The following is a 41,097-nucleotide window of genomic DNA, read 5'->3' on the forward strand; positions in this document are numbered from 1 at the left end:
TAGGAGAATTATAATGCCTAACTGGAACGCAATTGAAGCAAGTTTTTTAAATCAATCGATGCCCCAAAAGTTGGGAGAATTGGCTGCAACGTTGGCGCGTCTAAAATCCTGGAGTCAAAAAAATGCTAATGGTGAAATAGTTCCGGTGTTATTAAAAGAAAGCTTACTGTATGTCAATTTGTTACAAAGACAAAATCATCTTCATTATGCCGAACTAACCCAACTGCAAAAGTTACTACAAGGGTGGGTAAATCGAGGTGATAATTCAACCGAAATTGTAAACCTTGTTCCCACTGCTGCTATTTGGTCAGAACGAATACTTGATATGTCGGGTTTATTGGTTGCCGCAGATTCAAAAACTGCCTAATGACGAGTAATGCTTGCAGGTCAGTAACTCAACCCTAAAGGGATTGAGCTTGTAAGAAATTGCAAGCTGTGCTGACCAGTCTAAGTCTTCACTGACTACGTTTTTTGAGTCACGATACCGGAGAATGCGAAGCTAGTTTTCCGCTCTATCATTTGCAATTAAACAGTTTTAAAGTCACTGAAACAGTGTTGCAAGTCTAACAAGCTCTCAAAACCTTGACGAAGCTAACATCACCCAGAAATGGAGGGACTTATGTCCAAAACATTAGTATTAGACACAAACAAAAAACCATTAGATCCAATTCATCCAGCACAAGCGCGGCAACTATTACGGAACAAAAAAGCAGCAATCTTTAGACGGTTCCCATTCACAATCATCCTTAAGAAAACCTGCCCAGATATCGAAGTTTCACCATTGAGATTAAAGATTGACCCCGGTGCAAAGTTTACTGGGATGGCATTAGTTAACGATTCAACTGGCGAAGTTGTATTTGCAGCCGAACTAAAACATCGCGGCTTTGCAATTCGAGATGCTTTAACTTCTAGAAGACAATTAAGACGAGTTAGACGAGCTAGAAAAACTAGATACCGTCCACATCGGTTTTTAAATAGAACTCGTCCCGATGGTTGGCTAGCACCAAGTTTACAAAGTCGAGTTGAGAACATCAAAACTTGGGTTGAGAAGTTGCGTAAATTCGCACCAGTTGAAGCTATTAGCCAAGAGTTAATTCGATTTGATATGCAGCTAATGTCCAATCCAGATATCCAAGGAAAGGAATATCAACAAGGGACTTTGGCAGGCTATGAAACCAGGGAATATTTGCTTGAAAAGTGGAATAGAGAATGCGCTTACTGTAGCGTTAAAGACGTTCCCTTCCAAGTAGAACATATTCATCCTAGAGCTAAAGGAGGCAGTAATTCAATTACGAATCTGACATTAAGTTGCGAAAAATGTAACACCAAAAAAGGAACTAAAGATATCAAAGAGTTCCTCAAAAAAGACCCCGCAAGATTACAAAAAATCTTGAAACAAGCTAAACGACCATTAGCAGATGCAGCGGCAGTAAACACTACTAGATGGGCGTTGTTTAGAGCTTTGAAAGATACAGGACTCCCCATAGAAACAGGCTCAGGAGGTTTAACAAAGTTTAACCGTAGTCAACAAAAGTTAGCTAAAACACACTGGATTGATGCGGCTTGTGTTGGTCATTCAACTCCAACTCTCAATATCAAAGGAATCAAACCATTATTGATTACTGCCAATGGTCATGGCTCTAGACAATCTTGCAGGACTGACAAGTTTGGGTTCCCTTCTAGATACGTTCCAAGATTCAAGTTTGTTAAAGGCTTTCAAACTGGGGACATTGTAAAAGCAGTTGTAACAGCAGGTAAGAAAATGGGTGAATATTTTGGGAGAGTTGCTATTAGAACTAACGGAACTTTTAATATCTCGACCTCGGACGGATTAGTTCAAGGAATCAGCCACAAATATTGTTCAGCGATTCACAAAAAGGATGGTTACAACTATGCCAATTAAAAATACCACGGGGATTAAAATCCCCCGTGTCGCTTTCCTCTCAGGGCTAAAGCCGCTGAGTTTCCCGCATTCCGTGAGGTTTTTATGACTGCTTTATAGAGAGTGGGGCGATCGCACTCCTTACCCTCTTTCCCTTACTTTGCTACAATTCCCTTACCTCAAAAGCGCGTGTATCATGCCCCAAGGATTCGGTAAACCCCAGCCCAATAAAATCGATAAGCTAATTGAGCGTGCGGTACGTTGCTTCCAAAAACGCCAACCAGAAGCACTTGACCAAATATTTGATAATCTACTAAACCCTCATCTAAACAATCAGGTAGTAGCGGGTGCTTTAGCGATACTTGATGATGACACTGACACTAAGTCGTGGCTTTGTGGTTACTTCGCATCGGAAATTAATTGCACTTCAGACAACGATAAACCGCGTCATCCCATCATCCTGCTATCCAAACTCCTGATCGTGTCTGGAATGGAACCATTCAGCGACTTTATGCCCTATCCTGGCTGCCGCATCATGATTATTAACCACGAAAAGTTTGAAGCCCTACCTCCTAAAGTTCAAGCCCTGGTGCAAGAATCTTTTAACGTGACCGAAAGCAACTGGGAAGAAGCACAGCAGATAAATGATGCGCTGCTAGAAGAGTTGATGGTTGAATATTCGTGATGGGGCGATGAGCGAAACTCCACCTTATTGCGATCGCTCTTCTCGGCATTGACAACATAAATTAACTGAGCGGTGAGTGAAGCTCCATCGTAAGCGATCGCGGTGTCTCCCTTTCTTTTTAATAAATGCAACTTTATCAATACTTTTTATTTTTATAAATATAAATACTTAATCTATCAACTAAAAATATACTTCTTTGCTAATTTCCTTAAATCAGTAGAATCATCCTACCTGTTCAAGATGAAAATTAACTAATATAAATCAGATGATGTATCACCTGATGCATTTAATATTTAATCAAGTTTCATAATTACATGAATACCAAAAAACCCTTGGTTATTAATCAACCAGAGGTGAGTCAATTTATCCGCGAATTGAGACTTTTAACTAAACTAACCCAGGAGAAGTTTGCAATCAAAATAGGCGTAACTTGCTTAACCATAAGCCGCTGGGAAAACGGACGCAGCCAACCTTCACCTTTAGCTATGGAAAAAGTTGAGGGAATATTGGAAGAAATGGGCGATACTCCTTCGGAGTCACTTCGCGATCGCGCAGAAGAGTTACGGTCAAAGTATTTCTAAAAATTAATTACGTTTAGATAATAAGGAATCATAATCATGGATGAAGTTGTTAGAAAATTGGCAGGCGTTGGATTTCCAGCAGTTGTACTTCTGATCGCAATGGCAACAACTGGTTTGGCTGGTGCTGCTGCAATTACTGCGGCATTAGCAATGTTAGGACCAGGCGGAATGGTTGGCGGTATTGTATTACTTGGAATAATAGGATTAGCATCAGATGCACTGTCGAAATATGGATTGACAGAACTACTCAAGGGAATTTATGAAGAAAGAAAAGTTAAAGGCGAATCTTTGCATAAGCTTCGTAAAGAAATTGACGGTTTACTAATTAGCAAAGAATTGAAGCTGATTGTTAAAGAACATATTGGTTGTATTTGAGTAAATTGTAATTGTTTTTTCTAGAAGTTATCAAAAACTGCGAATACCTTACAAATTCCTAGAATTAAAACTCAACCATTCATTATCCATATACATTTTATTTGGAAAGAGCGAATCAAGTAAAAAATATTAGTATGTCTTTAAAGCCAATCCCATTAATCAGCTAATAATTACAGTGTTTTGCCCGTAATTAACAGCATTAAGTTTCAAATAATTTGGATTAAGCATTATTAGTTCTAGTGAGGTAAATTAAATGTCATATTCTGTGGAAATAAGTCGAAATAATCCAACTGCTTTTTTGTTTGCTATTGACCGTTCTGGATCTATGAGTGAAGTTACTCCAGAGGGAATGAGTAAAGCTCAAATGTTAAGCGATGTAATGAACCGACTTTTTAGTGAGTTAATTCTAAAGTGTGCTAAATCTGAAGGAACTCGCAATTACTTTGAGATTGGTGTAATTGGTTATGATACCACTATAGGAATTGTTAATCCCCTTACAGGAGCGTTAGCTCAGGAATGGCTAAATCCAATTAGTCTATTTGAAACTAACCCTTTGCGACTAGAAGAGAGAAGGAAGAAAATCCCCGATGGAGCTGGGGGTATCATTGAAACTACTGTTAAATTTCCTGTTTGGTTTGACCCTATTGCTGAAGGTGGAACACCAATGTGTTCTGCATTGCAGATAGCTTATGATGTTCTTAATTATTGGTGTGCAACTCATCCAAATGCCTATCCACCTCTCTTTGTTCATATTACTGATGGACAAAGTACAGATGGAGATCCAGAAGAACTTGCTCAAAAGATTCACCAGCTATCTACTAATGATGGGAATGTTTTGGTTTTTAATATTCACCTTTCCAGTAAGGGTGGAAAAGAGGTAATTATGCCGTCTTCAGTCTACGGCTTACCAGATAGTTATGCTGAAAAGTTATTTCGGATGTCAAGTTATTTGCCTAGTGTTATGGCAACAATGGCTAGGAGAGAGGGAATAGAAGATATTTCATCAGAATCCCGTTGTTTTGCATACAATGTCAAAGACTTAGCTACTCTAGTTGCACTTTTAGATATTGGTACAAGAGCAGCAATGGATGTTGTAGCAATGGATCGATAGGACAAAATAAGTAAATTAAATTATGGCTAGGCAATCATTGGCTTTCAGTATTTTTTTGTTTTTTATCATAGTCTCTATCTTGCTAGTTTTGTTTGCAAAAAAACCTGTTTCTGAAAGGAGAAATAAACTGGAAATAGATATACAAGATAAGGAGACAAACAACGATCAACCAAATGATAAAGTAGCATCTCAAGAGCTTGAAACACAACTTACACAAGAACTGCTTGCCAACAAGCAAACCTCATCTGAATCAGAACAGTTAAGAAATATTGGGGATTACGTATTCAGAATTCGGAGCTTTCATATTCAAAAAAAGGGTCTGAGTGAAGCCGAATGTGAAGACAAAAATGCTTTAAGTAAAAATTCTTTAAATTTGCGAGTAGCTGTTGCTGATGGTGCAACTGAAAGTTTATTTAGTGATGTCTGGGCAGATATCTTAGTAAATAACTATGTCGAGAAAGGTGCTGACTTTTTCCAATTTTCTGAACTAGAGTCTGCAAACCAAAAATTTGTTCAAAAAACAAGTCAACAAATCTTAGGGATGCCTGAAACTAGACAGTGGTTTATGTATGAAAAACTAGAAAGAGGAACCCATGCTACTTTAGCGGCGGTTGAATTTTCTTCTAGTTTGGAAAGGGTTCAAATCTTAACAGTGGGTGATAGTTGTGTTTTTTGGTGCAATGGTAATGCAGATGAAGTAAATATGCTTCCAGAATTATCACCCGAAGATTTTGGATCTTTTCCAGCTTCTATTTGTCATCTTTCAAAGACTTGGCAGAGTTTAGAACAAAAAATAGTAAGGAAAGAAGTTACATTTCAAAATACCTTACAAATGATTTTATGTACAGATGCTCTAGCCTGCTGGTTAGTAACAAAGTTAAAAAGTCAGCCTTCTAATTGGGAAAGGTTATTTCAAATCTCTGACGATAGCTCTTTCACAAACTTTATAGAAACTCTACGCGAACAAAATAATATCCGAAACGATGATGTTACTGCGGTGCTAATTGATGTCTTACCCCTCAATGTCTGATTACCGTGAAGTTCTTCAAACTCCTAAAGCATCTTTCAAAAGTTTTGAACTTCAAGATGCAAGTGTTAAGCAGACACCACTAGGTCTTCCTTCTTTAGTTTCTGGTGGATTTGCTCTTACAGCGTGTTTAACAACCCAAACTAATGGCACGAAATCTACTTGGGCAATCCGGTGCTTTCACAAAGAAGTTCCGGATCTTCAAGAACGCTACCAATATATTAGCAATTTTTTACAGAATAAAAATGATGATTTTTTTGTAAAATTCAAATATGAAACAGAAGGTATTAAAGTTCAAGGAAAGTCGTATCCAATTGTCAGAATGGCTTGGGTTGAGGGTAAATCTTTAAGTGAGTATATTCAAGATAACCTCAACAATTACACACAATTAAATAATCTTGCTAGTCAAGTTAAAGCAATTAGTCAAAGACTTCGTGAACTTAAAATGGCTCACGGTGATATACAACATGGGAATGTATTAGTTCGTAATAATGGTAGCTGTGTCCTAATCGATTACGATGGAATGTATGTTCCAGGGATGCCTTACAAAAATAGTAATGAGATAGGTCATGTAGCTTTTCAACATCCACAACGCAACAGCTTATTTTTCAACGAAAAAATTGATAGATTTTCTACTATTATTTTTTATGTAAGTGTTCTATCATTAGTTTCACCTTCAGGAAAAAATATTTGGCAAAAATATCATACTGGTGAAAATTTAATCTTTGGGCGAAAAGACTATCAAGAACCATATAATTCGTCTATATTTTCTGAACTTTTACAAAATTCTCAGTTAGCTCCATTAGTTACTCGCCTACAACAGATTTGCCGTTGTAACATTGACGATGTTCCCACTCTAGATGATTTTCTTAATCCTCATATTGATTTATCATTACTAAAAATTGCTACGACCTTACCTATAACAGCAGTTTCAACTGATGCAATAGCCGCTTTTGAGGCTAAGAAAACTTTAGAATTAGTTGAACAAGAAGGAGAAAAAATTACAGTTATTGGACAAGTTATAAATATTTATTTTTATGGTGATATAGTATTTATTAATTTTGGCACTCTTAAGGAAACTGTAAATAATTATGACCCATTTACAATTGTTATATTTTCAAAAGGTTTAGGCAATTTGCATAAGGTTAAAAATATAACGTTAGATGAATTAAAACTCTTTAAAGGTAAGTATCTAAAAATTACAGGGATACTTGAACTATATTCAAATAGAAGAGGAAATATTACACCTGAAATTGTTGTTGAAGACCCTTATCAACTAACAGTTCTCACCTACAATGAAGCTAATGATATATTGAAACCTTCTACTAAAACTACTCCACTACCAGTTCCAAAGCCCTTGTATACGCAGCCACTTCCACCCAAACCTGTTCCGCCGCCTGCAAATCAGCCTGTAGCAACACAGTCTCCTTCTAGCCCTCCAAAACAACCAGCCCCCTCTACTCCATCTACAACAAAGCCGCCTCAAAATACAAGGAATGTTTCCAGTAATCCTGCATCTACAACAAAGCCGCCTCAAAATACAAGGAATGTTCCCAATAATCCTGCACCTACAAACAGTAGTACAACTTCGCAAAATGATTCATGTTTCATTGCCACAGCCGCTTATGAATCTAAAAATCACCCAGATGTAGAAACTTTCAGATTATTTCGAGATAAGATTCTACTCAAATACAGTGTCGGCAAATATTTAGTTGTTGCTTACTACAGAGTTGGCCCTTACTTAGCTAAACTAATATCCTCATATTTACCATTAAAACAATTTGTTCGCACCAAACTTGAGCATTTAGCTAAGTGGATTCGAGCCAAAAAAATTATATAAAACTTTTTCTGATTTGATTTTTGTTAGAGGAATTAATACAGCGATCGCACTTCCCACTAAATTCTTAGAGGAATTCTACCAAACAATGAGTTACTGGCTATTTCAAGGCAATCCCAAATATTACCGTATCATTGAAGGTATCCGCGACTTTGAACAAATGCCTTGGCTAACAACACGCTATGCCCTAGACATGGTTCCTGGTGATGGGGTACTGATTTGGAAATCTGGGGATAAAGCAGGAATTTATGGCATAGCTGAAATTATCAAATCTCCTGAGCTGATCAAAAATCCACCTGATATTGGCTACTGGATTGATACAAGTCGTATTGGTACTAAGCCTTGTGCCAAAATTCGCTTTACCAGTAAGTTGATAGACAAGCCATTGTTAAAAGAAGACCTTAAGCTTGACCCAGTACTCAAAACATTAACAGTAATTCGTCAACCAAATTCTACAAATTATAAAGTTACACAACAAGAATGGCTGCGGGTGTATGAATTGAGAAAATAGCGTTTTTTGCGCGATCGGCTAACTTTAGAAGAAGATTTAAAAGCTGCATAGTTATGCGATCGCTCCCTCCCTCCGCTGACCTTAATAAGGCGATCGCTATTCCTGCATTATTGACAGGCAACCGCACCCATTGTTTTGATTCGTAATTAATTTTAATATTATCGGTATTTCATCAACACAAATAAATATGAATAACGAATTTCAACCAGTAAACGATGGGGAAATTATATCTCTCAATCATCAAGAAATTGGTCGTTACTTAAATCTACCGTCAAATGGTTTTGCTGATGTACAAATCAAGTCCGAACAGTTTGCAAGGGTAATCAAACGAAAATTAAACATAAAAGATGCTAAGGGGCAAACATTCTTTAAAGAAGGTATAAGTTGTGAAGTTTTTAAATCTGGCGCTACAGGCTTACAAAAAGGAAAACTAAGAGCTAAATTAGTTTTAGAATTTTGCCCTGACGAGCTAAATGTTGGAGAAAAAGCTGCGGTCAATGAACCAGAATTACCCTTGGATGATATTCATCAAATGATAGAATAGAAAATTTTTTATGATGATTATTGTACAAAAAATTGTCAACAGTTGTAACAGAAAGCGGTTGTATATGGCAGTGTTTCTAACTTCTATCACAATTGTTAAAATCTGCACCATTTACTCACAATAAATCATCCCAGACATTGTTAAGTTTGGTGATGATTTTCACTGATGTTCCCACTTATCAAACTAAGTGTTTTTGGTTTTCATAGCCGTAATCATATTGAGAAGGGCATGACGATAACGTGAAACGTTTGCTTAAAGGGCATTGTAAATCTATAAATAAAAGTTTGAGGATTAACACACACCGGCATTTCATTCGTAACGAGTTAAGAATACAAACATATAGCTTTAACTTGTCAGGAATGAGTGACTTTTTTGAAGCTGTCTTTGTATTTTTTAGGCGATAGTAGAGTAGAGTGAATGATAAATTTTGCGAAGACGTTTTAAAGCTCTTTCCTTACGCTTTCTTAATGCTGTTTCGTTTTTGAACTTAATACCTCTTTGTTCTAACAATTCAAGAATTTCTTTCCACGTTAACTTTTCTACTATTTTTAGAGTTAAAATTTCTTTTTCTTCTTCGTCTAATTTTTTAAATGCTAATAACACCTTTTCTAAATTTTCGTTAATTTCCTCTATACCAACAAGGCTGCAATCCATCGCAAACTCTACTTTATCTTCTTCAAGCTGGTAAAGTTTTTTTCGTTCTCTACTATGCTCCCTAATTATGTTATAGGATGTGGATCTAATCCAGGGAAGAGGATTTTCAATGTATTCTCCTCTTTCAATTTGTTTCACACCACGAAGGTATGCGTCAATTAAGATTTCAGTAACACTAAAACTCTGTGATAGGTTAAACTGGGTAAGGCTACGCAGGACAAAAGCTAGCGTAGAATGAGCAGAAGAACTACCAGGAAACAGCAGCGTCTGAAACTCTGCGTCAAATGTTTGGCGAGAATAATTGGCTACCATCCCATCCTCCATTTGAGTAAATAAGGCACAATTAAGTTTTTATTCATATGCGTCAATTCACTGTACCTTTTAGTGCAAAAATGAAGTTTTTGTGACATTTACTCATTTGAGTCACAAAAACTAGCAGTAATTCACTAAATAGAGATGGGAGCATCCAATGCAATAAAATATTCTCGGTCGCTTGCTTCGGTCATGCTGCATTCACTAAGTACAGTTATCGCAATAGCTAGACTTTGCGATCGCCGAAGATGACGCGATCGCCGCAATACTCCTGCGTATCGCCCGCGCAGGAGTGTTAAATAAAGCTATTCTATAGGCTTTATGTAATGACAAAGTATATTTAAAACCTGCAAGGATGCTCAATGAAAATAGTCACAAAAGTTTTATGTTTTCACTATTATTAGGAGGTTAAATATAACCAAATATGTTCCATTTTTCTCTAATAAGATACTGCACATTGTAAATAAGTTGTTACTTAGTACAAAGTGTAAGTCTGAGCAGAATTTGGTAAGGAGCCAAAAAATGATTGATTTACCGAAATTAAAATTAATGAGTAGTCAAAAAATACCTTTAACTCGCGATCAAAAACAAATCATCCAAGAATATTGCTATTTAGCTGGTCTAAAATCTTTATCTGAAGAACAGTCTGAGCAAATGACGGAAATACTCGTACTGGCGATGGAAGATAAAGTAATTGACTTTCTCATTACAGAAGCAGACCATTTTATTGGTCATAAGTTTAATATGATTGATGAAGAAGAATGCAAAAATTATCAGGCAAATTTACGCGAGTATTTGTTACTGGATGAATTAGAAGTTGATAAAATTCTCTTCTGAAATTATTAGATAAGACAAGTATTGAATTGGTAGAGTGTAATCAGAAGCGCTCTATCAATTAATGATTTTAACTACAATGTCATAATTACTATTAGTACTATCGATGTTAAGCAATAAAAGGTAAACATCAAATAAAAACTACTAATATTTTGAAGTAATGTAATCAACTCCAGTCGCGGATTTAACCAAAGAAGCGATGCCTACGGCGGGTCTTCTCTTTGACCATCACATTAATAGAATTTGTCATCACGTAGCGTGTTCCCTTGAAACTAAGTGCCGACAATCACAGTTTGCTGTATAGTAGTGCAGGGCGTTCTGCTTGCCTTACTCGCTTTGCTATCGCATTCGGGGAATATGTATTTGATAATCACCGTTTTGGATTATTATACCGCAGAAGGTAAAGATACCTTTAGGGGTTCTATAACGGTCGGTGTATATTTGCACCGACCGAGCAGAAGTTGATAAAATGCCTGTAATGCCTGTGGTTGACCTTTCCTCAAAAATGCGGAGGGTTGCGAATTGCAACCGACCGTTTAATTACCAAACAAATTGGTAATTAGAAAACGCCTATGATTTACCATCCTCAAAAGTGAGGCTGGTGATGCCAGACTCTACTTTGTATTTGTTGGTGTAATTGGTGGCGGTGTTTTTCCTTTCCATACCGGGTATTCGGTTTTAGGATGCGGTTCAGGAAACATTTCATATTGAAGTAATGCCACATAACCCAATACCCCGAAAAGCGAACCGGTTATTAATAATAGAATTGCGAAGATAATTTTAGAAATGAATTCTGGTTTATATTGCACGGTTTGGTAAACCTGGTTAACCCGGTTAATAAATTTACTTAAACTTTACGAACACTAATGTATTCGCTAGCAACAGCAGCAGTAGCACCTAACCCATCCATCTTGGACATCAGTGCGGCTAACACATCGCCGTCTACTGTAGAAGACGCTTGCAAAGCCTTTTTAGCTTCAGAAAACTTTTTAACTATGTTTAATTTAGCTATAACGAGTTACAACCGATGTGCTTATTTCTGCCATCCGTTCATCAAAATTCATAATTTTCTCCCTAATTTTTAGCTCAAGTAGTAGTTCTAAATGGTTCCAAATAAAATCTTCTAGGTTAATTTCAGCAGAAAATTCCCAGCCTAATTGAGTTTTAACTAAGGCATTTGGGTGTAACATACTCGATTAATTATAAATTCAACCATTATTATTAAACAAGAAAGCGATTGTCTAAGCCTATACATGAAGTTTTAAAAACTTTGATGTACAGTTATTCTCTAAAAATGTCGCTTTTGAGCGATCGCTCGAAAACGATATAGCGTCTGTATAAAAGAAAAAGCAGCGACTATAACTAGTACTGCCTTCTTTGAAAAAATATTTGATTGATACTAATTTATCAATTCCAACACCGATGGGAACCAACGTAATTGCTGGATTGTTTTGTTATTTCTAATCGCTTCTTGCAAAATAACCTTACTGTGCTGCTTGCCTAATTCAGTTGGTAAATACAACGGCTGTCCATCTTTCTTCGCAGTCAGACTAGGATTTTTGACCTGCAAGCCAAAATTAATTAACATCTCGTTCATTACTTTGGCATTACCTTGATTGGTATTATTCTTACTCAATTGCTTGCCAGTACGCTCAACATACAATTTGGCGAGGTTCGTAGCAGTCAGCAACTCATCCTTAACCGGGGTCGGCAGGAGTTGTTTAGCAGCTTCCATATGAGCTTTCAACTGTGGATACGCTTTACCGATTTGATTAGCGATTAGTCCTTGTACTAGGTTCGAGTCAACAGTACCGAAGCAGAAGACACAAGCGATCGCTTCACTAATCTCTTTCGCCGTCGGCTGTTGAACGTTTACCTCTTCTTGTGGTTGAGAAGTTGGTTGTTGCCAACCTTTAATTTGCTGCATCCAAATCCGCACACCAATAGTTGCAAAAGCTTTGTACGCTAATTTGGCTTGCTCCGTGCAGTATCTACCAGCATCGAGTGCGTAATATTCTAGGATGATAGCGATCGCCATATCAGGAATACCGTCAGTTCGCCATTGATTTAGGTCGGCAGGCTTAAAGCCTTGACTCATAAGTATTTCAGCCAGTTTTGGTGGCTTTAGGTCGGCAGCACGAAAAAGTACTTTTCTTACAGACTCATCGTCAACACCTGCAAGTCTCGCTGTAGCCCGAATACTAGCCTTACTTCTTCCTTGACCATCAACTTCAATTTCTGATTTTATCTGCTCAACAACACCAGTCAATGACAACTGTGTCATAATTTCAAATGCTCCTTATTTACGTTTGGGGTAGAGCAGGCACGTTACTCTTGCCGGAGAGTGCCTGTTCTTTATCTTATAATTGTATACTGTTGTACGACACTTGTGAAGTGATGTACAACAAGAATATATATTAAATGTAGGACGGCAGTTTACATTAGAAGATGTTGAGAGGTAAATATGGTGAAAATCAGGCGTTATGTAGATGTTGAGGCATCAGGAATAGGAGAGAAAATCAAGCAAGCTAGAAAGGCATCGGGGCGATCGGTCGAAGTTTTAGCGGGAGCAGCAGGGATTAGTCGCACGTACTGGCATGATGTTGAGGCAGAAAGGATACGAGAAGCTTTGCCAGAGAACACTCTTAGAAGAATTGAGCAGGTACTTGATGTTGATTTTGGAGTAAAATTTGACGATTAACCCCTTTATACGCGAATTAATTTATCTTTTGTGCCTAACGCGCTATGTCCTCCGCATACGCGATCGCTGATGCTATGAAACGAGGGAGAGCGATCGCGATCGCCCTACTTAGCTTAGACATCTACGTATTGATTGACAGGCATCTTTTTGTCTTCAAAGGTATTTATAATACTTTTATTTAGAAATATTTATTTTTTGAGCAATGTTAATCTTTACTTGTTTAAAACATAGGTTCTGGCAAGCAGGATGCATTTGTCTGGGAATTATTTTGAGTTGCTACTTGATGTGGATGTTACCAGCGAATGCCACTTCCATAAAACCATCCGTAAAAGAGATTCAAGTCAGTCTTGGAAGTAGTACCTCAGAGTTAAAATTCTTCCCAGAAAAAATAGAGTTTATTGCAGGTCAAAAATACAAACTGATCTTAGATAATCCGAGTCCAGAAAAACACTATTTTACTTCTAAGGATTTTGCCGATGCAAGCTGGACGCAGAATGTACAAGCAGGCAAAGTAGAAGTAAAAGGGGCAATACATGAGGTAGAACTGAAACCAGGAGGAAAAGCCGATTGGGTACTTATTCCTTTAAAGTCAGGAACCTATGAACTACACTGTTCTATAAAAGGACACGCAGAAGCAGGAATGAGAGGAGAAATCGTTGTTTCTAATAGTTAACTGTCTCATTAAATCTATCTTCCACCTTTTCTTTCACTAGCAGCCCGACCACCGCAAAGGCTGCCATCACTAGCTGTCTGGTTAGGAGTATCGCATCTACCACTTCCAGAACCAGTAACTGTACCACCACTTCCACCCGTTTCTGATACTGAAGGGCTGGGTTTAAATCCGCAAAGACGGGATAAGTCAAAGGTCTTTGGTGTGCTAGTTTGGGCATAACAAACAAAGGTTTGTCCGCTTGTCTTAGAAGACGGATAGTTACGATATTTTAATGCTGATTCCATTCCCGTTTGCGGTACGGAAGCAATCAAAAGAGTAGATAATAAATAGCTTGTAGCACCCATTCTTTTATAAATTAAGTGTTATTAACCCAAGGGTCTAACAAGCAAGTAGCTTTTTCAACGATTAACCCTTGGCGTGTACTTAATTAAAGGTATCTGGTAATACAAATATTTAGGTAAAGCTTCTTTGATAAATACCTGATGTTTTGTACTATTTATGTGTAGCGATACTTTATAAAATCATTAGTTATATAAGGTTATAGAATATTTCTCAAGCTTCTTTCTATAAAAGACATCCCTGAAAAAGCGATCGCTCCCTCTAATCCTTCCCAAAGGGTTGCTCCCACCGCGACCAGTTTTGTTTGTTGAACGGACTTTAAGGATTTTTTTGTGTTTGAGCAATTTCGGTTAGTTTTTGATAAAATTCTTCTTTAGTAATTTCAGAATTCAAAACTTGGTCGTAATAAACTTTTAACTCGTTTTGAGCTTCAATATCAAAATTTGCAATACTTTGGGGAGTCATTATTCCAACAACGCTATCGTCGTCTGGAGGTAAACTTCTAAGAAAACTCCGATAATATTTTGAATCGTGCTTTTTATTCCATTCATTAAGTGGAAAATTTTTAATCGTATTAAATATTTCAAGTGCAATTCTACGTGCATCAGCTTCACTATTCCATACTGTCAAACTGTCAAATCTTGTTGCCCCCGGTGGTTGTGCCATTACTAACCACTTATTAGATATTTTTGACTGCTCTACCCAAGTATAAGAAAAACCTTTTTCCCCAGGATTAGTTTCGGTAACTACACAGCAGTATCTGTCTTCATTGTCGCTAAGAACTGTAAAGTTTAAGTTTGGCGTGCTAATTGCCAAGTCATTAGCAACTCGTTTTAAAATTGCAAATCTTTTCTTGGTAGTATGAAATATTGGTATTAAATTGTGATCGCCTACGGCGGAGCTTTGCTCATCGCTTTGAGATTGTTTAATAAGTAACTCGATTTGAGTCTTGATACTTAAATAAACTTTGTCTGGTTTTGGATTTGGATTAAAGCCCTTAGACATAAGCACTTATGAAATTAACTATCATATTTCATACTATCTAAAATTTTCAATCCTTCCCAAAGGGTTGTCCCCACCGCGTCCAGTGTTCTTTATTGAAAGGCGATCGCCACTTCTGTATCAAAGCCTGTTCCAACTGCTGCCGTTTTTTAGTATCGGTCGGAGTATCCCACCAAAAAGCAATGTTAACTGCTGTTTTCAACTTGTAACGGTAATGCAAATCTTGATAAGAAGCAATGTAATCCTTGCAATCGTGTACGCCTTTCCAACGCTTGTTAGAACGCAAAGTTTCACCAACGTACAAAATTAAATTAGCAGCCGAATCAACCACAAAATATAAACACGCTTCTCCTGGGTAATCAGCAGGTATCCGATAAAACGCCATTGATTGTAACTGAAGGGTCAATGGGTCAATTTTATCTGGGTCGCAGTGGTCTGGTGGCAGGTCAAACAATGCTGCTTGCTGTGATGGTGGTGTTTCGCGTACTTTCTGCTGATAATTAACTATCTGTGCTTTCCACCGCTGTAATTCCTCAGCACTCATTACAAATTCGTCGCGGCGTTTGGATTTATATTCTTTACTGGGAAATAATTCTATCTGCCCCTGTGGTGGCGGTGGTGGTGGATATGCAAACAGTTCCAGTTGATGCGGTTTAACTGGCGTGTCTTTAAATAAATCTAGCTGGTTTGGCTCTCCCATTCATAAATCTATATCGCACCAATCAATAATATATGTTTTGGGGAAGAAAAACCACTCTTGGTTAAGGTGCGATGCTGAAGGGCGCGATCACAATAACGGCTGTTTCGATTAGATACTTATATCAAAAGACACTTAATGCTTATAAAATTCTTGTAGAAGCTACAGTAAAGGCTATAAACGCAAAACATAAGAACATAATCACTATCCATCGTTCGGACGGTTCTGGATTTTGGCGTGCAGAACGAGTATTCTTAGCAAGTATAAATCTGTAATGGGCAAGTATACCAGGTACATAACCTGCAAGCATTACTATCGAAGCTGCACATGCACCATTAGCTATCTGGTAGATAAATTTTGGTGGTGATGAAACCACTACTATTGGTAGAATTCCAATTAAAAGCGAAACCATAACTGCGGTAATTACTAAATAATCTGCCCAAGGAATCCATACTTGAGAATTTCGTTCCATAACTTGAATTTCGCGTTGGAGGCGAAACGTAAAAATTGTGATACCAAAACCAGAAATGATACTTGCAACAGTCAATAGTGCTGAAGTGTCCATTGTAAATAATTTTTTGTGACTTAAACTACTCAGTAAGAGCGTGTTTGAACTTTATCACAGTAACTTATAAAGATTTATATTTAGTAAACTATCAATTAAAGTTTCGATCTTGATATGGGGAGCGATCGCCAATATAGATTATTTCACTGACTGAATTTTGTTATAACAACATTACAGCTTTGAGTTAACTTGTTTTAAATCAAATTTGTCTGGGTCAAAATCGCCCTTCCAGCGCTTATTACTGCGTAGCGTTTCACCAACATACAAAATTAATTCAGTAGCAGAATCTACCACAAAGTACAAACAAGCTTCACCTGGATAATCAGCAGGGATTCGGTAAAACGCCATCGATTGCAGCTGTAATGCGAGCGGTTCAATCTTATCTGTGACTTAAAGTTTGTTTTTGCCGCAGTGGCAAAGTTATGCCTGAAAATACTAGCAGCAAATTCATGCCTGAAAAATATAGAGAGAAAATTAATTTATTAATCATTTCTATTTTCAGCCTTTGGCTCACAAGCGACTGAGAATAGCTTGAACTTCTTGTTTCTAAAAGAACTAATACAAAATTACCGATAATTTATGATAGCAGCGCTACACTATTTCGGCAATCTCAAACTTTAAATTTACAATTTAGGCAAAAACAAACTTGAAAAGGCTATGATATTGAAATGATTGTGTAACAAGGTTGTAAGGGTTTTAACCACTGTATCGGCAAAACCTAGCTTTAAAATCCGGCAAAAACAAACTTTAAATGACTATTTGGTCTGGGTCACAGTGCGATCGCTCTAACTCGAACAATGCATATTGCTGTGCTGGTGGGGTTATACGTACTTTTTGCTGATATTCCCATTTGGCTTCATCTTGCGTTTCATTTGCAAAGCTACACCGCAAACACCAAGAGCTAAAGTACCCAAGTAAGTGTTCGGTTCGGGGACAGCTTTACGACGAACAGCTTGAAGATTGATAATATCGTCACGCAGCGATTCTCTTGTTATGGGGTCGATGAAATCAATACCAACACCTTGAAGGTAGGAAAGCGGGTTATCAGAAAGTGCGGGAAGTTCTGAAAGATTGCCTGAGTATAATTGACTAACATTAAACAAACAGGTGAAGCTAGGTGCTGTTATGCATCCTGATGGATAACTAACACCGCTAAGAACCCCCAAATTAGTAGGAAAACCAAGAACATTAGAAGTAATAGATGGGGCAATATTATAGTCAGCGGTAACGCTGCTCAGGTTTAGATAGGATGCCGAAATAGAGAAATCGGAAATAGCATTAGAGTATGAAATCCCTCTAGCCCCGAATCTAAATATGGCTGGCTCAGGAGAGGGGGGAGTGTTCGTATTTAAGGTGAATGTTCCTGTTGCACCGCTTTTGGTAATAAAGTTGAAGTCTATGAGAGCAGCTTGAACTGGATTTATAGCTACAGATGTCACAGTTATAAACGCAGCAGATGCAATAGCGATAGACAATTGTTGTTTATACATATATTTCCTGGTAAATTCATGAAAAATGTGGTATTAGATGAAAATAAAAAGTTAGCTTCATTTACTACCTTGGCACTTAAGTTATCGTATATATTATTGCATTTAATCAAGTATTTATACATGATTAAATGTAAATATACAGTAATAATATTTTATTCGGACTTACGTATTGACAGGAAAGCCAAAATAACAGGTATAGTTTTCAAGTCTTCTAGCTAGATTTCTCAATGATATTTTGGCAATCACAAGCAATTAAAAGTGACATCTAAAAGCCTGAAACAACGTATTTACGTTAATACACAAGATAGTTATTTTGTACAGTGTGTAAGTCCTATTTATTTCTTTACCTTTCAGTTTGGCAATTTCTATTGATTTCAGCCTTCAATACTAACGGGGTTACAAAGCACATCTTTACCTTTATCTCGATATCTCTTTGTTTTCATCTTGCGTTTCATTTGCAAAGCTACACCGCAAACACCAAGAGCTAAAGTACCCAAGTAAGTGTTCGGTTCGGGGACAGCTTTACGACGAACAACTTGGTAACTGATAAATGGCTCACGTCCAAACGACTGAAAATTATTTGTTGAGTCAAATAGTTCAATACCAAGACCTATACGGTATGAATTAGGGTCATCGGATAGTTTTGAAAGAGCGCCTGCGTACCCTACTCCAACATTAATTGTACAGACAAAGCTAGTTGTTGTTGAACATCCAAGTGGATAAAGAATAGAACTAAGAACCGGACTACTAGGTGGACCAAGAACAATAGATGGGACAATTCCCCAATCAGCATTTTCACCACTGACATTTATTTGTGGTGATGAAAAAATCAAGTTAGAAATCGCATTTGGATATATAACTCCTGGATTCCCAGGTCCAGTACCAAAAGATGGCACAGGAGAAGGAGGAATATTGGTATTCAAGGTAAATGAACCTGTTACACCGCTTACGCTAGTAAAGTCAAAGTCTAATAGAGCAGCTTGAGCAGGTACCGTTACAGTTCCCACAGCGACAAACGCCGCTACTGCGACAGCAAGAGAAAATTTTTGCTTATGCATATAGATATAGATATTTGGAAAGTTTTTGAAAAAACCTGGATTGGAGAAAAATTAACTTAATGAAACTAGACTTTTTCTGTCTATCGATTAGTTGTTCATACTGTAGTATAAATAGTTATTTTTAACAAGTAGCTTAGTATTAATACTGAGTAAAGTAAATGCCTTTTGTGTAAAGATTATATGTAGTTATTGCTACATGAATTATAATTAGTGCAGAGATTATTAAATAAGTTTTGATAAATTATTTTGTTAATTTACCATATATTTTGCTTTAGGCGATTTTTTATGAACAGAAAATATATAGTTACTGAATCTGCAAGCGTGCAAAAGCCCCAGAGCTTAAACAGTGAAGGTAATAAAGTTTACAAGTAATCAAAATGGATTTGCACGTTACTCCTGTTGAGAAACCCGGTTTCTAGTACAGTACGGCGGAAATAAAACGACCGTTTTTTTTTCCTTGCGAAGTACAGGGTATTTTTTGAACAAACTACCGAAACTACTCGCCTCATCAAGATTTGAAATTAGTTGCAAATAATCCTGGTTGAAACGGATGATTGCAGGTTGGTTGCATTTAATTCTGGTTCAGTTGCAATTAATCCTGGTTTGAAATTACCTTGGTTGCAGGTTTGAGCGATTAATTTAACTTCATCCGACAGTTCAGCTTCTGGTAAACTTATTTCTTGTTGCTATGACACATCAATAGTGCATATTGCTTAAAAACTGTATAATCTTTCTCAATATCTAGTAACAAATTTTTTAATAAACTTTTGCGCTCTTGATACTTGACTTCTAAATTTCGATTAATAATTTGTTATTTCGGATCGCAGCAAAAGTTTTTTGACAATGCATTGAATCGACTTGGTACTAACAGTTAAAGCCTTGAAAGAGTTGAACTATCGTTATGAGAAAAGCGATATGGTAAAGAATTGAAATCGTTCCGTCATGTATGGACTAAAGAAACAACTATCCATAAACATAAATACCAACAAATACCTTATTCGTATCGAATTTACGAAGTAGAAGGCAATTAAAAATCATTTTATGCTCGGAGATACGCTGTGTGTCTTTCGTACCTTATTATTTACGCATTCGATAATTATTCCAATCAGATAATTCAAATAATGGCAATTGAATTACTTGCTCCTTTTTATTATCAAGATTAGATAGCGAAATCCCCAACAACCGAATACTTTTGCCCCCCAGTTCAATTCCTTCAAACAACGCGATCGCTTCCCTGACTATCGCACCCAAATCCTTAATCGGCACTAACAAAGTTTTGCTACGAGTAATCTGCTGGTAATCAGAAAATTTGACCTTTAACGTTAAAGTCCGACCGGAAGCTTGATGTTTCTCAATTCGTTTATGCAGCGTCCGAGCAATTTCTTCTAGTTCTTGTATACAGGTAATGCGATCGCTCAAGTCTTGGGCAAATGAATTTTCAGCCCCAATCGATTTACGAATACGGTTTGGTTCCACAACGCGGTCATCTTGCGCTCTCGCAATGTTGTAATAATAATTACCAGATTTCCCGAAATACTTTACTAACTCTGAGTGCGATCGCTCCTTCAAGTCAGCCCCAGTCCGAATATTTAGATCGCGCATTTTAGCAGCGGTAACTTTACCAATGCCGTGGAATTTCTCAATGGGTAACTGCTCTACAAATGTTTGGGCATCTTCTGGTAATATAACTTTCATGCCGTTTGGCTTGTTCGTACCCGATGCCATCTTTGCTAAAAACTTGTTAATGGAAACGCCAGCCGATGCGGTAAGTTGAGTTTGTTGGAATATTTCGGCTCGGATATGTCTGGCAACGCTTGAGGCGTAAGGCAATCCCTGCTTATTTTCCGTCACATCAAGATAAGCTTCATCTAATGCAACTGGTTCAAATGTATCAGTGTAGCGCTTAAAAATATCGTGAATTTGAGTTGATATTGCTCGGTATACTTCAAATCTTGGTTTGGTAAATATCAAATTGGGACATCTTGCAACTGCTAGCTTTGAGGGCATCGCTGAATGAATGCCGTATTTTCTTGCCTCGTAACTTGCAGCTGCTACCACTCCGCGTTGATTGGGCGAACCACCAACTACTAATGGCTTACCTCGGTATTGGGGGCGATCGCGCTATTCTACCGATGCATAGAAGGCATCCATGTCAATATGAATAATTTTTCTAATCTGGTTCGCCATTACGCGAGAATTGAAAATCAAATTACCAATGTAATTGTACTAGTAACGCTTATCCACGCGACTCTAAAATTCTTTGCCACGCATTTTTTAACTTAGTTTCAACGATTAAACGCAAATCCTCTGTCACCTCAATTTCTAGTTTTTGGGCTTCCTCATTAATTAACTGATTGCGCCAAATATTGACGTAAATATATCTTCCGGCGTTATCGCCGAATGGCTTAAGATATTTTAGGACTTTAAAGGCGATATTATTTGCAAGTTCATCCACAGTTGCGCTTTACTCCACAATTACTTCTAATTGATTGCTACATATAATAGGAACGATTATCCTATAATCTAGTCATCAGTGATTGTCCATACTACTGTATTGTTTGCAATGGGATTTAACGTAGATACATCTAAAGCTCCTACCATTTATAGAACTGATAACCCAGATTACTTCGGTAAGTTGGCAATTGACTTTATGCCTGAGAATACCCCTACAATTGCTAGCTTTGATAATTTGCAACAAGTAAAAGATTGGTTAATTGATAAATTTGGAGAAGAACAATACCGGGAATGGTTTCCATCAGGATTAGCTGAAGAATTACCTGGAAGACAAGTTAATCGCGTTGACTAACGATTTTATAGTTATTTATTAGTTTTTTCTCCTCACTCCTCAATCACTTCTAACCCAGTTTCCCGTGCTAGCTGTTGCGCTAACGATTCGGGTTCGTTGATTTGCATCCAATCAAAATATTCAACAACCAAAATCTCTACATAATCATCTAAATGTGCTGCTAACCAGTCGGCTTGTTCGATGTAACCCAAATCTTGCATTGTCCGAATCACGCAATTAGAGTCAAACATATTACATTGACCAGTTCTTTTAACCGCATCGAGAGCGGTGATTAAATATGGGCGATTATTCAATAACATTTCCATTTTCGTCCCGTTTGACTTCAACTATTTTGACATCAAATCTTTCATGCGGCTCCACGGTAAACCCGGCTGTAGTTTCGTCCGGGTACCTTCGCGCCATTTCTTGCCATGCTTCTTCTTCCGTTTCAGCCCAAATATATCGCCCCTGGCGTGCAGTTATATCATCTCTGCCAAGACAATCATGCTGATATAGGGCATTGCGCGTACATCTGTACTCCTTCAACTGCGATCGCTCCTCAACTCACAACGCTATTTATCTTAAGCTGAACGCATAGCGCTTAAAACAAGTTACAGTTAACATTTTTGGACTTGCTATGTTAGTTATTCCAAGGATGCTTCTTCAAAAGCAGTATTACTTGGCAACATTATCTGCCAATCTCGCAAGGTTTCTATATCAACTACAGGATTAAGAAATGCTCCATCAAGTAGGTGTCCTCCTTTATGGCGATCGCTTGTAATAAAATGAAAGTGATACCCTGCTGCATTCACATCCTTAAGATATTGCGGCAGTCGAAATCCCACTAATGTACCTTGCACATTTTGCAATTCAAAAACAACCTGCTGCTGACTAATCACTTCGCCCAATGGGCTGTAAGGCGGTGTTTGTTTGGGAACACTCCTTACCTTCAAAGAAGGAAAGGTTCCTTTTAGGCGAATTGCATAGGGCAAGTTCGACGTTGGCAACTGTTCGTCAATTTGAGAACGTAATTCCTGATAATTCATTCGTCCAGTCAAACGAAGCGATCGCTCTTGACGAAAAAATGTCACAGCAGAAAATGGTGTTTTAGAATTATCTTTAACAGGGTAAGCAACACCATCCGATTTGATTTGATAAAACTTGCCATCGAGAACAACCATCTCTCCGTCTAATCCCTCAAAAGTTCCTAGCCCAAAGTCTCCATGAGATTTAAGTTCAGCCAATGTAGCGGCGGCTTCATACACTCCAACGTTTAAAGCTCCCAAGGTAGAAACTTGAAATCCTGTGTGATGTTGGAGAAATCGTCTAAATTCTCTGTGATGTTGGAAAAAATCTTCAGAATAAGCAGGTAACATACTTACTGCAAGCGCAATCAGGCATACCGCAATCCACAAATACCGTTTTAGCTTCATTATTTTTTCCTGAAACTGTATATACGATATATATGTAGGTGCAACTGACCACAACTTATGCAGTTCTTATGCATTTTGAATTCAACAAATAGTTAATAGCAAATCGCAGTAGTAATAGTTTTATCAAAGCCCGTAGCATCATACTTATACGGTTATTATGTAGCTATTGTTATAAGTGCGTCTGTGGTTATTGCCGTATATGGTTAAAAATCTTGCTTACTACATCAAAAAATTCTCTCCTAGAACTCTTGTTGGCAAACAAGGCTTAAACGTCAGTCCCGATGCGCCCAATAAGATCCTCAACTCACAACGCTACTTATCTTAAGCTTTCACATAGCGCTTAGAGAAAAAAGCTAATTTTATGAAACGATACGTTGCGTTAAAACGTTGATGGGACTCGAAACGCGATCGCTATCTCTCCTAAATACTCTCATTAAACATTCCGTTGTATAAAAACAACACACCTCGAATGCGATGCCCGCAGGCTTCCATTTTCCTGCGGGCTGTGTAGATTTTAACTAATAAAAATTTCACTAATATTGCTGCCGATGGTACTTGCTGATTGTTGGGAAACAACCGCTAATAAATCATCGCCAAGTAAAATTTGCGCTCCCATAGGGCTATCAACAAAATTCAATTCGGTTAAGCTACTTACCTTAAACGAAGTTGCACCCAATTGGAAGTTATTGATGGTGTCATAGCCAACTCCTGCTTCTAGAACAATGGTAGCAGAACCATTTCCCAGCCAAACCGTATCAAAGTCAGCGCCACTGTCAATAAGATCGTTGCCACCATTACTAAAAATAATGTCATTACCACTATTACCAAAAATGATATCAGCGTCGCTCCCTCCGTAAATCAGGTCGTCGCCAAAACTACCAACTAGAGTGTCCCTTCCACCGTTGCCGAAAATAGTATCATTACCGGAACCTCCATCAATAAATTCACTGCTCCCGGTTCCATAGATGGTGTCATTGCCATTTTCACCGAGTAGAGTATCTTCATCACCGTTCCCAAAGATGAAATCATCTCCATCCCGACCTAAAATGTATTCTGCATCACTAATACCTAGTAGAACATCCCCACCTGGAGTTCCAATTAAAGTTCTTAGATTGGGATTCTCTACAATGGTAAAGCTGGCTATATTGGCTGTTGGGTCAACGCTGTATCCATGACCAGATGTTAAACCAATAGTAATGCTTTCTGATCCCTCAGTGATGCCTTCATCAAGGATGTCTGATACTAATGTGGCTGTTGTTGCTCCTGGTGCTAAAGTTATTGCGACTTTATTAAATAAGCCGTTTTCTACTAACGGTTTAAGTTCTGTAATGTTGGTACTGCCGTCTACAAAGAACTCAATGTCACTGCTGCCAATTAGCTCGATGTCTTCTAGCAAGGATACAATAACTGTTAAACCAGAAGTAGGTACTGGTTCTGAAAGGTTAAAGTTCCAACGCAGTTGAGCGCCTTCCTGCACTAAAGTTGGTTCTACCAAAAAGCTAATTTCAGGTATTACAGAGTCTGATGTCATATTTTAAACTCATATTACATATAAAACTAAATATTTAAACCGTAACTAATCAAGACAAATAAGTACATGATATTTTGTTTGAATTAATTCTATTTGTATTAATACATACCCTTTAACGCGATTAAAACGATAACAAAGTTAAATATTATACGGATTATGACCCTTCATATACTGGTAACGGGTGATGTTCCTTGGCACTTTACTGTATTTGTGACGAGCCAATACAAATAAAAGAGCGGTTATGATGTACCTGTTGTTACAAGTGTGTTGCCGCGATATACCTCCGGTATCGCCTATATGCCCAAAAACCTACCAAAATATTGCAAGTCGTTTTCCCCTCGGTCGAAATTAAACCCAAGCGGCTTAAACGTCAGCCCCGGTGCGCCCAATAAGCCCATACTGTTACTGTCGGTAATTGAAATGATAACTACCGGACAGATAACCCAAAACCAAATTGCTTTCAATGCCGAACTCATCGCCACATTCCTCAAACTGTGGAGCTACTTGGAACCAACTCGTAAACCAGATATCGGTTTACCGTTTTATCACCTGACAAACGATCGCTTTTGGCATTACCAAATGAAACCCGGATTTGAAGGACTGATTGCAGCTAAAATCAAAATCCGCACCCCTAGCACAATTCGAGGAACGGTTGATTATGCCTACCTTGATGACGAGTTATGGTTGCTGTTACAAAACGAGAGCCATCGCGCCGTACTAACTCATACGCTGATTAGTTCTTGGTTCAACAATAATCAAGATATTGAATCGTTACTGCAAGTTAATGCCTTTGCCGAAGTTGAAGAGCAACTGCGATCGCAAGGTGGCAAGATTTATCAACCAGAAGAATTAAAAGACGAACAAAAAGTAATTGTTAGAGATGGTGCGTTTCGTAAAATTATCGTTTCTACTTATAATTACAGCTGCGCGTTTTGCGGTTTACAAATACTCGATACCAAAAGTCAAAATATCGTTGATGGCTCGCATATCAAACCTTTCTTCAAATTCTATGACGATCGCATTAATAACGGACTATCGCTGTGTAAAAACCATCACTGGGCATTTGATAGAGGTTGGTTTGCAATTGATGATGATTACCGTATTATAGTTGCTGAAGATATCCGCGAAGTTTCACCCAACGGTAAACCGATGCGGGAAATGGGAGGCGATCGCATAAATCTACCAGTACAGGAGCAATATTATCCCAGTCTTGATGCGCTGCGCTGGCATCGTGAGAATATGTTTAATGCTGCTTGAAGTTTAATTTATGACCAAAAAACCCAAAGGTTGGTATAAACAAATTGTCCTGCGTCCCGTGGTTCATGTGGATGGCTATGCCAGCTATGAAAAAGTTTGTAGCTATGTAGCGAATAGTTATTTTTCCAGACTTACAATCAATTTTTTTACGACTAATATTAATAATGCAGTGCCGTCCTGAATTAATTGATGCCCAAGAATCACAACAGAAGGCAACAAATAAGGGATTTGGTAAAGCGCAAGACCTTTATCAACCATTATGGATTGGTCAAGGTTATCGACTCAAGCGTGAAGGTACGGTAAGCAGCGGTGATGCTGAAAATAAACAAGGTGGCAGTAAAAGACCTCATTGGCGTAAAGGGTTTATCCGCAATCAACCTTATGGAGAAGGCAGGCAAAAAATTAAATTGGTGTGGATTGAGCCAGTTTTGGTAATGGGTGGGGAATAAGGAAATTATAATTATTAATGCTTAAACAAGAAATTATTGGTAAAGCAGAAAAATGGGGATATATTCTAGTTTATACCGACTATTCCAAAACGTCTCAGACTAATGTTTGGACTGTAAAAGTACCAACTACTGGTTTCAAGAATCGTCCTGGGTCTGTTAGAAGTTTAAAAATTTTAGAAGATTACGATTTAGAAAAACTGTTAGATAAAATTAAGAAATATTTTGCAGAGAGTAAGTCTCCTATAAAAGTAGTAATGCGCGATAATAAATACTCCAGTCCTGAAGATGATAAAGAGCTATTTATCCTTTAATGATATTAAAACTATAATTTAGCAATTATTCTAATTTGATTTAAACTGTTACTAACTGCTTATTTTTAGATAAAAGAATGTTTTTATGAAAGTAAAAGAACTTATTGAAGCATTACAAAAGTGTCATCCAGATGCAGAAGTGGAATTCAATATTGATTTTGATGATAGTGGTGAAGTAACGGTGGTTGAGCATGAAATTCAATGGTTGTTAGATAAAGGGGAAACTAACCCCGTAGGAAGAGTTTTTCTACACAATAATAGCCAGGAGTTTAAGCACGACAAACCGTTATTAGATGGTAAGTTATTTAAAACATGAATCGTTCATTGATAAAATATGTATTACGGATACCGCTGCTACAACTCCGAAGATAAACCAATTGGTTGGCTATACACGCATAACAGCGATACCGAAATCGTTTGGACTGATACAAAATTAAATTGGTGTAAAAAATGGAAAACCCAAAAAGGTGCAGTAAATAGTTTCGACCACTTTAATTCTCGCTGGAAATTCAAATCAGAAGGTGGCTATCTTAAAATTGAAGTGATGCCGGAATTTGAGGAACCAGAATCTGCTGCATCTCGCAAACAAAAACTATTAGAAGAATGGGGTGATGATAATATTCCAGAAGCTACCACAACGTTTAAATTTGAATTAATTAAAGGCTTGCCAGAAGAACACGGTACTTATTTATTTTTATTAGAAAATGGTTCAATTAAACAAGGGTACTTTAGCTCTTTCCCATACCCCAACCATGAAGAAGTTATCAGAATTACTAACTGTGAAGACGAATATTTCTATTATGAAAAGTGCGTTGGTTGGTTAAAAAAGGTAGAATAAATATAGCTATATCTATTGAATAACTTTAAAATGAAAGCAGAAGAATTAAAGAATAAAATTGTTGATATTCTTAAAAATGTTAACCCCAGGTTTTTTGATGGCGTTCGCGTCAAAGATATTAAAAAACTACTTTTGGAACATTACGATATTTCTGTAAGTGAAAGAACAATTATCAAGGTAATGTTAGAGCTAACAAAGTGTGAAGATGAGGAGAAAGATGGCTTTATATGCGGCGATGGTAGTACGCTGATATTTGCCGATGACCATGAATGCGAAAATTTTAAAATGCGGGGATTGCATCGATACGGATGGTATAATTTGACTTTATAAATTGCAATTTTATGAACAATAATCTCGAACGCTTATTATTAATACTTACAGAACAAGCCGATTCAGTTGATAAACTGTGGAGCCGCAGCGATTTTCTCTACAAAAGCACCTATCGCTTGGTTCTTGACTACGGTAAACCATTTCCAAATCGCCTAACTCCTTCTCCATTTCGCGGCAAGGTTAAGCAGTGCTATAAAAATTGTTTTGAACCGTTATGGAGACGAAAAGATTGGTACTACTGCGAGGGATATGCCATTGATGATGACTTGAATCTTGCGATCGCTCATGCATGGTTAATCAACGATAACGGACAAGTAATTGACCCTACCTGGCGCGATAACATATCTGGGGCAGTTTATTTTGGTGTCGCATTTGAGAATGAATATGTGTTTGAAATCGCCAAAATTACTGAGTGCTATGGTATTTTAGAAAACGATTACCTCAACGGGCATAAGCTGATGACTCAAGGGTTCCCGCCACACGCTCTGCACAAAATTCAAGCTAGCCGTTCGTAGCACCTTTCTGGACGAATAGCGATAAGCCTTCTCTTCGAGACGCTGCGCGAACGGCATGGCTTCGCTAACGCCATTCGCCGTGTAGGAAAGTTATTGATGAGTGAGTAAGCTTAGATATCGGAATTAATAAATGATTTGTAACCTTCAATTTTTAACGCTAAACGGGAAGCCAAGAAAGAACTAGCATCTTTTAAAGTTTCATAAATACAAATAGCTTCTTCTCGATATCGAATAATTTTATCTTGCTTCCAATAATCTGGAGGTGCTTGTAAATTGGTGATTCTATCTGCTAACTTTACCATCCAAATTTCTTGCGATCGCTCTTTTATTTTTTGCAAACTATCCTTCATTTGCAGAGATTTTTCTAAACTTGAATCCTTACTTAATGCAAGTACGCCATTAGCTACAGGCAAACCAAATTCAGCTTCAAGTTCCTCAAAAGTTGTATCTGTATCTTCAATCGTATCGTGTAAAAGCGAGCATTGAATTGCTAAATTTTCATCGCGTTCTTTTTCTTCATTGAGGGCTGCAATCATTTCCATACTCACAAAGCTTAAATGCATAATGTAAGATATTTTTGTACCTGGAAATTTCTGCCCTTGATGTTTCTGTGCAGCAAATCTGTACGCTTTTATGTATTCTTCCTGCGACCAGTTTATTGACATATCTAATATTCAACTTATACTAAAACAATATTTATTGTCTTTTACTACCATATCGCTGTTAAAGCAGTCACTACAAAACTTGCTAAAAGCTTTATGACTAGGTGGATAATTTTTTTGTTTTAACTGCGATCGCACCTCCCCAGTGGGAATACTAAAAAAGTAGCATCCCCTTTCCTATGAAACTACTCAACTTCCTCAAACCCAAACCCACCATTGAAAGCTACGGACAACCGAACGGAGTTTCACCAGAAGTCCAAGCAGTAATGGAATGGTTATTTACTAGCTTGTTAAATGCTGGTTATACTGGTTTTAATGGGTTAATAGTGGACAGAGTAATCACTTGTTCCTCTCTTCTTGGTCTTTTAATTCTTCAATCATGAAGCTTATCTGTGCTGATATAGAGCGTTTTTGCTTTTTACAGTAATCTTGAAACCACACCAGCAGTGATTCAGGAATAGTTACGCTCGTTCTATTTTGAACGCCTCTAAATTGAGTTTTAGGGGGAAGGAATTCTCTATTTAAAGGCGGGCGAAACCATTGAATTAAAGCTTGCTCCATTTCAGGCAAAAGTTCCTTGTCTCCAATAAGTATGTAAGCTATTCGTATGCTACTTATGGCTTGTAATTCTTTTTCTTTATGATGTTTACCCTGACACCATCTACCTCGTATCCCAAATAAGCCTCTTGCAATTCCTACGTACTGAACTTTATTATTAGCATCAATTGCAAGATATATTCCAGAATCAGTAGGTAAATTTGATTTCTCTTCAATCAATACATTGGGAAGATTTTCTACATCAATACTTTCAGCCTTTATCATTTTTACCCTGCTTACGAATCTTGTTCAAAGGAGCTAATTTCACCTTGTTTTTTAGCTTGTCGTACAGCTTCTTCACAAAGGACTTCTATTAAATTCGATAACGATCGCTTTCTTACCTTTGCCAGCTTCTCTAGTTCTATTTTTAAATTCTCTTCTATATAAAGAGATACTCGCTTTTTGTCAGTTACCACTTATGTCATCATAACGCTACTCCTTAACTGTATTACCTTTAGCTTAACATAATGGTAGCCTCAAAGTAGCGTTACTCTGGTGCTACCATAGAAAAAGTAAAGCGATCGCAACTGATTGGAACCCAGAGAGCGATCGCTTGTTAACCAAAAGTAAGTAAGGTCAACATGACAACTATAAAAGCAGTTCGCGCAACAATCAACTTGGGCGATATTGAGCTTGACGTATTTCAACTACCAGATAGCGAATATAGGCTTAGTCAAACTCAAGTAGAGCAAGCGGTTGAAAAACCCGAAAGGTCGTTCCGGAACTTTTTAGCTTCTCAAGCCCCAGAAGCCTTACCTCATAAGCAATTTCGATCCGGAAAAATTCACATCGAGGGCAATAACGTCAAAGTGTCGGCTATTCCGATTGAAGTAGCTATGGCATTTTGGGCTAAAGAAGTTAGGGTTGGTAACTTAAAAGCACAAGCGATCGCTATTGCTTGCATGATGGAAACAATTGAACGTAGGGCTGATGCTGCTTTTGGGGTACAGCGCTCTCTTGAAGAATACAACGAACAACTCAAAAGAAAGATAGCTCGACGCACCTTAACCGACTCAATCAAAGCATACTTGGAACGTCACCCAGAAGTATCGGATAACTATCGGACTTGGGTTTATAAAAATGTTACAGACGCTATTTACCGCGCTGTTTTTAGTATGAATGCTAAGAAACTAGCATCCGATTTAAAGTGCAATAAGGATGAGATTCGTGACAATCTCGATCAATTCTGCGTTAGCCGCATTGTGTGGATTGAGGAATCAGTTTGTCAGCAAATAGACTTAGATTTTGAACCGCAAGATGCTGTGAAACGAGTAGTCGAGTTTAACTCGCTAAAAGCCATCCAACCAGTCAAGTATCAAGATATAAGTCGTTAATTTGAAGTCAAATTTTTGAAAGCTTCTGCTAATCTTCCGCTGACTGGATTAAGTCGGGTTAGTTGGAAACAATAGCGATCGCCTATGTTACACCCATAAAGAGCGATCGCAATCCCCAAAATGGGAACACTAAAAAAGTTGCGTTTCTCCAATCATGAAAATATTGCAGTTCCTCAAACCCAAACCCACCATTGATAGTTACGGACAACCCAGCAGTATTGACCCACAAGAAATTCAATCATTGATGGAGTGGTTATTCGCTAGTTTGATAGCAGTCGGATATTTTGGGCGATCGCACCTTATCTGGTACGACTGCGACAACCCCGACCCCAGTTTAGAAAAGTTAATCAAAAAACTGATACGCCGCGACGAGCCGATTTTCCTTTACCGCTGCGGTGGTAGAACAATGCCAGCGCCCCAGGGATATTACTGGCGGATGATGAGCGAACACCCATCAACGCGGATTTATCAGTTGGAAGTTAAATAATTTAAACTGGGTTGGGCTTACCTATTCTCAATTCCCTTAGCTTCAGTTTTACGCTTTCCCGTTGAACCTTTATAAATTGGTAAAGATATTGTTAGTAAATAACATTTCTTCTTTTACCTTTTTACTTAAAAAAATTAAGCTCTAAGCACAAAATCTGATGCAGATAGTAACGGATTCGTAGTCAATTCTGCAAATTGCGCTCCAGTTCCAAAGCCAGCTAAGGCTCCATTTTCATTGTAGAAAATATCCCCACTACCTCGGTTGTAGACAATTTTGGCAGCACTGGTTGCAGCCGCAGCATCGCTAGTAACTATGGCAAATTCGCTACCAATGCTAAACCCATTGCCAACAGAGCTTTTTAAGGCTCTAAATGTGCTTTTATCTAAAACGATTTTATCGCTTCCTTTGGTAAAGTCTGTAATGGAATCAATTCCAATAGCTGCACTATTAAAAATAGCTCCTGCGTCGTAGAGGAAGGAATCGTTGTTACCACCACCAGTTAAAATGTCATTACCCGCTCCACCAATGAGGGTATCATTACCCGCTCCACCAATGAGGGTATCATTACCAGCACCCCCATCCATGATGTCATTACCAGCACCACCGTCAATGCTGTCATTACCAGCACCAGTATTAATTGTGTCATTACCAGCACCTGTATTGATAATGTCATCACCAACGGCAAGAATGGTAATAGAGTCATCTTTGCTAGTACCTCGGATAGTGAACTCCTCAATCTGACCGAAGAAGATGTGATCTAATCGAGTGGAGTTTGTACTACTGACAAATCGAGAAGCAGTACCATTAGACTTACCAGCATTAAAACGCATACCACTTCCCGTATCACCAGCAGAGTAGTCTACAATCAGGCGATCGCGACCATCACCACCATAAGCAGTATCGCCCTTACCCAATCCGGTATTAATTACGTCGTTACCTGCACCAGTTCTGATCGTGTCGTCAGCCCGAAGCACTGCACCATTAAGGATTCCAGTTTGGGTCACAACATCGTTGCCACTACCTGTAGTAATAGAAAACCGCTCGAAATTGGTGGCAGTCACAACACCAGGGACGTTGATATTTGAAAGATTGGAGAGGTTGAGGTTAATCTTTTGTTTGGAGAGGTCAAGGGTGAGGTAGTCAAAGCCCGAACCACCGTCAATAGTGCCAGCATTGCCAATTACAGTATCATTACCAGCACCCGCTTTAATCACATTTGTTCCATAGTAAGTTTTGATGGTGTCATCTTTGCTAGTACCAATGACAGTGAACTTCTCTATATTTTTGAAGTAAGTATAATCCAACCTTCTAGAATTACGAACACTACTAGCCCGATAAACAGTACCGGAAGTGCCATAAGTGCTGTTAAAAAACATACTACTACCCGTATCATCAACGGAATAGTCTACGATCAGGTGGTCAAGACCCGAACCACCATCTACATAGTCATCAACACCAAGTCCTGCGTTAATCGTGTCATTGCCTCCATTAGTTTTGATAGTATCATTGCTACGAAATACTTTTCCATCAACTAGAACTGGTCTGATGACATTATCATTGCCGTTGCCTGTAGTAATTTCCATATTTTTTGTGTGTATCTTTATGTACGGGTAAAGGTATTGTGGTATCCTGCGGCTCTGCTCGCCTACGTATGTAATATTAGTTGCGTGACGATTATAGCTTTACCTTTTTCCTGCGAATGAGAAATTTTGATGAAGTTGAAATTGATCGACTAATGTTTTAAAGAATGTAATATTGGTAAATACATTAACAAAGCTTATAACTTGTACTAGTTATTCATAAGCATCTGAGGGGGTTAAAGAATGGCTGAAACCCAGATTATTTTGTTTAATGCAGGTTTATCAACTAGAAGTTAAAGATGAATAACTTTTTGATAAATTCGCATCGATTTTAGGGCAATCTAGAGTTAAGTATATTAGTACTGTTATGCCTAAAATCCCAAAGTGCGATGGTCGCTTCGCGAACCGCCGAAGGCATCGCTGTCGTTTTTATTCCGGCAATCCCTACGTTGTATGCGCCGTTCTTCCCGATGGTTCTGATGGTAGAGAATGATCATTATTTGGTTTAAGTCACAGTAATTTATGTGAATGCGATAAGTCCGCACCGCAGGGGTATTACTGGCGAATGATGAGCGAACACTCATCAACGCGGGTGTATCAACTAGAAGTTAAATAACTTAAACTGGGTCAGGTCTACCTATCCCCAATTCCCTTAGCTTTAACTTTACGTCTTCCCATTCAACGCCACAATAGTAATATTTTTTATCTAAAATATTGGCAATATAGTAACCATTTTTCGCACCATTAATTCGCCGCAGTTCCGCTGCAATTTTCTCCATCGAAGTATCGAATAAAGCAAACAAGTCTTCCATATCCAAATCTGGGGCGTTAAACCAGTTTACAAATGTTTCACCTTCCTTGAATGCCCAGATTTTGCCGCGACGCTCAATAATTTGATAGTAAACTGGACGAATGATTGTATCGGAACTTAACATAAAAATATCTGTTTAAAATAAAATTACTAAGGAAGTAGCCCCTAGCCGTTAACCAGGGACTACGGGCTTAATTAGTTGACATCATCTTGAGATTCGTCTTGCGGTTCGTCCGCAATATCATCCAAATCTCTGATAACATCTTCCGAGTCAACGAGGTATCTTTCACCTGTTACTTTATCTTCTTTCATCCAACGTCCAAGAACCAGACGAATAAAGATTTTAACGGGATTCCAAATACTTCGATGACCATTACCATTTTTGCTCAATCATTCACCTCCTTTTAAAACACAAAAGGGGATTTTTTATCCCCAGAATAATTTTACCACTTTTACTTAATTAACGATTACCACTTTTATCAATATCATTTCTATTGTTTGCTTTTTATTAATATTAATTCACCTGACGCGATCGCATCTAACAACTGACCAGTTGAACCTTCATCATTGTAGATATAGCCTAATATTTGGGCAATCTCTTTTAGCTTATCTCCCGTTCCCCGCTCAACCCTTGCATGGAGACTTACACGGTCTAACTTCTTTCTACCTGCCATAAGTGTTAACCATATAATCTTTAAAAGTGGTTTACAAATATAGGATAGCAAAAAGCGCTACAAAACAAGTTAATCTAGCCTTTTATTATCAACGCTAAGTTAAAGACGAATAACTTTTTGATAACTTTATCGTCTTTTTAGGGCAAGCTAGAACTAAGTATATGCGTACTGTTATGCCTAAAATTCCAAAGTGCGATCGCTGTCGCTTTTATTCCGGTAACATCTACCTTATTTGCGCCGTTCTTCCCAATGGTCCCGATGATAATTTATGTCATCACTTTGCACCAGACCCCGATATTGAACCAGGAGAACTGTGGGAACCCCAAGGTGCAAGATATGTAAATGATGAATTGGTAATTGAGCGTGTTACCTACTTAGGCGAAGAAATTATCCAGCCGCCGCAGCGCTGGAGCCGGGAAGAAAAGTTGTGGTTATTAGATAATCATCCAATGTTTACTGGGTTATGTCCCAGTTGTGGAGCAGAGTTTGAGAGGGACTTCACTGCAAGAGTGCATTGGGATTGCGAAAACTGCGGGTGGATGGACGATTCGGCATAGGGTAATGCTACTCAGATCGCATAACCGCACTTTTACAGACGGACACCACTACAGTTACAAACATTAAAATTGCTTAACATTTCGTTACTATGGATTTATTGAGAGAACCATCATACAACCTCTCAATGTAAAAAACACAGGTAAACGCCGTGAATAACACAATACGTGTTGGCAACCTCTTCGGAATTCCCTTTTACATTCACCCATCCTGGTTTTTAATATTGGGTTTGGTGACTTGGACTTATGGCACCGGACTAGGAAGTGCATTTCCTTATTTGGGGAGTGGGTCTGCTTTATTGTTGGGTTTAATGACAGCCTTGATGCTTTTTGGTTCTGTTGTTGCCCACGAACTAGGACATAGTTTTGTTGCCATTCGTCAAGGGATTGATGTTAAATCCATCACCCTGTTTATATTTGGTGGTCTGGCAAGTTTAGAAAAAGAATCAAGTACTCCAGCATCTGCTTTTTGGGTAGCGATCGCAGGTCCTTTGGTTAGCCTGTTGTTATTTGGTGTATTTGCAGCAATTGGTTTTAGTACTGGAGCCTCTGGGGTATTCTCAGCAATTTTGGGATTGCTCGCTTCTATTAACTTGGCTCTATGCTTATTTAACTTAATTCCTGGCTTGCCCTTAGACGGTGGGAATATACTTAAAGCGGTAGTTTGGAAAATCACAGGTAATCCCAACAAAGGAGTGGTTTTTGCAAGCCGAGTTGGACAAATTTTTGGTTGGATTGCGATCGCTTCTGGTTTGCTTCCACTATTGTTAGCGGGTAGTTTTGCTAACTTCTGGAATTTGTTAATTGGTTTCTTCTTATTGAGAAATGCTGGTAATGCAGCCCAATTTGCAAGGGTGCAAGAACAGTTTACGGGTTTAACTGCTGCTGATGCGGTGAGTAGCGATAGCCCAGTTGTTGCTGATAGCCTTACCCTCAGAGAGTTTGCTGACGAGCAAATAGTAAGCGGACAAAAATGGCAGCGGTTTTTAGTTACCAACAGTGATGGACAACTCTTAGGAGCAATATCTCTTGACAATTTTCGTGACACCGCAACGTCATTATGGTCGGAAACTCAAGTTAAAGATGTAATGCGACCAATTGCCGAATCTACTACAGTAAAAGCCGACCAGCCTTTATTAGAAGTAGTGCAGTTAATCGAACAACAAAAACTATCTGCACTGACCGTGATTCGTGACAATGGTGTGTTAGTAGGAATTTTAGAAAAAGCTGCAATTCTTAGTTTGCTACAGAAAAGAATGCTGGACAATCCTGCCTAATTCCTCAAACTAGTAAATAATTAATAGTGATGTAATGAAGCGACATAGACATGGAGCTTCATTCGTCATTTAAAGATGATAGAGATAATATAAAATTCACACTAAATCTATGTAGAGTGTAACTGTGAATATAGACTACACGCATCTTGAAAACCTACTTGCATCAAATAAATGGCGCGATGCTGATGAAGAAACGAATTTAATAATACTTAAAATAACTAATCGCGTTGATGCAGGCTGGCTCAGAGAACAAGATTTTGTCGCGCTTTCTTGTTTTAATCTCGAAACCATTGACGAATTATGGGCAAACCACAGCCAAGGACATTTTGGTTTCACCGTTCAAAGTCAAATTTGGAAGACTGTAGGGGAAAATTACATCAAATTTAGCGATGCTATAGGCTGGCGCTTAAACTATAAGTGGCAACTATACTCACAACTAAAATTTAATTTAGAATCCCTACCCGGACATTTACCCGCCGCACCATTCTACAAGTTAGACAGCGAAATTGCGATCGGTTGGGCAGCTTCTTTACCGTCAAAGTTAGTCGATTGTTTGGACGAAAGTTTTTAATTACTAACTGGTTCAGCTTTCTCTACCGAATTATCCCCTACTCCCAAAGTCAGTTCTAAGGGCGATCGCTCTGGGTAAGCTTTCACTACTTGCCTGTAAACATCGTAGTTTGTAGGTAATGTCCTTTGTTGCGTACCGTCTGAATAAATAAATTCGTACTTTACAGATTTTAATAGTTCGGGTTTGCTTGCTTCTTGTTGCGAACCTTTACGTTGTTCCACCTCATCAACTGTTGGGCGCGGTGGCAGTGCAGCCCACCATAAACCTCGGTCATCGGGTCCGGTAACTGCTCCCGATGGTTTCAACCCATTACGATTGAGCAAAGAAGTAGTAGCAAATTCTTCTCTTCGTGGTGATGGTTCCGTTGTTAGATTATTGGCATATTTTACTTGCCACGTATAAGTTGTAAGCGCTGTAGCTTCATATTGGCTTGTAGTTACATTACTGCAACCAGCGATCGCAGCAGAAATTAGCAACGAAAATAATATCGGAGCGCGTTGTTTTTCTAGTCTCACTACTTTATTTATTGCCCGACCTCCTTAAAGAACTCTGGATGAATATATATATTACATATGAAGGGATATTGCTGAAATCGGTATTTAGTCAAATCATATATGATACAAATGTACAATTACCGACCTCAATTACTGTACTTAGTTCGGCTATCCGTTATAATTACCGCGTGCCAACAATATTCAGAAAATGATACCTGCTGCACAAAGTTCAAACCAGCTAAACGCCACACAACAACACGAATCGATAACAGGTGTAATAGAGCGCCTAACTTTTTACAGCCAAGAGTCGGGTTATACTGTAGCGCGTATGCAACTCCCCAGGGCGAGAGATTTAGTTACAATTGTCGGCAGCTTCGCTAACATTCAACCCGGTCAAACGCTGCAACTAACCGGGTTTTGGCGCGAACATCCCCAATATGGCGCTCAGTTTCAAGTTATTAATTACAAAGAAACCAAACCTGCAACGATTACAGGAATAGAAAAATATTTAGGTAGCGGATTAATAAAGGGGGTTGGTCCAGTAACAGCTAGACGTATAGTTAATCACTTCGGTTTAGAAACTTTAGATATTATCGAACATCAAATCGAACGTCTGTGTGAAGTCAACGGCATTGCTAAAAAGCGTATAGCCATGATTCAGAAGGCGTGGGAAACCCAAAAAGCTATCAAGGAAGTGATGGTATTTTTGCAAACTCATGGTGTTTCCACTACCTATGCAGTAAAAATTTACAAGCAATATGGTGACAAAGCGATCGCAATTGTCACCAACAACCCATACCAACTCGCTACTGATATTTACGGTATTGGGTTTATTAGTGCTGATAAAATTGCTCGTAATTTGGGTGTAGCTCCCGATTCCGAGTTTAGATACAAAGCTGGTATGACTCACGTATTGAGTGAAGCTGCTGAAGACGGACATTGCTATTTACCACAGCCGGAGTTAGTAACAGGTGCGATCGCGCTGCTCAAATGCGACTCTCACGAACCATCGGAGGATGCGATCGCCCAAATCATTCTTAAGATGTCGCTTGCAGATGAACTAATTCGAGAAAATGCGGATAATACTTTACTTTGTTATAATCCGGCATTTTTCAATACCGAACATAATTTAGCATTATTAATTAATCAACGTTTAATGAGAGGGATTGATACAGATATTCCCCGCGTCCGCTCTTGGTTAGAACGGTTTACTCAAAGTCGTAGAGTTGGACTTTCACCCGAACAGCAAGCAGCTGTAGAAATAGCAGCTTACTCTAAAGTTACGGTAATCACAGGTGGTCCCGGTACTGGTAAAACTTTTTGTACCCGCACCATTGTAGAACTATGGAAAGCGATGGGTAAAAGTATTGCACTGGCTGCACCTACGGGACGAGCCGCACAACGCTTAAGCGAAATGACTGGCTTAGAAGCCAAAACTGTACATAGGTTGTTGGAGTTCGACCCCCGAAGTATGGGATTTAAACGTGACATGAGTAATCCCTTACCCCAAAAAGCATTGATAGTTGATGAAGCTAGTATGCTGGATTTATTCTTAGCGTACAGTTTAATTAAAGCCGTACCCGAAGACGGACAAATACTGTTTGTTGGAGATGTCGATCAGCTGCCATCCGTGGGACCTGGTAAAATTCTCGCCGATTTAATCAATTCGGGTAAAGTGCCTGTAGTACGCTTAACGCAAGTATTCCGCCAAGCTGCGAGTAGTAAAATTATCACCAACGCTCACCAAATCAACCAAGGATACTACCCAGATATCGAACCGATTTCTCAAACTCCCCAAACCGATTGTCTGTGGCACGGTGGCGGATATCAACCGGAGCATGGCGTACAGGCAATTAGTGAGTTGGTTGCTGATTTTATTCCCAAACTTGGTTTTAATCCCGCTATTGACGTACAGGTATTATCGCCAATGAGCCGGGGACTTGTGGGAACCCGCAACCTTAATAAAGTATTGCAGCAATTAATCAATCCCCCCAGCCCCCAAAAAGTTGAAATCAAACGGGGAGAAATGGTTTTTAGAACGGGCGATCGCGTTATTCAACTCACTAACGATTACCAGCGAGAAGTATTCAACGGCGACATGGGATTTATTACTGACATCGATACCGAAGAGCAAGAAGTAATCGTGCAGTATACCGGACGCGATGTTAAATACGACTACGCCGACCTTAACGAAATTGCCCTAGCGTGGAGCGTTACCATCCATAAAAGCCAAGGCTCGGAGTATCCGGTGGTAATTATGCCATTATATACGCAACACTACATGATGTTATCACGTAATTTAATATACACTGGTCTGACGCGGGCGAAGAAGTTGGCGATTATAGTGGGGTCGAAGAAAGCGATCGGTATGGCGGTGCGTTCACGAAGTGACTCCGAAGGAGTATCGGTTAATCAGAAAGAGCGGTATACGCAATTACAGCAACGGTTGGCTCAAGTCGGGTTGCGGTAGTGCGATCGCTCGTCTACGACGAGACAATGATATGTATCGATAAAAACGCTACAATATCTGATCGTCTTGCAGCTTTTTACAAATATCCTGGCTTAATGCCCGTTTGTTATTAAATAGTTAAAGCCTACCCCGGTAATGTTGTGCAAGCTTTTTTGTACTGAAACACAAGATTTAATCATCTGTGGTTATTTTATTAAATGAGTGACTTATGCTCCTTTATAACTAAAATTAGCGCCAAATGCTCCTACCTCAAACGCCTCATTACGGCAAAAAGCAACTGTACCAAAAACCAAGAATATAGTCATTAACGTAAATGCAGTTAAAAAAGTAGCAACAACAATAGCAGCAGTAGCAAGAGCGGCGATACCTTCCATTTATTTTTCTTTCCAGAATTTTTACGAAGTTTTCTATAGGATAGCCTTCATTAGTATTAAGAGAATCCACCAAAGGACAGTTTAACCTCTACTACAATCGGTAGAGATTATCTCTAACTAACGGACTCATCTAATCTCAACAGCCACATACCTACGACCTGGGCGAAGAAACTAGCAATTATAATTCTACAATAATAATACAACCACTGTTTTTAAAGCTGTTAGACCGACGTGGCGTTAATATTTTCTCGAATTTCTTCTTCATAATCATGCATATCCCGGAGCGTTATAAGCTATTTACATAACCGTATATATCTGGGTGTAGATATGACGCGAGTAGAGCGCGAATCAATTAACTTCAAACTCCCCAAATCCTTAGCTGATGCACTTCGAGATGCTGCAAAGGAACGCGGCACTACGGCGACAGATTTAGTAATTCAAGGACTGCACCAAATTTTAGGTAGCGTACCGGGTGTAGAAGTGAGTACAGAAATCCGCTTGCAACAAGTCGAAGAAGATTTATATTACCTAGCTCACAGCATCAACGGGCATGGTAATACAACTCAAACTGACAACCCCGCTGCCGATTCTCGGACAGAAGAAAGATTAACTAAAGTTGAAGAAAAATTAGAAACATTTAGCGATCGCCTATCTAAACTAGAAGGAGCAATGAGCGCGATTTCTCGTAATGGAATAGCATCAAATAACCAGCGGCGATACAAAAATTCGGGCAATCCCTACAACCAAAGCGGTAGACCAGCCCAATTAGAACCGCTTGACGAACAAAAGTTGGCGCTGAGACTTAACGTTAATATCCCCACTCTTAAAGAAAAACACCAAACCCTTGATAAGCAGGAGTTTGAGGAATGGAGTAAGAATCGCGAT

General features: G+C 38.5%; 55 protein-coding genes and 1 pseudogene (1 of these 56 cut by a window edge). 32 read left to right on the forward strand and 24 right to left on the reverse strand.

Going from position 1 to position 41,097, the window contains the following annotated elements; all coding sequences use genetic code 11:
• The 11 genes from VB797_RS15370 to VB797_RS15420 form a co-directional block, all read left to right on the forward strand.
• A protein-coding gene (locus VB797_RS15370) for a DUF5674 family protein (protein WP_323238569.1) crosses the window boundary here: on the forward strand, nt 1-14 show its 3' portion. The gene continues 322 nt to the left of window position 1, outside the view; 14 of the gene's 336 nt are visible here — the last part of the coding sequence; its start codon lies off the left edge, out of view; the stop codon is at nt 12-14.
• Nucleotides 14-367 (forward strand): hypothetical protein, encoded by a 354-nt coding sequence (locus VB797_RS15375; RefSeq protein ID WP_323238570.1) that lies wholly within the window; start codon nt 14-16, stop codon nt 365-367. Before VB797_RS15370 ends, VB797_RS15375 begins: the two co-directional genes overlap by 1 nt.
• Before the next feature lie 252 nt (nt 368-619).
• Entirely contained in the window at nt 620-1,903 is a 1,284-nt protein-coding gene (iscB, locus tag VB797_RS15380; RefSeq protein ID WP_323238571.1) for an RNA-guided endonuclease IscB, read from the forward strand.
• 175 nt (nt 1,904-2,078) lie between these two features.
• Nucleotides 2,079-2,567 carry a hypothetical protein gene (locus tag VB797_RS15385; protein WP_323238572.1) on the forward strand — a complete coding sequence of 163 codons (489 nt, stop codon included), beginning with the start codon at nt 2,079-2,081 and terminating at the stop codon, nt 2,565-2,567.
• Nucleotides 2,568-2,881: 314 nt separating this feature from the next.
• Complete coding sequence (locus tag VB797_RS15390; protein ID WP_323238573.1) at nt 2,882-3,148, forward strand: helix-turn-helix transcriptional regulator; 267 nt, start codon at nt 2,882-2,884, stop codon at nt 3,146-3,148.
• Nucleotides 3,149-3,184: 36 nt separating this feature from the next.
• On the forward strand, nt 3,185-3,523 hold the full coding sequence (locus tag VB797_RS15395; protein ID WP_323238574.1) for a hypothetical protein: 339 nt from the start codon (nt 3,185-3,187) through the stop codon (nt 3,521-3,523).
• A 253-nt stretch (nt 3,524-3,776) separates the two neighbouring features.
• The gene (locus VB797_RS15400; RefSeq protein WP_323238575.1) at nt 3,777-4,634 is read left to right on the forward strand and encodes a vWA domain-containing protein; all 858 of its coding nucleotides are present in this window, start codon (nt 3,777-3,779) and stop codon (nt 4,632-4,634) included.
• 22 nt (nt 4,635-4,656) lie between these two features.
• Nucleotides 4,657-5,664 (forward strand): protein phosphatase 2C domain-containing protein, encoded by a 1,008-nt coding sequence (locus tag VB797_RS15405; RefSeq protein WP_323238576.1) that lies wholly within the window; start codon nt 4,657-4,659, stop codon nt 5,662-5,664.
• On the forward strand, nt 5,657-7,501 hold the full coding sequence (locus VB797_RS15410) for a CFI-box-CTERM domain-containing protein (protein WP_323238577.1): 1,845 nt from the start codon (nt 5,657-5,659) through the stop codon (nt 7,499-7,501). Before VB797_RS15405 ends, VB797_RS15410 begins: the two co-directional genes overlap by 8 nt.
• A gap of 85 nt (nt 7,502-7,586) precedes the next feature.
• Entirely contained in the window at nt 7,587-8,009 is a 423-nt protein-coding gene (locus tag VB797_RS15415) for an EVE domain-containing protein (protein ID WP_323238578.1), read from the forward strand.
• A 187-nt stretch (nt 8,010-8,196) separates the two neighbouring features.
• The gene (locus VB797_RS15420) at nt 8,197-8,553 is read left to right on the forward strand and encodes a KGK domain-containing protein (protein ID WP_323238579.1); all 357 of its coding nucleotides are present in this window, start codon (nt 8,197-8,199) and stop codon (nt 8,551-8,553) included.
• A 393-nt stretch (nt 8,554-8,946) separates the two neighbouring features.
• Here VB797_RS15420 and VB797_RS15425 read toward each other — a convergent pair whose 3' ends face one another.
• A complete protein-coding gene (locus VB797_RS15425; protein WP_323238580.1) occupies nt 8,947-9,519 on the reverse strand; it encodes a sigma-70 family RNA polymerase sigma factor in 573 nt (190 codons plus the stop codon).
• A gap of 549 nt (nt 9,520-10,068) precedes the next feature.
• Between VB797_RS15425 and VB797_RS15430 the strand changes: the two genes are divergently transcribed.
• On the forward strand, nt 10,069-10,356 hold the full coding sequence (locus VB797_RS15430) for a hypothetical protein (RefSeq protein ID WP_323238581.1): 288 nt from the start codon (nt 10,069-10,071) through the stop codon (nt 10,354-10,356).
• Nucleotides 10,357-11,357: 1,001 nt separating this feature from the next.
• On the opposite strand, the gene VB797_RS15435 is transcribed toward VB797_RS15430, so the two are convergent.
• Nucleotides 11,358-11,543, reverse strand: a complete 186-nt coding sequence (locus tag VB797_RS15435; protein WP_323238582.1) for a hypothetical protein — start codon at nt 11,541-11,543, stop codon at nt 11,358-11,360.
• 209 nt (nt 11,544-11,752) lie between these two features.
• Nucleotides 11,753-12,637: a hypothetical protein gene (locus VB797_RS15440; protein WP_323238583.1), complete on the reverse strand. Its 885-nt coding sequence runs from the start codon at nt 12,635-12,637 to the stop codon at nt 11,753-11,755.
• Between the two features lie 180 nt (nt 12,638-12,817).
• On the opposite strand from VB797_RS15440, the gene VB797_RS15445 reads away from it, so the two are divergent.
• The 3 genes from VB797_RS15445 to VB797_RS15455 all read left to right on the forward strand — a co-directional run bounded on the left by VB797_RS15445 (nt 12,818) and on the right by VB797_RS15455 (nt 13,727).
• Entirely contained in the window at nt 12,818-13,054 is a 237-nt protein-coding gene (locus tag VB797_RS15445) for a helix-turn-helix transcriptional regulator (RefSeq protein ID WP_323238584.1), read from the forward strand.
• Nucleotides 13,055-13,098: 44 nt separating this feature from the next.
• Complete coding sequence (locus VB797_RS15450) at nt 13,099-13,236, forward strand: hypothetical protein (RefSeq protein ID WP_323238585.1); 138 nt, start codon at nt 13,099-13,101, stop codon at nt 13,234-13,236.
• 86 nt (nt 13,237-13,322) lie between these two features.
• Nucleotides 13,323-13,727, forward strand: coding sequence for a cupredoxin domain-containing protein (locus VB797_RS15455; RefSeq protein ID WP_323238586.1), 405 nt, complete (start codon nt 13,323-13,325; stop codon nt 13,725-13,727).
• Nucleotides 13,728-13,741: 14 nt separating this feature from the next.
• On the opposite strand, the gene VB797_RS15460 is transcribed toward VB797_RS15455, so the two are convergent.
• The 9 genes and pseudogenes from VB797_RS15460 to VB797_RS15500 all read right to left on the reverse strand — a co-directional run bounded on the left by VB797_RS15460 (nt 13,742) and on the right by VB797_RS15500 (nt 21,333).
• Nucleotides 13,742-14,071: a hypothetical protein gene (locus VB797_RS15460; RefSeq protein ID WP_323238587.1), complete on the reverse strand. Its 330-nt coding sequence runs from the start codon at nt 14,069-14,071 to the stop codon at nt 13,742-13,744.
• Between the two features lie 313 nt (nt 14,072-14,384).
• Nucleotides 14,385-15,071, reverse strand: a complete 687-nt coding sequence (locus VB797_RS15465; RefSeq protein ID WP_323238588.1) for a hypothetical protein — start codon at nt 15,069-15,071, stop codon at nt 14,385-14,387.
• Nucleotides 15,072-15,117: 46 nt separating this feature from the next.
• A complete protein-coding gene (locus tag VB797_RS15470) occupies nt 15,118-15,768 on the reverse strand; it encodes a GIY-YIG nuclease family protein (protein WP_323238589.1) in 651 nt (216 codons plus the stop codon).
• Between the two features lie 139 nt (nt 15,769-15,907).
• Nucleotides 15,908-16,330, reverse strand: coding sequence for a hypothetical protein (locus VB797_RS15475; protein WP_323238590.1), 423 nt, complete (start codon nt 16,328-16,330; stop codon nt 15,908-15,910).
• Nucleotides 16,331-16,501: 171 nt separating this feature from the next.
• Nucleotides 16,502-16,678: a hypothetical protein gene (locus tag VB797_RS15480; RefSeq protein ID WP_323238591.1), complete on the reverse strand. Its 177-nt coding sequence runs from the start codon at nt 16,676-16,678 to the stop codon at nt 16,502-16,504.
• A 473-nt stretch (nt 16,679-17,151) separates the two neighbouring features.
• Nucleotides 17,152-17,805 (reverse strand): PEP-CTERM sorting domain-containing protein, encoded by a 654-nt coding sequence (locus tag VB797_RS15485; protein WP_323238592.1) that lies wholly within the window; start codon nt 17,803-17,805, stop codon nt 17,152-17,154.
• A gap of 389 nt (nt 17,806-18,194) precedes the next feature.
• Nucleotides 18,195-18,878 (reverse strand): PEP-CTERM sorting domain-containing protein, encoded by a 684-nt coding sequence (locus VB797_RS15490; RefSeq protein ID WP_323238593.1) that lies wholly within the window; start codon nt 18,876-18,878, stop codon nt 18,195-18,197.
• 1,077 nt (nt 18,879-19,955) lie between these two features.
• Nucleotides 19,956-20,987, reverse strand: a pseudogene (dinB, locus tag VB797_RS15495) (DNA polymerase IV); the annotation flags it as partial.
• Nucleotides 20,988-21,114: 127 nt separating this feature from the next.
• Nucleotides 21,115-21,333, reverse strand: coding sequence for a hypothetical protein (locus VB797_RS15500; RefSeq protein WP_323238594.1), 219 nt, complete (start codon nt 21,331-21,333; stop codon nt 21,115-21,117).
• Between the two features lie 78 nt (nt 21,334-21,411).
• Here VB797_RS15500 and VB797_RS15505 point away from each other — a divergent pair, with 78 nt between their 5' ends.
• Entirely contained in the window at nt 21,412-21,684 is a 273-nt protein-coding gene (locus VB797_RS15505; protein ID WP_323238595.1) for a hypothetical protein, read from the forward strand.
• Nucleotides 21,685-21,716: 32 nt separating this feature from the next.
• Here VB797_RS15505 and VB797_RS15510 read toward each other — a convergent pair whose 3' ends face one another.
• The 3 genes from VB797_RS15510 to VB797_RS15520 form a co-directional block, all read right to left on the reverse strand.
• Entirely contained in the window at nt 21,717-21,989 is a 273-nt protein-coding gene (locus VB797_RS15510; RefSeq protein WP_323238596.1) for a DUF5049 domain-containing protein, read from the reverse strand.
• Nucleotides 21,990-22,307: 318 nt separating this feature from the next.
• Complete coding sequence (gene budA, locus VB797_RS15515) at nt 22,308-23,096, reverse strand: acetolactate decarboxylase (protein WP_323238597.1); 789 nt, start codon at nt 23,094-23,096, stop codon at nt 22,308-22,310.
• A 514-nt stretch (nt 23,097-23,610) separates the two neighbouring features.
• Complete coding sequence (locus VB797_RS15520; protein ID WP_323238598.1) at nt 23,611-24,627, reverse strand: calcium-binding protein; 1,017 nt, start codon at nt 24,625-24,627, stop codon at nt 23,611-23,613.
• Nucleotides 24,628-24,924: 297 nt separating this feature from the next.
• On the opposite strand from VB797_RS15520, the gene VB797_RS15525 reads away from it, so the two are divergent.
• From VB797_RS15525 to VB797_RS15560, 8 genes are all read left to right on the forward strand, one after another.
• Complete coding sequence (locus VB797_RS15525; RefSeq protein ID WP_323238599.1) at nt 24,925-25,884, forward strand: HNH endonuclease; 960 nt, start codon at nt 24,925-24,927, stop codon at nt 25,882-25,884.
• A 10-nt stretch (nt 25,885-25,894) separates the two neighbouring features.
• On the forward strand, nt 25,895-26,065 hold the full coding sequence (locus tag VB797_RS15530) for a hypothetical protein (RefSeq protein WP_323238600.1): 171 nt from the start codon (nt 25,895-25,897) through the stop codon (nt 26,063-26,065).
• Nucleotides 26,049-26,333, forward strand: a complete 285-nt coding sequence (locus VB797_RS15535) for a hypothetical protein (protein WP_323238601.1) — start codon at nt 26,049-26,051, stop codon at nt 26,331-26,333. Before VB797_RS15530 ends, VB797_RS15535 begins: the two co-directional genes overlap by 17 nt.
• Nucleotides 26,334-26,350: 17 nt before the next feature.
• Nucleotides 26,351-26,644: a hypothetical protein gene (locus VB797_RS15540; protein ID WP_323238602.1), complete on the forward strand. Its 294-nt coding sequence runs from the start codon at nt 26,351-26,353 to the stop codon at nt 26,642-26,644.
• Between the two features lie 85 nt (nt 26,645-26,729).
• Nucleotides 26,730-26,960 (forward strand): hypothetical protein, encoded by a 231-nt coding sequence (locus VB797_RS15545; protein ID WP_323238604.1) that lies wholly within the window; start codon nt 26,730-26,732, stop codon nt 26,958-26,960.
• Between the two features lie 18 nt (nt 26,961-26,978).
• A complete protein-coding gene (locus VB797_RS15550; protein WP_323238605.1) occupies nt 26,979-27,482 on the forward strand; it encodes a hypothetical protein in 504 nt (167 codons plus the stop codon).
• A 30-nt stretch (nt 27,483-27,512) separates the two neighbouring features.
• Nucleotides 27,513-27,812, forward strand: a complete 300-nt coding sequence (locus VB797_RS15555) for a hypothetical protein (protein WP_323238606.1) — start codon at nt 27,513-27,515, stop codon at nt 27,810-27,812.
• 11 nt (nt 27,813-27,823) lie between these two features.
• Complete coding sequence (locus VB797_RS15560; RefSeq protein ID WP_323238607.1) at nt 27,824-28,327, forward strand: hypothetical protein; 504 nt, start codon at nt 27,824-27,826, stop codon at nt 28,325-28,327.
• A gap of 110 nt (nt 28,328-28,437) precedes the next feature.
• Here VB797_RS15560 and VB797_RS15565 read toward each other — a convergent pair whose 3' ends face one another.
• From VB797_RS15565 to VB797_RS15575, 3 genes are all read right to left on the reverse strand, one after another.
• Nucleotides 28,438-28,992, reverse strand: a complete 555-nt coding sequence (locus VB797_RS15565) for an HD domain-containing protein (RefSeq protein WP_323238608.1) — start codon at nt 28,990-28,992, stop codon at nt 28,438-28,440.
• 336 nt (nt 28,993-29,328) lie between these two features.
• On the reverse strand, nt 29,329-29,811 hold the full coding sequence (locus VB797_RS15570) for a GIY-YIG nuclease family protein (RefSeq protein WP_323238609.1): 483 nt from the start codon (nt 29,809-29,811) through the stop codon (nt 29,329-29,331).
• 11 nt (nt 29,812-29,822) lie between these two features.
• Nucleotides 29,823-30,002, reverse strand: coding sequence for a ribbon-helix-helix domain-containing protein (locus VB797_RS15575; protein ID WP_323238610.1), 180 nt, complete (start codon nt 30,000-30,002; stop codon nt 29,823-29,825).
• A 165-nt stretch (nt 30,003-30,167) separates the two neighbouring features.
• Here VB797_RS15575 and VB797_RS15580 point away from each other — a divergent pair, with 165 nt between their 5' ends.
• Both VB797_RS15580 and VB797_RS15585 read left to right on the forward strand, forming a co-directional pair.
• Nucleotides 30,168-30,920 (forward strand): hypothetical protein, encoded by a 753-nt coding sequence (locus VB797_RS15580; protein ID WP_323238611.1) that lies wholly within the window; start codon nt 30,168-30,170, stop codon nt 30,918-30,920.
• A 154-nt stretch (nt 30,921-31,074) separates the two neighbouring features.
• A complete protein-coding gene (locus VB797_RS15585) occupies nt 31,075-31,407 on the forward strand; it encodes a hypothetical protein (protein WP_323238612.1) in 333 nt (110 codons plus the stop codon).
• A gap of 134 nt (nt 31,408-31,541) precedes the next feature.
• On the opposite strand, the gene VB797_RS15590 is transcribed toward VB797_RS15585, so the two are convergent.
• On the reverse strand, nt 31,542-32,990 hold the full coding sequence (locus VB797_RS15590) for a calcium-binding protein (protein ID WP_323238614.1): 1,449 nt from the start codon (nt 32,988-32,990) through the stop codon (nt 31,542-31,544).
• A gap of 364 nt (nt 32,991-33,354) precedes the next feature.
• Between VB797_RS15590 and VB797_RS15595 the strand changes: the two genes are divergently transcribed.
• Nucleotides 33,355-33,480, forward strand: a complete 126-nt coding sequence (locus VB797_RS15595) for a hypothetical protein (protein WP_323238615.1) — start codon at nt 33,355-33,357, stop codon at nt 33,478-33,480.
• Between the two features lie 124 nt (nt 33,481-33,604).
• Here the strand turns inward: VB797_RS15595 and VB797_RS15600 are convergent, their stop codons facing one another.
• The 3 genes from VB797_RS15600 to VB797_RS15610 form a co-directional block, all read right to left on the reverse strand.
• Entirely contained in the window at nt 33,605-33,922 is a 318-nt protein-coding gene (locus VB797_RS15600; RefSeq protein ID WP_323238616.1) for a hypothetical protein, read from the reverse strand.
• A gap of 71 nt (nt 33,923-33,993) precedes the next feature.
• Nucleotides 33,994-34,188: a hypothetical protein gene (locus tag VB797_RS15605; protein ID WP_323238617.1), complete on the reverse strand. Its 195-nt coding sequence runs from the start codon at nt 34,186-34,188 to the stop codon at nt 33,994-33,996.
• Between the two features lie 101 nt (nt 34,189-34,289).
• The gene (locus VB797_RS15610) at nt 34,290-34,472 is read right to left on the reverse strand and encodes a hypothetical protein (RefSeq protein ID WP_323238618.1); all 183 of its coding nucleotides are present in this window, start codon (nt 34,470-34,472) and stop codon (nt 34,290-34,292) included.
• A 173-nt stretch (nt 34,473-34,645) separates the two neighbouring features.
• Between VB797_RS15610 and VB797_RS15615 the strand changes: the two genes are divergently transcribed.
• The 3 genes from VB797_RS15615 to VB797_RS15625 all read left to right on the forward strand — a co-directional run bounded on the left by VB797_RS15615 (nt 34,646) and on the right by VB797_RS15625 (nt 36,874).
• Nucleotides 34,646-35,029, forward strand: a complete 384-nt coding sequence (locus VB797_RS15615; protein WP_323238619.1) for a hypothetical protein — start codon at nt 34,646-34,648, stop codon at nt 35,027-35,029.
• Between the two features lie 149 nt (nt 35,030-35,178).
• On the forward strand, nt 35,179-36,303 hold the full coding sequence (locus VB797_RS15620; RefSeq protein ID WP_323238620.1) for a site-2 protease family protein: 1,125 nt from the start codon (nt 35,179-35,181) through the stop codon (nt 36,301-36,303).
• A gap of 124 nt (nt 36,304-36,427) precedes the next feature.
• A complete protein-coding gene (locus VB797_RS15625) occupies nt 36,428-36,874 on the forward strand; it encodes a GUN4 domain-containing protein (protein ID WP_323238621.1) in 447 nt (148 codons plus the stop codon).
• Here VB797_RS15625 and VB797_RS15630 read toward each other — a convergent pair.
• Complete coding sequence (locus tag VB797_RS15630) at nt 36,871-37,362, reverse strand: hypothetical protein (RefSeq protein WP_416350876.1); 492 nt, start codon at nt 37,360-37,362, stop codon at nt 36,871-36,873. The two genes, VB797_RS15625 and VB797_RS15630, sit on opposite strands and share 4 nt — an antisense overlap.
• 214 nt (nt 37,363-37,576) lie before the next feature.
• Here VB797_RS15630 and VB797_RS15635 point away from each other — a divergent pair, with 214 nt between their 5' ends.
• Nucleotides 37,577-39,838 carry an ATP-dependent RecD-like DNA helicase gene (locus VB797_RS15635; protein WP_323238623.1) on the forward strand — a complete coding sequence of 754 codons (2,262 nt, stop codon included), beginning with the start codon at nt 37,577-37,579 and terminating at the stop codon, nt 39,836-39,838.
• Between the two features lie 206 nt (nt 39,839-40,044).
• Here the strand turns inward: VB797_RS15635 and VB797_RS15640 are convergent, their stop codons facing one another.
• The gene (locus tag VB797_RS15640) at nt 40,045-40,212 is read right to left on the reverse strand and encodes a hypothetical protein (RefSeq protein ID WP_323238624.1); all 168 of its coding nucleotides are present in this window, start codon (nt 40,210-40,212) and stop codon (nt 40,045-40,047) included.
• A 327-nt stretch (nt 40,213-40,539) separates the two neighbouring features.
• Here VB797_RS15640 and VB797_RS15645 point away from each other — a divergent pair.
• A partial coding sequence (locus VB797_RS15645; RefSeq protein WP_323238625.1) for a hypothetical protein occupies nt 40,540-41,097 on the forward strand: 558 nt, incomplete at its 3' end.

Origin of the sequence: Rivularia sp. UHCC 0363 (genome assembly GCF_034931125.1) — a bacterium.
In the GTDB taxonomy this organism is placed as follows: domain Bacteria; phylum Cyanobacteriota; class Cyanobacteriia; order Cyanobacteriales; family Nostocaceae; genus Rivularia.

Coding starts and splice junctions, on each gene's coding strand:
- VB797_RS15460 (WP_323238587.1), bottom strand. CDS start 14,071: ATGGGTGCTACAAGCTATTTATTATCTACTCTTTTGATTGCTTCCGTA.
- VB797_RS15415 (WP_323238578.1), top strand. CDS start 7,587: ATGAGTTACTGGCTATTTCAAGGCAATCCCAAATATTACCGTATCATT.
- VB797_RS15535 (WP_323238601.1), top strand. CDS start 26,049: ATGCAGTGCCGTCCTGAATTAATTGATGCCCAAGAATCACAACAGAAG.
- VB797_RS15640 (WP_323238624.1), bottom strand. CDS start 40,212: ATGGAAGGTATCGCCGCTCTTGCTACTGCTGCTATTGTTGTTGCTACT.
- VB797_RS15600 (WP_323238616.1), bottom strand. CDS start 33,922: ATGTTAAGTTCCGATACAATCATTCGTCCAGTTTACTATCAAATTATT.
- VB797_RS15595 (WP_323238615.1), top strand. CDS start 33,355: ATGCCTAAAATCCCAAAGTGCGATGGTCGCTTCGCGAACCGCCGAAGG.
- VB797_RS15375 (WP_323238570.1), top strand. CDS start 14: ATGCCTAACTGGAACGCAATTGAAGCAAGTTTTTTAAATCAATCGATG.
- VB797_RS15405 (WP_323238576.1), top strand. CDS start 4,657: ATGGCTAGGCAATCATTGGCTTTCAGTATTTTTTTGTTTTTTATCATA.
- VB797_RS15580 (WP_323238611.1), top strand. CDS start 30,168: ATGACAACTATAAAAGCAGTTCGCGCAACAATCAACTTGGGCGATATT.
- VB797_RS15545 (WP_323238604.1), top strand. CDS start 26,730: ATGAAAGTAAAAGAACTTATTGAAGCATTACAAAAGTGTCATCCAGAT.
- VB797_RS15430 (WP_323238581.1), top strand. CDS start 10,069: ATGAGTAGTCAAAAAATACCTTTAACTCGCGATCAAAAACAAATCATC.
- VB797_RS15395 (WP_323238574.1), top strand. CDS start 3,185: ATGGATGAAGTTGTTAGAAAATTGGCAGGCGTTGGATTTCCAGCAGTT.
- VB797_RS15555 (WP_323238606.1), top strand. CDS start 27,513: ATGAAAGCAGAAGAATTAAAGAATAAAATTGTTGATATTCTTAAAAAT.
- VB797_RS15420 (WP_323238579.1), top strand. CDS start 8,197: ATGAATAACGAATTTCAACCAGTAAACGATGGGGAAATTATATCTCTC.
- VB797_RS15385 (WP_323238572.1), top strand. CDS start 2,079: ATGCCCCAAGGATTCGGTAAACCCCAGCCCAATAAAATCGATAAGCTA.
- VB797_RS15480 (WP_323238591.1), bottom strand. CDS start 16,678: ATGGCGTTTTACCGAATCCCTGCTGATTATCCAGGTGAAGCTTGTTTG.
- VB797_RS15470 (WP_323238589.1), bottom strand. CDS start 15,768: ATGGGAGAGCCAAACCAGCTAGATTTATTTAAAGACACGCCAGTTAAA.
- VB797_RS15560 (WP_323238607.1), top strand. CDS start 27,824: ATGAACAATAATCTCGAACGCTTATTATTAATACTTACAGAACAAGCC.
- VB797_RS15520 (WP_323238598.1), bottom strand. CDS start 24,627: ATGACATCAGACTCTGTAATACCTGAAATTAGCTTTTTGGTAGAACCA.
- VB797_RS15570 (WP_323238609.1), bottom strand. CDS start 29,811: ATGATAAAGGCTGAAAGTATTGATGTAGAAAATCTTCCCAATGTATTG.
- VB797_RS15635 (WP_323238623.1), top strand. CDS start 37,577: ATGATACCTGCTGCACAAAGTTCAAACCAGCTAAACGCCACACAACAA.
- budA (WP_323238597.1), bottom strand. CDS start 23,096: ATGAAGCTAAAACGGTATTTGTGGATTGCGGTATGCCTGATTGCGCTT.
- VB797_RS15445 (WP_323238584.1), top strand. CDS start 12,818: ATGGTGAAAATCAGGCGTTATGTAGATGTTGAGGCATCAGGAATAGGA.
- VB797_RS15590 (WP_323238614.1), bottom strand. CDS start 32,990: ATGGAAATTACTACAGGCAACGGCAATGATAATGTCATCAGACCAGTT.
- VB797_RS15530 (WP_323238600.1), top strand. CDS start 25,895: ATGACCAAAAAACCCAAAGGTTGGTATAAACAAATTGTCCTGCGTCCC.
- iscB (WP_323238571.1), top strand. CDS start 620: ATGTCCAAAACATTAGTATTAGACACAAACAAAAAACCATTAGATCCA.
- VB797_RS15550 (WP_323238605.1), top strand. CDS start 26,979: ATGTATTACGGATACCGCTGCTACAACTCCGAAGATAAACCAATTGGT.
- VB797_RS15390 (WP_323238573.1), top strand. CDS start 2,882: ATGAATACCAAAAAACCCTTGGTTATTAATCAACCAGAGGTGAGTCAA.
- VB797_RS15450 (WP_323238585.1), top strand. CDS start 13,099: ATGTCCTCCGCATACGCGATCGCTGATGCTATGAAACGAGGGAGAGCG.
- VB797_RS15565 (WP_323238608.1), bottom strand. CDS start 28,992: ATGTCAATAAACTGGTCGCAGGAAGAATACATAAAAGCGTACAGATTT.
- VB797_RS15435 (WP_323238582.1), bottom strand. CDS start 11,543: ATGTTACACCCAAATGCCTTAGTTAAAACTCAATTAGGCTGGGAATTT.
- VB797_RS15615 (WP_323238619.1), top strand. CDS start 34,646: ATGCCTAAAATTCCAAAGTGCGATCGCTGTCGCTTTTATTCCGGTAAC.
- VB797_RS15475 (WP_323238590.1), bottom strand. CDS start 16,330: ATGGACACTTCAGCACTATTGACTGTTGCAAGTATCATTTCTGGTTTT.
- VB797_RS15490 (WP_323238593.1), bottom strand. CDS start 18,878: ATGCATAAGCAAAAATTTTCTCTTGCTGTCGCAGTAGCGGCGTTTGTC.
- VB797_RS15410 (WP_323238577.1), top strand. CDS start 5,657: ATGTCTGATTACCGTGAAGTTCTTCAAACTCCTAAAGCATCTTTCAAA.
- VB797_RS15440 (WP_323238583.1), bottom strand. CDS start 12,637: ATGACACAGTTGTCATTGACTGGTGTTGTTGAGCAGATAAAATCAGAA.
- VB797_RS15425 (WP_323238580.1), bottom strand. CDS start 9,519: ATGGTAGCCAATTATTCTCGCCAAACATTTGACGCAGAGTTTCAGACG.
- VB797_RS15510 (WP_323238596.1), bottom strand. CDS start 21,989: ATGGAAATGTTATTGAATAATCGCCCATATTTAATCACCGCTCTCGAT.
- VB797_RS15585 (WP_323238612.1), top strand. CDS start 31,075: ATGAAAATATTGCAGTTCCTCAAACCCAAACCCACCATTGATAGTTAC.
- VB797_RS15610 (WP_323238618.1), bottom strand. CDS start 34,472: ATGGCAGGTAGAAAGAAGTTAGACCGTGTAAGTCTCCATGCAAGGGTT.
- VB797_RS15525 (WP_323238599.1), top strand. CDS start 24,925: ATGCCCAAAAACCTACCAAAATATTGCAAGTCGTTTTCCCCTCGGTCG.
- VB797_RS15465 (WP_323238588.1), bottom strand. CDS start 15,071: ATGTCTAAGGGCTTTAATCCAAATCCAAAACCAGACAAAGTTTATTTA.
- VB797_RS15540 (WP_323238602.1), top strand. CDS start 26,351: ATGCTTAAACAAGAAATTATTGGTAAAGCAGAAAAATGGGGATATATT.
- VB797_RS15400 (WP_323238575.1), top strand. CDS start 3,777: ATGTCATATTCTGTGGAAATAAGTCGAAATAATCCAACTGCTTTTTTG.